Below are 54,667 nucleotides of genomic sequence, written 5' to 3'. Positions count from 1 at the left end.
TCGTACCGCGTCCATCGGTCCGAGCGGAGCAATCCCATTGCAGCAGTCTGATTCTTCCGCCCCCGGCCGCTGGTCGCGCGAACATTGGCTCCAGGCCGGGCTGTACGCCTCCCTCGGCGCGCTCGTGCTCACCATCATCCCCGGCTTCGCCAGCGCGATGCGCGACGGCACCGCCGCCGCCAGCCGCACCACCCTCAGCCTGCCCCTGCCGCCGCTGGCCGGCAAGGCCACCGGCGCCGCCGCCGGCAGCGCCTGGCAGGTGGTGCAGGTCCAGAGTGGTCAGACGCTGGGCACCCTGTTCGAACAGATGGGCGTTCCCGCGTCCGTGATGCACCAGGTGCTGGAGCTGCCCAGCGCACGCGCGCCGCTCACCCGCCTGCGGGCCGGTGCCGAACTTGCCTTCGACATGTCGGCCAATGGCGAACTGCGCGGCCTGCGCTTCGAGCGCGATGAATCCAGCCGGGTCGAGATCAGCCTGGCCGGCGGCAAGCTCAAGGAAAAGGTGATCGAGCGCCCGCTCGAGCGCCGCGTGATGGTCGCCAGCGAGGAAATCACCAGTTCCCTGTACGCGGCCGGGGCCAAGGCCGGCATCAGCAACGCCGTCATCAACACGATGGCCAATGCCTTTTCCTACGACATCGACTTCAGCCAGGACCTGCGCGACGGCGACCGCTTCCAGGTGGTCTACGAAGAGATCTGGCGCGACGGCGAGCGCCTGCGCGGCGGCGACGTGATCGCGGCCAGCTTCATCAACCGCGGCAAGGAATACACGGCCGTGCGCTACGAGCGCAACGGCAAGACCGAATACTTCGACCTCACCGGCCGGCCGCTGAAGAAGAGCTTCATGCGCATGCCGATCGAGTTCGCCCGCATCAGCTCGCGCTTCAACCCCAAGCGCCGCCATCCGGTGCTGGGCACCGTGCGCGCCCACAAGGGCGTGGACTACGCCGCCGGCACCGGCACGCCGATCATGGCCGCGGGCGAGGCGCGCGTCAGCTTCGTCGGCTGGCAGAACGGCTACGGCCGCACCGTCGTGCTCGACCACGGCCGCGGCTACAGCACGCTGTACGGCCACATGTCGCGCTTCGGCAAATACAAGACCGGCCAGCGCGTGTCGCAGGGTTCGGTCATCGGTTATGTCGGCATGACCGGCCTGGCCAGCGGCCCGCACCTGCACTACGAATTCCGCGTCAACGGCGTGCACCGCGATCCGCTCACCGTGACCATGCCCAAGCCCGAGCCGCTGACCGGCGGCGAATTGGCCCGCTTCCGCGCCGCCACGGCGCCGGCGATGGCCCAGCTCAAGCGCGCGGAGGGCGTGCGCCTCGCCGCACGCTGAGCGCATGGCGGCCGCCCCGCATGACCCGCCCGCCGGCGATGCCGGCGGGCTTTTTCTTGGCCTGATCTCCGGCACCAGCGTGGACGGCATCGACGCCGCCCTGGTGGCGTTCGACCCGGCGCCGCGGCTGCTGTTCGGCCGCACCTATCCGATGCCGGCCGACCTGGCCGCCGACGTGCTGTCACTGTCGCAGGTGCAGGCGCGAATCACGCTGGACGAGGCCGGACGGCTCGATACGCGACTTGGCCAGGCCTTCGCCGCGGTTGCGCTACGTGCGATAGCGGACAGCGGCCTGGACCGCTCGCGCGTGCGCGCGATCGGCTCGCACGGCCAGACCCTGCGCCATGATCCGCGCGGCGCGGCGCCCTTCACCCAGCAGTACGGCGACGCCAGCGTGATCGCCGAGGCGACGGGCCTCACGACGGTGGCCGACTTCCGTCGCCGCGACGTGGCCGCCGGCGGCCAGGGCGCGCCCCTGATGCCGGCCTTCCACGCCGCCGTGATGCGCTCGGCCGACGAAGATCGCGCCATCCTCAACCTCGGCGGCATCGCCAACCTGACCCTGCTGCCGCGTGACGGCGAGGTCCGCGGTTTCGACACGGGCCCGGCCAACGGCCTGATGGACGCCTGGTGCCAGCGCCACCGCGGCCAATCCTACGACCGCGACGCGGCGTTCGCCCGCGAGGGCCGCATCGATCCTGGGCTGCTGGCGCGGCTGCTGGATGACGACTATTTCGTGCTGCCGCCACCCAAGAGCACCGGCCGCGACCAGTTCCAGCTGGCCTGGGTCGAGGCGCGCCTGCCGGGCACGCCGGCCTCGCCCGCCGACGTCCAGGCGACGCTTTGCGAGCTCAGCGCCGTGACGATTGCACGTGCGCTCGACCAGACCCTGCCCGGCGCACGCCGACTGCTGGCCTGCGGCGGCGGCGTCCACAACCCGCTGCTGATGCAGCGCCTGGCCGAGCACCTGCCGGGCGTGCAGGTGGGCAGCACGGCCAGCCTGGGCCTGGACCCTGATTTCATCGAAGCGGCGGGATTTGCCTGGCTGGCGCGGGAGACCCTGGCCGGCCGGCCGGGCAACCTGCCCAGCGTCACCGGGGCGCGCGGCCCGAGGGTGCTGGGCGCCATCCACCCCGCCTGATCACTCCGGCAGGTCGGTCCGGCGCCGGCCGCCGGTGCGCCTTTCCTCGCCCACATAGGCGGGTGCGTCGTCGGGCAGGCTGCTCATCGCCGCCATGGCCTCCTGGAAGGCACGCGCTTCGTCTTCGTTCCAGGCCCCGTTGAGGCGCGCGATGTCGCCCGGCACCGGCGGCGGCTCGGGTTCGGCCAGGCCCAGGGCCTGCTTGACCAGCAGCAGGATCACATCGTTGAGCGGCCAGCCCTTCTGGCGTGCCATCTCCTTGATGCGCTCGGCGACGCGCTCGTCAATGTCGCGCAGCAGGAAGTCGGCCATTGCCTCAATCCTCGGGGGGCTTCCAGCATACGGCCACGCGCGGCGACTGCAAGCCTTGCGCGCACGGCCAGCCAGCTAGCGTTCGGGTGCGGCCGGCGGCGGCGGCGTGTAGCCGGCATCGCCCAGCGACTGCTCGATCAGGCCTGCGCGCAGCATGAACAGGTACAGCAGCACGCCCGGCAGCGCCACCACCGTGGTGAGCAGGTAGAACTGCACGTAGCCCAGCGATTCGATCAGGCCGCCCGCGGTGGTGCCGGTAACCAGCCGGCCGACGATGCTGGCGGCCGCCGATAGAAGCGCGAACTGCGTGGCGGTGTAGGCCAGGTTGCACAGCGCCGACAGGTACGCCACCACCACCACGCCGCCGATGCCGCTGGCGATGTTCTCGAAGCCGATGGTGAAACCCAGCAGCGCATTGGAATGCCCCACCGAGGCCAGCCACGCGAAGCTGAGGTTGGACCCCGCCATCAGCACCAGGGCGATCAGCACCGAGCGCTTCATGCCCAGGCCCGCATACAGCACGCCACCGATGAAGATGCCGATCAGGTAGGCGAAGAACCCCAGTCCCACGTCCCAGGTGGCGATTTCCTCGTTGCTGAAGCCCAGGTCGTTCACCAGCAGGCGCAGCGTGAGGTTGGCCAGCGTGTCGCCGACCTTGTGCAGCAGCACGAACAGCAGCACCAGCAGCGCGCCGCGGCGCAGGAAGAATTCGCGCAGCGGACCCACCGCCGCCGAGATCGCCTGCGACCAGCCGCGACGGGCGTGCACCACGACGTGCCGCGCCGGCTCGCCCAGCACCAGTCCGGTCAGCATCGCCGGCAGCGCGAACACCGCGCACAGCAGGTAAGCAACCCGCCAGTCCACGAGGGTGGCGACCAGCAGCGCCAACGAGCCGGCGGCCACCGAACCGATGCGCCACCCGTACTGGGACATTCCCGATCCCACGCCCAACTGCTCGGGACGCAGGATTTCAATGCGGTAGGCATCGATCACGATGTCGTAGGTGGCGCCGGCGGCGCCCACCGCCACCGCCGCCAGGGCCACGTGTGCCAGGTCGGCGCTGGGATCAAGCATGCCCAGCCAGCCCACGGCCAGCATCACCAGGCAGCCGGCCAGCAGCAGCCAGGACACGCGCTGGCCCAGCCGCCCGATCAGCGGCAACCGCAGCCCGTCCACCAGCGGCGCCCACAGGAACTTGAAGTTGTAGACCAGGAAGGCCAGCGAAAACGCGGTGACGCTCTTCTTGTCGATGCCGTCCTGGGCCAGGCGCGTGGTAAGCGTGGCGCCGATCATCGCGTAGGGAAATCCCGAGGAGATGCCCAGCATCAGAGAGGCCAGCGGCTCGCGCTCGACATAAGGCCGCAGTCCGGCCGGCAGCGACGCGCGCCAGCCGGTGGTCGCGCTCATGCGTACACCACGGCGTAGGGCGCGTGGTCGGAAAAACGCGGCTCGGGATGGATAGAGCAGGACCGCAGGCGGTCACGCAGGCCGGGCGACACCACCTGGTAGTCGATGCGCCAGCCCACGTTCTTGGCGCGGGCGCCGCCGCGCTGGCTCCACCACGTGTAGTCCTCCCCTTCCGGGTGCAGGTGGCGGTAGCTGTCCACCCAGCCCTGCTGCACGAACAGCTGGTCCAGCCAGGCGCGCTCTTCGGGCAGGCAGCCGGAGTTCTTCTGGTTCGAGGTCCAGTTGCGGATGTCCTTGCGGGTATGGACGATGTTCCAGTCGCCGCAGACCACGTAGTCGCGCCCGCTCGTCAGCCATTCCTGCAGGATCGGCGTGAACCACTCGATGCAGCGGAACTTGAACTGCTGCCGCTCGTCGCCCGACGAGCCGGACGGAAAATACAGCGACACCACGCTGAGATTGCCGAACCGGGCCTCCAGGTAGCGCCCCTCCTCGTCGAACGCATCCCAGCCCAGTGCCGTGCGCACCTCGTCGGGCTCGCGCCGGGTGTAGATGCCGACGCCGCTGTAGCCCTTCTTCGTGGTCGCATCGCGGAAATACGCGGTGTAGCCGGGCGGCAGCATCTGGGGAACGCGCAGCTGGTGTTCCTGGGCCTTGATTTCCTGGATGCAGACCAGGTCCGCGTCCTGGGCCGGCAGCCAGTCGAAGAAGCCCTTGCTGGCCGCCGAACGCAGCCCGTTGGCGTTGAAGCTGATGATCTTCAAGGGAAGCCGATGCGTGGTGATGACAGGCGAAGCGTAGCCGAATCCGGCTCGCCCGCGCGGCGCCGCTGTTGCACAATCGGGTTTTTCCCGCCGGACCCGCCCGTGAAACCCCACCAGAGCCGCTTCCTTGACCTCGCGCTGGAGCGCCGGGTACTGCGCTTCGGCGAGTTCAGCCTCAAGTCCGGCCGCACCAGCCCCTACTTCTTCAACGCCGGGCTGTTCGATTCCGGCGCCGCGCTGGCGGCGCTGGGCGAGTGCTACGCCGATGCCCTGGAGCAGGCGGCCCTGCCCTTCGACATGCTGTTCGGGCCGGCCTACAAGGGCATCCCGCTGGCGACCAGCCTGGCGGTGGCGCTGGCCCGGCGTGGCCGCGACCTGCCAGTGGCCTTCAACCGCAAGGAAGCCAAGGCCCACGGCGAAGGCGGCCTGCTGATGGGTGCGCCGGTGCGCGGCCGGGTGCTGATCGTGGACGACGTGATCACCGCCGGCACCGCCATCCGCGAGTCCATCCAGACCATCCGCGGCGCAGGCGGCGAGCCCTGTGGCGTGCTGATCGCCCTTGACCGACAGGAGCGCGGCCAGGCCGGCCAGCGCTCGGCGGCGCAGGAAGTCACCGCCGAATTCGGGCTGCCGGTGATCGCCATCGCCGGCCTGGACGACCTGCTGGCCCACGCCGACGAACGGCCCGAGGTGGCCGCGCACAAGGCCGCCCTGGTGGCGTATCGTGCCCGCTATGGCAGCCAGGCCGAATGACCGGAGGCATCCGATGACGCGTACCTTCCTCAGCGTGGCCGTGCTGTCGGCCCTGCTCGCGGCCGGCATTGCCGGCGCCCAGGAAAAGCCCAAGAAGCTCTATCGCTGGGTGGACAAGGACGGCAAGGTGCAGTTCAGCGATGCCTTGCCGCCCGAGGCCGTCGACCAGGCCCGTACCGAGATCAATCCGGAAAGCGGCATGGCCACCGCCACCATCGAGCGTGCGCTGACGCCGGAAGAGCGCAAAGCGCGCGAACTCGCACAGGCCCATCAGGAGCAGGCCGACAAACAGGCCGAGAAGGTGCGCCAGACCGAGGAGGCGATGATTGCCTCTTTCCAGACCGAAGACGAACTCAAGCGCGCCTTCCAAGTCCGCACGAGCATGCTGCAGCAGACGCTCGATGCCATCGAGGCCGGCATCGGCGGCCAGCGAGCCAGCTTGGCCAGCCTGCTGGCAGACGCTTCCGAGGCCGAACTGTCCGGCACCGCGGTCAATCCCAAGCAGGCCGCCACCATCCGCGAACTGCATCTGGAAATGAACAAGCAGACCCAGATGCTCGTCCTCAAGCAGGGCGAACTGGTGGCCTTGGACAAGGAGCTGCTGCGCCTGGTCGAACGCTTCCGTGAGATCAAGGCGCCGCGTGACGGCGCGGCACCCGCGGCGCCGTCAGCCCCGGCCGAGGCCGGGGCCCCGCCGACCGGCTAGAACGGGAGTTCCAGCCCCGGGTCCACCGCCAGCAGCTGCTCGCGGAAGGCCTGCTTGATCCGCTCCAGAGACTCGCTGTCCTTGGCGTCGAAGCGCAGCACCAGCACCGGCGTGGTGTTGGAAGCCCGCACGAGGCCCCAGCCGTCGGGCCAGTCCGCACGCAGTCCGTCGATCGTGGCGATGCGCGCGCCGTCGAACTTGGCCTGGGCCACGAACTTCTCGATGAAGGCGTACTGCTCGCCTTCCTCGACGTGGATCTTCAGCTCGGGCGTGGACACGCCCTTGGGCAGGGTGTCGAACACTTCCTGCGGCGTCTCCGACCGCGTGGACAGGATCTCGAGCAGGCGCGCGGCAGCGTACAGGCCGTCGTCGAAGCCATACCAGCGCTCGCGGAAGAAGAAGTGGCCGCTCATCTCGCCGGCCAGCTCGGCCTCGGTCTCGCGCATCTTGGACTTGATCAGCGAATGGCCGGTCTTCCACATCAGCGGGCTGCCGCCGTGGCGCAGGATGTGCATGGCCAGGTGGCCGGTGCACTTGACGTCGTAGATGATGCAGGCGCCCGGGTTGCGCTCCAGCACGTCGGCCGCGAACAGCATCAGCAGGCGGTCGGGATAGATCATCTCGCCCGAGCGGGTGACCACGCCCAGGCGGTCGCCGTCGCCGTCGAAGGCCAGGCCGATGTCGGCGTCCACGCGCTGCACCACGTTCACCAGGTCCTGCAGGTTGGCGGGGTCGCTGGGGTCGGGATGGTGGTGCGGGAAGGTGCCGTCCACCTCGCAGAACAGCGGCTCCACGTCGGCACCGATGGCCTCCAGCAGGCGCGGGGCGATGCCGCCCGCGACGCCACTGCCGCAGTCCACCACCACGCGCAGCTTGCGCTCGATCTGGATGTCGCCGGAAATGCGCTGCACGTAGTCGTCGCTGATGTCGCGCTGGCTGGACGCGCCGGGCGCATCGGCCAGGTGCAGGCGGTTTTCGGCGATGCGCTCGAACAGGTCCTGGATCGCGTTGCCCGACAGCGTCTCGCCCTCGATCACGATCTTGAAGCCGTTGTAGTCGGGCGGATTGTGGCTGCCCGTGACCGAGACGCAAGAGCCGGCGCGCAGGTGGTAGGCGCCGAAGTACACCACCGGCGTCGGCACCATGCCGATGTCGATCACTTCCCGGCCGGCCTTGCGGAGACCGTCGATGAGGGCGGCAGCCATCTCCGGCGAAGACAGCCGGCCGTCGCGGCCCACCACGATGCTGCGGGCATCCTGGTTGTGCATGACGGTGCCGATGGCTTGGCCGATCAGGCGCGCGGTGTCGGCATCCAGGGTTTTTCCGACCACGCCACGGATGTCGTAGGCACGGAAGATGCTGCGGTCGAGGCTGGCGCGCTGCGGCATCGCCGTCGCCGGGCGTGCCGCAGCAGTGGCCACCACCGCGACCGGGGCCGCCGCTTCGGCCTGGCTCTGGATCTCGGCAAACGTGGGCTCCTGCTCGGGTATCGCGGCTCCTTCGGCAGGCCGGCGCTCGATGCGCAGCCCCTTCAGGCGTGGCATCAGGAACAGCGCCAGCGCCACCAGCAAGGCCAGCGCCGCAAGCAGCCCGTTGGTGAACGAGCCCAGGCCCGCATCCGCTACCGGCGCCGCGGCAACCACCCGCAGGCCGGTGCCGTTGATCTTGATCGCACCCACCTCGGCCGAGCCGGCCAGCGCCTCGTCACCGGTCTGCAGCACGTTGTACCGCCCCTGGCGGAGCGCCAGGTAGCCGCCCGGCAGCGACGCGGCGGCCAGAGGTGCGGTCACCGCTTCCACCGGCAGGCGCACGTAGACCACGGTCACAACGCGGCCTTCGTCGAGCACCGGAGCCGCCAGCGCAAATTTCGCGGCACCGCCATCGCGCACCACCGCGACCTGGGTTCCGTTCTGCTGCAGCGCCAGTTCCAGCACGCCCAGCTTGCCGTAGCCGAAGGCGGCAGCGTCCTCGTAGGCTGCGTCCAGGTCGGGCTCGTGCAGCTCCACCAGCTCCAGGTTGGTCCAGCCTTCGGACACCACGTCGCGCGCAGTGTCGATTTCATTGCGCTTGAGCGCGGTGGCCAGTGCGATCCGGGCGCGGGTGCTTTCCAGCCGCTTGATGGCGGCCTGGACGTCTTCCTCGATCTTGGCCGCCACTTCCGCGCGCACGCGGTCGGCATCGCCCACCAGCGCCTCAGCGGAGCGGGCCTGCCATGCCTGCCAGCCGAACCACACCGCGGCCAACAGGACCAGCGCCGCGCCCAGTACGTAGGGACTGACGGACTTCAGCGAATTGACTGGTGACGATTTCATGCTTCCCCCTGGTGACGGGCCCGGACGCGTCCGGCCCGCTCAACGCACGCCGGTGTGGCCAAAGCCACCTTCCCCGCGCGCGCTGCGTTCAAATTCATCGACCTGCCGGAACGCCACCCGTGCCACGGGCAGGAATACCAGCTGGGCGACGCGATCCCCCGGCGTGATGGTGATGGGAAACCGCCCGCGATTCCATAGGCTCACCATCAGAGGCCCCTGGTAGTCGGCGTCGATCAGCCCCACCAGGTTGCCCATCACCAGACCCTGCTTGTGTCCCAGGCCCGAGCGGGGAAGGATCACCGCGCACAGGCCGGGGTCGCCGATATGCATGGCCAGGCCCGTGGGCACCAGCTGCGCGTCGCCTGGCGCCAGCTCCAGCGGCTGGTCCAGCATCGCGCGCAGGTCCATGCCCGCCGAGTGGGCGGTGGCATAGTCGGGCAGCGGGAACTCGGCGCCCAGGCGCGGATCCAGCCGCCTGAACTCGATGACCCGGCTCATTTGCCGCCCTCCAGCCGGTCGGCGACCAGGGCCATCAGGTCGCGGGCCACCCGGGGCTTGGATCCATGCGGGATGTCGCGGCGGCCGTCGTGCCAGAACACCGACAATGCGTTGTCGTCGCATTCGAAGCCCTGTCCCGCGCGGGCCACGTCGTTGGCGGCGATCATGTCCAGTCCCTTGCGCTGCAATTTGTCGCGCGCGTAGGCCTCCATGTCCTGGGTCTCGGCGGCGAAGCCCACCACCAGGGCCGGCCGCTGCGGGTGTGCGGCCACCTCGGCCAGGATGTCGGCGGTGCGCACCAGCTCCAGCGCCATCGTTTCGCCCGACTTCTTGATCTTCTGCGGCATCGTCCGGGCCGGCGCGTAGTCGGCTACCGCGGCCGCGCCCAGGTACACGTCATGACCGGCCAGCTCGCCCAGCACGGCGTCGCGCATCTGCGCGGCGCGCCGCACGTCGATGCGGCGCACGCCGGCCGGCGTGGCCAGCGACACCGGGCCGGCCACCAGGGTCACCTCCGCCCCGAGGGCCCGCGCGGCGGCAGCGACCGCGAAACCCATCTTTCCCGAGCTGCGGTTGCCAATGAAACGGACCGGATCGATGTCCTCGAACGTGGGCCCGGCACTGACCAGCACCCGCTTGCCGGCGAGCCTGCCCGGACGCGCGGACGCGACCAGCGCGGCCACGATCTGGTCGGGCTCGACCAGGCGGCCGGCGCCCACCTCACCACAGGCCTGGTCGCCCTCGGCCGGACCGATCAGCTCGACCCCACGCGCCACCAGGGTGGCGACATTGGCCTGGGTGGCGGGGTGCGCCCACATCACGCGGTTCATCGCCGGGGCCAGGGTCAGCGGCGCCTCGGAAGCCAGGCACAGGGTGCTCAGCAGATCATTGGCGCGGCCCTGCGCGAGCCGCGCGATCACATTGGCGGTGGCCGGCACCACCAGGATGCGGGTGGCCCAGCGGGCCAGCTCGATGTGGCCCATCGCGGCCTCGGCGGCCTCGTCCCACAGCGAGCTGCGGACGGGCTGCCGGGACAGCGCCTGGAAAGTGGTAGGGCCGACGAAATGCAGGGCCGAGGCGGTCATCACCACCCGTACCTGCGCGCCTTCATCCTGCAGCCGGCGCAGCACCTCGGCGGCCTTGTAAGCCGCGATGCCACCGCTGACGCCCAGCAGGATGCGTTGACCTTCCAGTCCGGCCACCTGAGTTTTCCCTACTCGTGTGAACGGCACTAGCTTACCCGATGGGGACAGACGCTCCGATGCCACGACCGCGGTGCGTCGCCGATCCTCTCCCCATGCGCATCCACGACTGGCCCCCGGGCGAACGCCCCCGCGAAAAACTGCTGGCCCGCGGCCCGGCGCACCTGTCGGACGCGGAACTGCTGGCCATCTTCCTGGGTTCGGGCACGCGCGGCCTGAGCGCCGTGGACCTCGGCCGCCGGCTGCTGGACCACGCCGGCAACCTGCGCGCACTGCTCGACCTGGGTCCGTCCGCGCTGGCGCGGCTGGAAGGCCTGGGACCCGCCCGTGCCTGCATCCTGGCCGGGGCCCTCGAGCTGGGCACCCGCCACCTGGCCCAGGGCCTGGCCCGCGGCGAGGCGCTCACCGAACCCGGTCGCGCCGGCGAGTACCTGTCGCGACGGCTCCGGGCGCTTCCGTACGAAGTGTTCGCCTGCCTGTTCCTGGACACCCGGCACCGGGTGATCGCCTTCGAGGAGCTGTTCCGCGGCACGCTGGACGGGGCCGAGGTGCACCCGCGCGAAGTCGTGCAGCGCTGCCTGGCCCACCACGCCGCGGCCGTCATCCTGGGGCACAACCACCCCAGCGGCAGTCCCGAACCCAGCGCGGCCGACCGCGCGGTCACGGCCCGCCTCAAGCAGGCCCTGGCCCTGGTCGAGGTCCGGCTGCTGGACCACTTCATCATCGGCGACGGCGCGCCCTGCTCGATGGCCCGGCTGGGGGCGGTCTGAGCGGTGGCCTGGCTGCCCCGGGCCCGCCGCTGCGTATACTCCGTTGGCGGCAGGGGGCCGCAGCATGGAGCCGGTGTGATCCTCGGATACTCCCGCTTATATCCGCCCGACCCGATCGAGCGCGAACTGCCCGATGCCGCCGCCGCGCTGGCGCTGCTGCAGGAACGGCGTCCCGACATTCCTGCCCGCATTGATGCGATGGTGGCGCGCATCACCGACGGCCGCGGCGCACCGCGCCACCGCGACGCGGCCCTGCTTGGCCTGGCACGCCTGGGCCGACGCCACGGCGGCTTCGGCGACGACCCGCACGACTACCATAACGAAGACCATGTACTCGAGCTGGCCGAACGCCGGCTCACCCGCGTGATCGATGGCCTGGGCCCGAACGGCCTGCCCACCGACGATGCGCTTGCCCTGCTGCTGTTCGCCGCCTGCCACGACCTGCGCCAGCGCGAGACCCGGGACGTACCCGGCCCGATCGGCGGCAACGAAGCCGCCAGCATTGCCGAGACCTTCCGCATCCTCGACACCTGCGGCTTCGACCGCGGCCCCGACCGCGACCTCTACCTCGCGCTCGAACTGATGATCGCCGGCAGCACCTTCGACCCGCGTCCACTGCCCCACCCCGATGCCGAGGACATGGCACGCGTGGCCGGTGGATCGCTGGCCCGCGGCCTGGGCCTGTGGCTCGACGGCGAGCACTCGGAATGGAACGCCGACGCCGGCGCCCACCGCGGTGAACGCCTGGGCCGCCTGGCCGCCGACCTGGACACCGCCAACGTGGGCGAGGAATTTCCCCTGCTGGCCGAAAGCGCCCAGCGTCTTTGCCGCGAGCGCGAGCGCCGCCAGGGCCGCTCGCTGGCCCTGCCCGAGAGCGGCCGGCCCTGCCTGGGCTTCCTCAGCGGCGGCCAGATCACCTACTTCTTCGACCTGCACCGCTTCTGCTCGCGCGAGGGCGAGCGCGTGTTCGGGCCGCGCAAGCTGGTCAATGGCCCGCTGGTGCGGCGGGTCAGCCAGCGGCTCCAGCAGCGCTTCGAGCACCAGCCCCCGGCCAACGGGCAGGCGGTGCTGGATGCCTTCGCGGCCCTCTGCCGCGAAGAGGCCGGCTGAACGCGCCGCGCCCGTCGCCGGTGGACGGGCAAAAAAAGACCGACCCGAAGGTCGGTCACTGCCCCGGAACCCGACGCTGCCGCCGGGCCGAATGAAGGAGAGGAACACGGTGTCTAGGCGTGTCGAGCGCATTGTCCGGGCCCGCGGTGACAGCCCGGTGACAGCACCCCGCCCCCGCCGCGCTAGAATAGGCAGTTCCCCCAAGCGGAAATTCCTTCGGTGAAAGAGCACATTCGCGAACTGGTGGCGCAGTCGCTGCTGGACCTGCGGCGGCACGGCCGCCTGTCCCAGGACCTGCCGACACCCGATTTCGTGATCGAGCGCACCCGGTCGCGCGAGCACGGCGACTACGCCAGCAACATCGCCCTGCTGCTGGCCAAGCCGGCCGGCATGAAGCCGCGCGAGCTGGCCGAGCTGCTGGTGGCCGCCCTGCCCAGCTCCCAGCACGTGGAGAAGGTCTCCATCGCCGGCCCGGGCTTCATCAACTTCACCATCGCCCGCAGCTGCCGCCTGGGCACCGTGCGGCGCGTGTTCGAGTTGGGCAAGGACTACGGCCGCCAGCCCGCCGGCAGCCGCGAATCGGTCACGGTCGAGTTCGTGTCGGCCAATCCCAACGGCCCGCTGCACGTGGGCCACGGCCGCGGCGCCGCCTACGGCGCCAGCGTCGCCAACCTGCTCGATGCCGCCGGCCACACCGTGCAGCGCGAGTACTACGTCAACGACGCCGGCCGCCAGATGGACATCCTGGCGGTGTCGGTGTGGCTGCGCTACCACGAGCTGGGCGGCGTGAACGTGCGCTTCCCGGTCAACGGCTACAAGGGCGACTACGTGGTGGACATCGCCCGTGGCCTGCGCGCGAAGGCCGGCGACTCGCTGCGCCGCAGCGCCATCGAGATCAGCGACGGCCTGCCGCCCGACGAGGGCCAGGGCGAGGCCGGAGACAAGGAGCTGCACGTGGACGGCCTGATCGCCCGCGCCAAGCAGCTGCTCGGCGAGTCCGGCTACCGCAGCGTGTTCGAGGCCGGCCTGACCTGGTGCCTGGGCGACATCCGCGACGACTTGGCCGGCTTCGGCGTGGTGCACGACAATTTCTTCTCCGAACGCTCGCTGGCCACCGACGGCTACGTGCAGCGCGCGATCGACACCCTGCGCGCGAACGGCCACCTGTTCGAGGACCAGGGCGCCACCTGGTTCCGCGCCACCGCCTTTGGCGATGACAAGGACCGGGTGGTGGTGCGCGAGAACGGCGTCACGACCTATTTCGCCTCCGACCTGGGCTACCTGCTGAGCAAGTTCGAGCGCGGCTTCGGCCGGGCGCTGTACATCTTCGGCGCCGACCACCACGGCTACATCGCCCGCCTGAAGGCCGCGGCCCAAGGCCTGGGCCTGGATCCGGCGCGCATCGAGATCCAGCTGGTGCAGTTCGCCATCCTGTTCCGCGGCGGCGAGCGCGTGCAGATGTCCACCCGCGCCGGCAGCTTCGTCACCCTGCGCGAGCTGCGCGAGGAAGTGGGCACCGACGCCGCGCGCTTCTTCTACGTGATGCGCGGCAACGACCAGCACCTGGACTTCGACCTGGACCTGGCCAAGAGCCGCTCCAACGAAAACCCGGTGTATTACATCCAGTACGCGCACGCCCGCGTCAGCTCGCTGTTCCGCCAGCTGGCCGAGAAGCAGCTCAGCTACAACCGCAGCGCCGCCGAGGCCGCCCGCAAGCGCCTGGTGGAGCCGCACGAGGACGAGCTGCTCAATGAGCTGATGCGCTATCCGGAAGTGATCGAGGCCGCGGCCGAGAATCGCGCGCCGCAGGTGCTGTCGAACTACCTGCGTGAACTGGCCGCGGCCTTCCACGCTTTCTACAATGCCCAACCCATCCTCGTGCCCGACGAAGAGCTGCGCAACGCGCGCCTGGGCCTGAGCAAGGCCACCCAGCAGGTCCTGGCCAACGGCCTGGCCCTGCTCGGCGTGTCCGCCCCGGAGACCATGTAATGGCAAGACGTTCCAGCAAGAACCAGGCCCGCCGCAACGGCGGCAGCGGCGTGCCGGGCTGGATCTGGCTGCTGGTGGGCCTGCTCGGCGGCCTGGTGATCGCCGCGGTGCTGCTGCTTCGCGGCCAGTGGGGCGAGGCCGGCAGCCTGCTGCCGCAGCCCAACCCCGAAGCCAAGGCGCCCCAGGCCACCGAGGAACCGGTGGCACAGCAGGCCGCGCCCGAACCCAAGAAGCCCGAGTTCACCTTCTTCGACGAGCTGCGCGAGCGCGAATTTGTCATCCCGGATGCCGAGCTCAACGCCCAGGCCCAGGCCGAGGCCGCCGCGCCGCCGGACGCCACCGTGCCGCCGCAGGCCGACAGCGTTCGCTTCCTGATCCAGGCCGGCGCCTTCCGGTCGTCGTCCGACGCCGACGCGCTGAAGGCACGCATCGCCCTCACCGGCGAAGTCGCCCGGGTCGAGGCGGCCCAGGTCGAGGGCGGTACGCTGTACCGCGTGCGGCTGGGGCCCTACCCCACGGCCGGCGCGCTGGCCGCGGCAAAGGCGGCGCTGGCCAACCACGGCATCGAAGCGGTGGCGATACGCGCACAATAGTCGGCAGCGGCAACGCGGAGGTCAGGGCATGGGCTGGACCGTCGATTTCCTGGAAGACCGCCAGATGGTGCGGGTGGTGGCCGAAGGCGAATTCAGCCGCGCCGACCTGCGCCAGCTCACCCGCGACGCCGTCACCGAAGGCCACCGGCGGCACTGTGCCCGCTTCCTCATCGACCACCGGCTGACCCGGCTGGCGCTGGGCACCGCCGAGATCTTCGACATGCCGCGGCGCGGCGAGGACGCCGGCTTCGGCGCCGACCTCCGCATCGCCATCCTGATCGACCCGGCCTCGGGCTCGCGCGCCGACTTCGAATTCTTCGCCATCCAGTGCGGCAACCTCGGCATCCACTTCCTGCGCCTGTTCTTCGACCTGGATTCGGCGCTGGACTGGCTGGGCCGCGACCGGGTAACCCTGGTGCCTCCGCCACGCTGAGCCGGCGCCCGGCCACGCTTGCCCGCGCCGGCCACGGCTACGCACAATCGTCCCCATGACCGCGCCCCGCGCGGGCCGGGGACCCCGCGATGCTGCATGACTGGTTCGACGCGCTGCCGCTGTGGGCGGTGTACCTGGGCACGGTGGCCCTGTCGATTGGCGCGGTGGAACTGGGCCTGGTCGCGGGCCGGCGCCGGCGCGACCATCACGAACCCGAGGACGGCAGCGCGGTGGGTGCGATGGTGGGCGCCACGCTCGGCCTGCTCGCCTTCATGCTGGCCTTCACCTTCGGCCTGGCCTCGTCGCGCTTCGAGGACCGCAAGGAAATCGTGCTCAACGAGGCCAACGCGATCGGCACCGCCTGGCTGCGCGCCGGCTTGCTGGCCGAGCCCGAGGCGAGCCGCACCCGGGCCCTGCTGCACGACTACGCCCGTGCCCGCATCGACTTCGCCGAGCCGGCCACCCGCGACCGCGGCATCGCCGCCTCCGAACGCCTGCACGTCGACCTGTGGGCGCAGGCCGAGGCCATGAGCCGGCGGGAGGACGACGCGCGCGTGATTGCGCTGTTCGTCGGTGCGATCAACGACGTCATCGACCTGCACGCCACCCGCCTCAACCACGGCGTGCGCAACCGCATTGCCGGCAGCATCTGGTTCGCGCTGTACCTGGTGTCCCTGTTCACGATGGGCGCGGTCGGCTACCAGGCGGGCCTGGCCAAGGGCCGGCGCTCGCCGGTGGTGCTGGTGATGGTGCTGGCCTTCGCGACCGTGCTGCTGCTGATCACCGACCTGGACCGGCCGCAGAAGGGCCTGCTGGTGGTCAGCCAGGCGCCGATGCAGGACCTGCTGCGCTCGATGGACGCCGCGCCGCCGCCAGCGCCGGCGCGCTAGTCGTCCCGCGTCGCCGGCATGCGCTTGAGCAGGATCAGCGCCGAGGTGTCGGAGTCGGCTTCGCCCCGCAGGCTCAGCTGCTCGTAGTCCGCGCGCGCCATGTCCACCACCGGGCTGCGCAGGCCGGCCTCGCGCGCCATCGCCTGCACGATGCCCAGGTCCTTGGCCATGTGGCTGCACTTGAAGCCGGGCGCGAACTGGCCCTGCAGCATCGTCGCGCCGCGCTTGTCCAGGAACCAGTTGCTGGCCGCGCCCGCCATCAGCGTCGGGATCAGCCGCGCCGGATCCAGGCCCAGCCGCTCGCCCAGGGCCAGGCCTTCGCAGACGGCCTCGTTGATGCCGGCCACCAGCACCTGGTTCACCGCCTTGGTCGCCTGGCCGCTGCCGGTGCCGCCCATGTGGGTGATGCGCGCGGCGTAGGCCTCCAGCGCGGGCCGCGCGATTTCCAGGTCGGCGGCATCGCCGCCCACCATCACCGACAGCTTGCCGTTGCGCGCACCCTCCACGCCGCCCGACACCGGCGCGTCGAGGAAGCCGATGCCGCGCGCCGACAGCAGGGCCTGCGCGCTGCGCGCGGCCGCCACCGACACCGTGCTGTGGTCGACCACCACGCTTCCCGGCCGAAGCACCTCGGCCAGGGCGGTCACCTGACCGGCCAGGTCCTCGTCGCGCGGTACGCACAGGGCCACCACGTCGCAGCCCGCAAAGTCGGAATGGGTGGCGGCCGCAAGCACGCCCAGCTGCGCGGCCAGCGCGTCGGCCTTGTTGCGCGTGCGGTTGTCCACCACCGCCAGCAGGCCCTTGGCCGCCAGGTGCCCGGCCATCGGCGCGCCCATCGCGCCCAGTCCGATGAAACCGGCCTTCATGCGTTTTCCTCGTGCAGGTAGGTGTAGCCGGTCAGCCCGGCCTCCAGCGCGGCCAGCATTGCCTCCGCCTCGTCGGCGCCCAGGCCGGCGGCGTCCACCTTGGCGCGGTAGGTCGCGCGCAGTTCGGTCAGGTCGTAGCCGACGTAGTCGAGCATCACGTCGGTGGTGTCGCCGCGCCGCTGGCGCGTCACCGAATAACCGCCGCGCGCGTCGAGCTGCACGTTCGCCGTGTCGGTGTCGCCGAACAGGTTGTGAATGTCGCCCAGGGTCTCCTGGTACGCGCCCACCATGAAGATGCCCAGCCGGTAACTTTCGCCGGCGCGCGGGGAATGCAGCGGCAGCGAGCTGTCCAGCGCCTCGGATTCGACGTAGGTGTCGATGCGGCCATCGGAGTCGCAGGTCAGGTCGGCGATCACGCCGCGGCGGTCGGGCGCCTCGTCCAGGCGCGCGATCGGCACGATCGGAAACACCTGGTCGATCGCCCAGACGTCGGGGATGGATTCGAACACCGAGAAGTTGACGAAATACTTGTCCACCAGGCGCTCGTTGAGCTCGTCGAGCGCGTCGCGGTGGCTGCGCTCCTCGCCGGTCAGCCGCGAACGCACCTCGTGGGCGATGGCGTAGAAGAGGTCGTCGAGCTGCGCGCGCTGGTCCAGCGTGAGCTGGCCCAGCGCGTACAGCGCCTGGCCCTCGGCCAAGTGGTGCTGGGCCTCGTGGTAGAGCTCCAGCGCCGGGCGCTCGCCCAGGGCGGCGTGGGTCTCGCGCAGGTGGCGCACCGCGGCCGGTTCCTGCGGCGTCTCCGGCGGCACCGAGCCTTCCGGCGCGCGCTCGACCTCGGACACGTTCACCACCATCACGGCATGGTGGGCCGTCATCGCGCGGCCGGCTTCAGTCACCATCATCGGCGGCTTCAGGCCATGCTCGGTGCAGGCTTCCGCCAGCGGCTGCAGCAGGGTGTGCGCGTACTGGTCCAGGCCGTAGTTCATCGAGCAGAAGCCGCGCGAGCGGGTTCCCTCGTAGTCCACGCCCAGGCCGCCGCCGGAATCCATGTAGCGGATGTCCAGGCCCATCTTGGTGAGTTCGACGAAGTAGCGCACGGCCTCGCGCATGCCGTTGGCGATGTCGCGCACGTTGGAGATCTGCGAGCCCATGTGGAAATGCAGCAGCTGCAGCGCGTCGAGCATGTCGGCCGCCTTCAGTCGCTCCACCAGGTCCAGCACCTGGCGCGGCGAGAGGCCGAACTTGGCCTTGTCGCCGCCGCTGTTCTGCCACTTGCCGGCGCCCAGCGAGGCCAGGCGCATGCGCACGCCCAGGCCGGGCTTCACGCCCAGCGCGCGGGATTCCTCGATCACCATCGCCAGCTCGGAGGGTTTCTCGATGACGATGAAGGTCTGCAGCCCCAGCTTTCGGCCGATCAGGGCCAGGCGGATGAACTCGCGGTCCTTGTAGCCGTTGCAGATCACCAGGCTGCCCGGCTTGGCCAGGCCCAGCACCGCCATCAGCTCGGGCTTGGAGCCGGCCTCGAGGCCGAAGCCTTCGCCGCCGGCCGAGGCCAGCTCACCGGCGACGCCGCGATGCTGGTTCACCTTGATCGGATAGACGGCGGTGTAGCCGCCGCGGTAGTCGAGCTCGGCAATGGCGCGCGCGAACGCGGCCTGCAGTTTGCCCAGCCGGTTGCCCAGCACGTCGGAGAAGCGAAGCAGCAGCGGCAGCTTCAGGCCGGCGGCGGTGGCCTGGTCCACCACCTCGGGCAGCGACAGCGCCGGGCCGCCGGCGCCGCGTGGCAGCACCACCACGTGGCCGCGGGCGTCCACGTCGAAGTAGCCCTCGCTCCAGTACGGCACGGAGTAGGTGTGGCGGGCGCGGTCTAGGGACCAGGCGGGCATGGGCGTCGTTCCGGAGGCGGGGGAGGCGCGCATTGTAGCGCCCGGGGGTGGCGGGTCGAGGCAGGGCCGCCCGGGAGCGGGCGCGCCAGGGGAAACCTTGGTGAAAAGCGCGATCCGCTACAATGCGGCCTCGTCTACGAACCTATCTGGAAAAATGATGACTTCCTCTTCATCGACGTGGCTGCACGAAAACTTCGAGCACACCGGCTCGGCCTTCGGCCTGCGCATGGTCCGCAAGCTTGAGGAGGTGCAGTCGCCCTTCCAGAAGATCGAGATGTACGAGAGCACCGACTGGGGCAACGTCATGCTGATCGACGGCGCCATGATGGTGACCACCCGCGACAATTTCTTCTACCACGAGATGATGGCGCATGCGCCGCTGTTCACCCACGCCGATCCGAAGGACGTGGTGATCATCGGCGGCGGCGACTGCGGCACCCTGCGCGAGGTGCTGCGCCACCCCGGCGTGCGCACCGCCGTGCAGTGCGACATCGACGAGCAGGTGACGCGCATGGCCGAGAAGTATTTCCCGGAACTGTGCGAATCCAACGGCGACCCGCGCGCCACGGTGATGTTCGACGACGGCATCGCCTACATGAAGAACGCGGCGCCCGGCTCGATCGACGTGATCATCGTGGATTCGACCGACCCGGTGGGTCCGGCCGAAGGCCTGTTCAACCGCGCCTTCTACGAGACCTGCCTGGCCGCGCTGCGTCCCGGCGGCCTGCTGGTGCAGCAGAGCGAATCGCCGCTGGCCCTGATGCAGCTGATCCTGGACATGCGCGCGGCCATGACCGATGCCGGCTTCGTCAATTTCCGTACCCTGCCCTTCCCGCAGCCGTGCTACCCCACGGGCTGGTGGAGCTGCACCATCGCCTCGAAGGAAAAGCGTGACCTCACGCAGTTCCGCAGGGCCGACGCCGCGGCGAAATCCTTCGACACCCAGTACTACACCGCCGACGTGCACCAGGGCGCGCTGGCCATGCCGCCGATGATGCAGCGCGCGCTCGGCGACTGACGCGCGGCGGGTGCAAGGCGCCAAAAGGAAGGCCCCGCATCGCGGGGCCTTCCGGTTTTCGGTGGCGCGCTGGCCTCAGCGCACGACGAACTCGCGGGTCTGCACCACGTTGCCATCCAGCGCCACGCTCAGCGTGTAGTTCCCCGACGGCCAGCCATCGGGCTTGCTGATCTGGAAGTTGGTGACGCCGGGGCCGATGAAGGTGAAGTATTTCTCTTCCTCGTTCACCACCTGGCCGTCCTGGTAGGTCCACTTGGCCAGCAGCTTGCCGCTGACCGAGGCGGTGGGGTCGGTGGTGTTGGTGGACACCGAGGCGACGATGGTGTCGGTGGGCGCGAAATTGGTGCTTTCGAAGCCCACGCGGCCGTCGGCACCGGGCGTGCCCAGCTGCAGCTGCGTGACGGAGGCGGTGGCGGCGACCGACGGCGAAGGTGCGGGCGCCGGGGCGGGCGCGGGCGCCACTTCGGTGCTGGGGGCCGGGGCGGGGGGCTCGTCTTTCTTGCAGGCCACCAGGGCCAGGGATACCGCCACGGCCAGCACGGCGAAGCTCAGGGACTTGGCATTCATCGGAATTCCTTGAAAGGGGACAGGGGCGTCATTCGGCCGGGGCATCCGCTGCGGGAATCCGCAGCACCTGGCCCGGACGGATGCGGTCGGGATCACTCAGCTGGTCGCGGTTGGCGGCGAAGATGTCGGGCCACTTGCTGGCCTTGCCGTAGAAGCGCTTGGCGATGTGCGACAGGGTGTCGCCCTTTTCAACGGTGTACTGCTGGTCGAGCGTGCCGCCGCCACCGCCGCCTTCCAGCGGCTGCTCGGTGGACGTGACGCTGGACTGCACGTTGCTGAAATCCGCGCGCGGCGCTTCGGTGCTGGTGACCTTGGCCTGGACGTTGGAAAAATCGGCTTTCTTGGGGGGTGTGGTCATGGGCTTCTCCCGGACTCAGGGGTCCGGCCTCCACCATAGCCCCCTGCGTGGCCTCTTTGCTTAACGGTTCGCTGAACTCCGGGTTCGGGACCTGCGGGTGGTTCCCGCCCGGAAACAGAAAGGCCCCGCCTGCGCGGGGCCTTCCCGGGACGCCCGCAAGCTCAGAGCGCGTCGCCGTCCAGCTCGCCGGTGCGGATGCGCAGGACTTTCTCGAGCTCGTAGACGAAGATCTTGCCGTCGCCGATCTTGCCGGTGTTGGCCGCCGACTGAATGGCTTCGACCACGCGGTCGACCTGGTCGGAGGTGACCGCCACTTCCAGCTTGATCTTGGGCAGGAAGTCGACCACGTACTCGGCGCCGCGGTAGAGCTCGGTGTGGCCCTTCTGGCGGCCGAAGCCCTTGACCTCGGTCACCGTGACGCCGGTGACGCCGACCTCGCTGAGCGCCTCGCGGACGTCGTCGAGCTTGAATGGCTTGATGATGGCCATGACCATTTTCATGTGTGAGCTCCCGATGCCTTAGAGGTTGTAGCCGCGTTCGTTGTGCAGGGCGATGTCGAGGCCTTCACTCTCGGCCTCCTCGCTGACCCGCAGGCCGATCGTCCACTGGATGGCCTTGAGTATGACAAGCGTGGCCACGGCGGTGTAGAGGATGGTGAAACCCACGCCCTTGGCCTGGATCCACACCTGGGCGCCGATGTCGGTGACCGTGCCGAAGCCGCCCAGGGCCGGCGCCGCGAACACGCCGGTGAGGATGGCGCCGACGATGCCGCCGACTGCATGCACGCCGAACACGTCCAGCGAATCGTCGTAGCCCAGCGAGCGCTTGATGCTGGTGGAGAACACGAAGCACACCAGGCCCGCCGAGGCGCCTATGGCCAGGGCGCCCATCGGCCCGGCGGTGCCCGAGGCCGGGGTGATCGCCACCAGGCCCGCCACCGCGCCCGAGACGATACCCAGCACGCTGGCCTTCTTGTGGATGATCCACTCGGCGAACATCCAGCTCAGCGCCGCCGCCGCGGTGGCCACCTGGGTGACCAGCATGGCCATGCCCGCGGTGCCGTTGGCCGCCACTGCCGAGCCGGCGTTGAAGCCGAACCAGCCCACCCACAGCAGGCTGGCGCCGATCACGGTGTAGCCCAGGTTGTGCGGCGGCATCGCCACCGTCGGGTAGCCCTTGCGCTTGCCCAGCACCAGGGCCGCCACCAGGCCGGCGATGCCGGCATTGATGTGCACCACGGTGCCGCCGGCGAAGTCGAGTACGCCCCAGTCCCACATCAGGCCGCCGTCGCCGCTCCAGACCATGTGCGCGATCGGCGCATAGACCAGGGTGAACCACAGGGTCATGAAGACGAGCAAGGCGGAGAACTTCATCCGCTCGGCAAAAGCACCGACGATCAGGGCCGGTGTGATGATGGCGAAGGTCATCTGGAAGGTGACGAAGACGCTTTCCGGCACCGCGTACGACAGGCTGTCGGTGCCCAGCCCGGCCAGCCAGGCCTTGCCGAAGCCGCCGACGAAGGAGTTGAAGTTGACCACTCCCTTTTCCATGCCGGTGGTGTCGAACACCAGGCTGTAGCCGTAGGCCACCCAGAGCACCGTGATCAGGGCGGTGATCGCGAAGCACTGGATCAGCACCGACAGCACGTTCTTGGACCGGACCATGCCGGCATAGAACAGGGCCAGGCCGGGGATGGTCATCATCAGGACCAGCAGGGTGGCGACGATCATCCAGGCGGTGTCGCCGGTGTTGAGCACGGGTGGGGCGGCCAGGGCGGGCAGCGGCGCGAGCAGTGCGAGGGCGCCGGATCGGCGCAGGAACTTTGCGGAAACCATACGGGACTGCCTCCAGACGCTGAGGGAAGGGATACTCGGGGGAGAGCACCTGAACCATCGCCCACACATGACGGATTGATTGCTCATCCAAGTCGTGGTCTATTTGTGGGCCCGAGCCGGGACTCCGCTGCCGCGGACCTCTCCTACCCCCGGCCCCGCGCGTTTCCTACGCCCCCCCGCCCCGGTCGCGATGCATGCTGGCGGCACCCCACGGAGCCCACGCCATGATCGACCTCAAGAACCTCGACGACCTCGCCCGCAAGCTCAGCGACCTCGTGCCGCCCGGCCTCAAGGACGCGCGCGCCGACCTGGAGCAGAACTTCAAGGCGACGCTGCAGGCGGGGCTGGGCAAGCTCGACCTGGTCACGCGCGAGGAGTTCGAAGTGCAGCGTGCGGTGCTGTTGCGCACGCGCGAAAAACTCGACGCGCTCGAGCGCACGCTGACCGTGCTCGAGGCGCGGCTCGCGCAGCCCGGCGACAGCAAGAACTAAGTCGGCGTTTCCCGCTCCCCATGAACCTGGCGCTGGCGCACAGCCGCGCCCGGGCCGGCGTGGTCGCGCCTGCGGTCCGGGTCGAGGTGCATCTGGGCGGTGGCCTGCCCAACTTCACCCTGGTCGGGCTGCCGGCGGCAGCCGTGCGCGAAAGCCGCGAGCGCGTGCGCTCGGCGATCCAGAACGCGCAGTTCGAGTTCCCGCAGCGCCGCATCACGGTGAACCTGGCGCCCGCCGACCTGCCCAAGGACGGCGGCCGCTATGACCTGGCGATCGCGCTGGCCATCCTGGCCGCCAGCGGCCAGATCCCGGTGCACGCACTCGCCGACCTTGAAGTACTGGGAGAACTGGCGCTCACCGGCGAACTCAAGCCGGTGGACGGCGTGCTGCCCGCGGCGATGGCGGCGGCGGCCGAGGGCCGCCTGCTGATCCTGCCGGCCGGCAACGGGCCCGAGGCCGCGCTGGCTCAGGGCGTGCACGCGCGCACGGCGCGCACGCTGCCGGAGGTCTGCGCACACCTGCAGGGCCTCAGGTCGCTCCCGCTGGCGGAACCGCCGGCCCCGGACAGCGGGCTGGGGCGGCAGTATCCCGACCTGGGCGACGTGCGCGGACAGGCCGGCGCGCGTCGCGTGCTGGAAATCGCGGCGGCCGGCGGGCACCACCTGCTTTTCATCGGACCACCGGGCTGTGGCAAGACCCTGCTGGCCTCGCGCCTGCCCGGCCTGCTGCCGGACGCCAGCGAGGCCGAAGCGCTGGAGACCGCGGCCGTGCATTCGGTCAGCGGCCGCGGCATCGACCTGGCGCACTGGCGGCAACGGCCCTATCGCGCCCCGCACCATCTCTCGAGTTCGGTGGCCATGGCCGGCGGCGGACCCAATCCGCGCCCCGGCGAGATCTCGCTGGCCCATCACGGCGTGCTGTTCCTCGACGAGCTTGGCGAATGGAGCCGGCACACGCTGGAAGTGCTGCGCCAGCCGCTGGAGTCGGGCGTGGTCACGGTGTCGCGCGCGGCCCGGCAGGCGCAGTTTCCCGCGCGCTTCCAGCTGGTGGCGGCGATGAACCCCTGCCCCTGCGGCTGGGCCGGCGATCCGTCCGGACGCTGCGCCTGCAGCGCGGAGTCGGTGCTGCGCTATCGCAGCAAGCTCTCGGGCCCGCTGATGGACCGCATCGACCTGCAGCTGGCGGTGCCGCGCATGCCGCCCGAGCACCTGCGTCCCGAGGCGCCGCGCGGCGAGTCCACCGCGCAGGTGCGCACGCGCGTGCTGGCCGCGCGCGATCGCCAGCGGGCGCGCGCCGGCGCGCTCAATGCGCACTTCACGCAGGCCCAGACCGAGCAGCATTGCCGCCTGGCGCCGGCCGACCAGTCGCTGCTGGAACAGGCCATGGCGCGGCTGCAGCTTTCGGCCCGGGCCATGCACCGCATCCTGCGCGTCGCCCGCAGCATCGCCGACCTGGAGGCCAGCGACGACATCGCCACCGCGCACCTGGCCGAAGCCATCGGCTATCGCCTGCTGGACCGGGGGCTGCCGGGCGCGGGGTGAGTGCACGCGCGGGCCAGCGCGCGCGGGTCCGGCTCAGTCCGGATGCGCAGGCGTCACCGGCACCACGGAGTCGAGTTCCATCGTGGTGATGCGGTCCGAGCGCGGCCCGAAACCGACCAGCGCAATCGGCCCTTCGCGCAGGGGCGGCAGGTCGAGCGCGGTCTCCACCGCCCGGTCATTGATCGCCGCGGTCACGAAGCAGCCCAGGCCCAGCTCGGTCGCCGAGAGGTACATCGTCTGCGACAGGTGCCCCACGTCCAGATGCAGCACGCGCCAGGCCTTGGTGTGCCGGCGGTACTTCCAGAACAGGCGATCGAAGCGCGCCGTCATCACCACCATCACCGGCACGTTGTTGAACCAGTCCTGCCCGGCCACGAAACGATGCGCCCAGTCCGCGGCTTCGGCCGCGGAGCACAAGCGCATCGGCTCGAGCGAATGCTCCATCGCCAGGTAGTGGTAAAGGCCCGGCGCCAGGCCTTCCACGCGCTGCACCAGCACATAGGCTTCCACCGCATGCAGTCCGCCGCCGGCGGGGCTGGTCTTCTTCACGGCCACCGCGCCCGGCGCCAGCTCGCGGGTGCCGACCGCGCCCCAGACCCGCCGCATCATCGTGGCGAATGCCTCGCGCCCCAGCACCGCGTCGCCGTCGAAGTTGCGGCAGGTGCGGCGCGCCGCCAGCAGCACGTCGAAGTCGCTGTGGCGCGGCGCGGACAAGGGCACCGGCGTCTGCGCCGGGACACGCCGGTGGTCGGCCGCGGGCGCGGGTCCGAACGCGTCCACCATCTGCTGGCTGCTCAGCATCAGCCCGCTTTCGTTGCGGGCCTGGATATCCACGTCGCCCCAGCCGCCATGGGCATGGGCGATCAGGGCCGGTGGCCACCAGGCCACGTCCCTGGCGCCCTGGTCGCGGGAGCGCCAGTCCGCGTGCGCCTCGCCGTCATTGACCAGCAGTCCCCGCGCGAGCAGTTCGTCCACCACCTCGCCCTGCGCAGCCATCGCCTCACGCGTGACCCACGTGTCCCTGGGCACGGCCTGCAGCACCGCGAGGTGCTCAAGGCTCACCTCGACCGGGGCGGTCAGGTGCGCCGCATAGGCCAGCCAACGCGCCGACCGCACCAGTCCGTCCCCGCCCGACAGCAGGCTCGCCACGTCGAACCGGGCCTCCTGGTCGAGCTCGACCAGCAGGTGATGGCAGCGGCGCAGGCGCATGGGGTGGTCCGGCAGGGAGCGGACCGTGACAGTGCCAGTGCGCCGGTTTATCTTGCAAGCGCGCCAGCCTCGATCCGAAGCGGCCGCGCACCCGGGGCAAACCTCCGGTCACGCCCGGCCCTTGCGCTGGTCCTTGTGTCACTTCGCGTCACCACCATCAGGGGAAGAAGCATGCCGTTCCAACTTTCCGAAGACACCACCGACAAGCTGCTCGACAAGCTCTCCAGCGACGACAAGTTCCGCGACCTGTTCCAGAAGGATCCGCGCCAGGCCCTGGCGACGGTCGGTCACAAGGAGGCGGCGGACAAGTCCGTCGAGGAAGGCCCGTGGATGTGCATGACCGTCGGCGAACTGGCCAGCAAGGAAGCCATCAAGGCCAGCCGTGACGTGCTGCGCACCCAGTTGGCCTCGAGCAAGGTCGCGTACCAGCCGATCGCACTGGAAGCCAGCAAGCGCTGATCAGCGCGGGGGCACCTTCCGGGCTGCCAGCGCGCGCGCTTCGTCGCGCGGCCAGGCAGCGCGGAAGGCCGCCTCGGCCTCCTCCGCCTGGCTGGCCTGGCCCAGCTCGCGGGCATAGGCGGCAGATGCGCCGAGCGCCAGATTGCTCTCGGCCAGATTGGCGGGCTTGAGCATGCCCATTCCGTCGAATTCGCCATAGGCCCGACCGCGATTGGACGCCAGCCATTGGGCCAGCACCAGCGCCTGTGTCCACTCCCGGCTACCGGCGCGTGCGCGCATCAGCACCGCCCGCTCCAGATACAGTCCCTCGCCCTTGCCCACCGGGCCGTCCAGCAGCGCCACGGCGCTTTCCGGCCGCCCTTCCGCCAGGGCCACCTCGGCACGCGCGATGCGCAGCATGGACACGTTGGCCGGATAAGCCGCCAGCAAGGGGTGGGCTTGAACGCTTTCAATCAACCGGACCGCCGTCCGGGTGTCGCCAAGGCGCGCGGACATCCAGGCCGAGGCGAGGATCTGCAGCACCACGTGCCTTTGCTCCAGGGCGTCGGCCTGGGCGAGCCGCTCGCCGCGGGCGGCGGCAAAGGCCAACAGGTCGTCCGCGAAGGCGGCGTCCGGCTGATAGCTGCGGACCATCAGCCCGGCGCCCAGCTGGCTGCTCAGGGTCAGGTCGTTCACGCCCTGGTCTTTTGCGTCGCGCACCAGTTCCCGGGCACGCGCCTCGGCCAGCGCGAACTCGCCCTGGTCGATCGCCAGGCTGATGCCGAACCGGCGCGACTCGAGGTCGGCCACCGCGGTGTCGAACTGTGCCTGCGTGCCCGCGGTGCGCGTGGCCAGGTCGAAGCGTCGCTGCGCCGCGTAGACGCCGATGAAGTCCACCTTGGAACCGGCCACACCCAGGGACTCGGCCTGCTCGAACGACGCGATGGCCTGGTCATAGCGGTTGAGCGACATCTGCACCGCGGCCTGCAGGTAATAAAGCGAGCCCAGGCGCGGATTCCGCTGGACCAGGCCCGCCTGCATCATTTCCAGGGCTTCGGCCGGGCGCAACAGGTCGAGGTAGGCGAAGAAGGCATAGTTGTAATAGGCGCGGTATTCGTCCGGATACAGCTCCGACAGCAGCTTGAACTTCTCCACCGCGCGCTGGGGGTTGTTGAGCGTGGCCTCGGCGCCCTCCAGGAAGATGAGCTCGCGCTGCGTGAGGTGGTCGCGATTCTCCAGGGCCCGGTCCAGGTACCGCCGCGTGAGCGCCGCGTCGTTCTCGGAGTAGTGCAGGAAGGCCAGGTTCAGGTGCGCCATCGCAAAGGCCGGGTCGAGCCGGATCGCCTCTTCGAACAGGGGTCGGGCATCGGCAAGCCGGGACTCATAGCGCGCCTTCAGGCCCAGCGAATACGCGCGCAGTGCCTCCAGGTTGGAGGTTGTCACCGTTTCCAGCGGACGGTGGCTGGATTCCACGCGATCCAGGGCTTCGCCCAGCCGGCCACGCACCTTGGTCAGGGCGTCGTCCAGGGCCGGCAGCACTTCGCCCGCGTCGCTGCCGTCCGCGCTGTCGCTGTAGACCGTCACGCCGCTGTTGGGGTCGATAACTTCCAGGCTCACCCGCACCACGCCGCCCACCTCGGCCACCGTCGGCAGGATCACGGCCTTGGCGCCCTCGCGCAGGGCCAGTTCGGTGGCCAGCTGGCGATCCACGGGCTGGCCCTGGCGCTGCATGCGCTCCAGCGCCCGGTCGATCTGCAGCTGGGATACCAGGTTGATGTGGCGCGACTGCTCCAGCCCCACGCGCAGCGCAGTGTCGAGCGAATCGTCGAAGAGTTTTTCGTCGGTGCGGTTCTGCAGGTCGGCCACCACCACCCAGTCGCGCTCGGCGAAGGCGATGGCGGGCGGGCTGCGCACGCTGCTCCAGAACAGGGCCAGCCCCAGCGCGCCGATCAGCAGCACCTCCAGGGCCAGCATCGGCGGACGGCGCCAGACTGGCACCTCGCGCCAGGCCTTGGCGCCCGACTCCGGCGCGCGCAGCGGCGACAGGCCGGGCTCGCCCACTTCGTGCACCAGCATCGGCGCCGGCACGCCCTTGAAGTTGTAGCGGCCGTGCATGAGCCAGCGCAGGTTGTGGCTGGCCTCGCCCAGTTCGCCGACGGCGCGGTGGCACAGGTTCTGCGCCATGCCCGACATCAGGATCTGGCCCGGCAGCGCCAGGTTCATCAGGCGCGCGGCCACCGGCTTGGCCAGGCCCTCGACCTCGAAGGCCTTGGCGCCGGTCAGCACGTCCTTGGGGTCGTTGGCCCAGGTCATCACGTCGCCGACGTGGATGCCGATGCGCGCCTTCAGGTCCAGGCCTTCCACCGCGCCGATCTCGCGCAGGCCGCGCTGGTAGCGCAGGGCGAAATCCAGGGCTTGGATCGGCCGCTCGAACAGCGCCAGCACGCCGTCTGCCTTGTCGATCAGCTGGCCGTGGCACAGGCCCAGCGCCTGACGCAGCAGCTGGTCGTGCTGCTTCATCAGCGCCACCGCACGCATGTCGCCCATGCGCTCGACCAGCGCCGTGGACTCGACGATGTCGCACAGCAGCACCGTGCGCAGCACCGGGGTGACCGGTGCCGACGACGGGGCGTGCGTGCTGCGCGGTTCAGTCGCGTCCATTCAGGGCCGGGTCCGGGCTGTACTGGGGTGAACGCAGGGCTTCCGGTACCGCGGCCACCGGTTCAGCGCGACAGGCGCCAATGGTCGCCGCCCTGGCGCTTGGCCTCGTAAAGCGCGCGGTCGGCCTGGCTGTACCAGTGCGCCCAGCCGCCCGGATCGGCACAGAAGGCGCCGCCGATGCTCACCGACAGCCGGTGCTCGCGCAGGCTGGGCAGGCGCAGGCTTCGCACCGCGCTCATCAGGCCCAGGGCGCGGTTGGCCAGCTCGCCGTCGTCGCTGACGCGCAGCACCAGGGCGAACTCGTCGCCGCCCAGGCGGCAGGGCAGCTCCAGGGGTCCGGCCATGCGCCGCACTTCCTCGGCGGCCGCGCGCAGCGCGGCGTCGCCGGCCAGGTGGCCGCTGCGATCGTTGATCTGCTTGAAGTGGTCGATGTCCACCAGCAGAAGGGCCAGCTTGAGGTCGTTGAGGTTCTGCCGGCCCAGCTCGTCCAAGAAGCGGTACAGGCCGCGGCGGTTGGCCAGGCCGGTCAGGTCGTCGGTGCGCACCAGCTGCTGGGCCACGGTGAGCTCGGTGCGGGTCTGGCGCAGCGTGTCCAGGGTCTGCATCAGGTCTTCGTTGCGGCGCTTGAGGTGCTGCACCAGCTGGTGCTCGCCGGCCACCAGGTAGGCGAAGCTGCGCTGCATGAAGCGCGCCACGTGCGCGGGCTCGCGTTCGACCAGGGACTGGAAGGCCGATTGGGTGATTTCGTAGAGCACGCCGGCGGTCTCGGCCACGGCGCGCGCGAAGCGCTGGTGGCGGCCGATGAATACCGCCAGCTCGCCAAAATACTGGCCCGGCCCGAGCAGCTTGTCGGCCAGGCCGTCGTCGAAGCCGAGGCGCACTTCGCCGGTGTCGATCAGGAACATGCTCTGGGCCGACTCGCCGCGACGGAACAGCTCCTCGCCCGGCAGCACCGCCCGGCTGACGCCGGCGGCGGCCAGGATGCGGAACTCTTCGGGTGAAAGCTGCGAAGGCAGGCGGCCGTCGGTGCCGGCGTTGCGGGCACCGGAAGCGACGCCGCCGCTGAGGTCGGCTGGGGTCACGGAAGGCTCTGGAGCGGAAGACTGGCCCGAGTGTATCCAATCCGGCCCCGCCGCGAGGCGAACCGCGTCAAGGAAAACAAAGGCCCGGACCTTCCGGCCCCGGGCCTGGCTTGCGCCTGGAAGCCCGGTCCCCGGCCGGTGCGCACAGGCACCGGCCGGGGCGGGCTCCCCAAGTTTCAGGCCGCCGCGGCGGGCTTCTCGCCGTGGAACTGCTCTTCCTCGGTCGAGCCCTTGAGCGCCGTGGTGGAGCTGTTGCCGCCCTGAATGGCCTGGGTGACCGAGTCGAAATAGCCCGTGCCCACCTCGCGCTGGTGCTTGACGGCGGTGAAGCCCTTCTCGGCGGCGGCGAACTCGTTCTCCTGCAGCTCGACAAAGGCCGTCATCTGGTTGCGGGCGTAGCCGTAGGCCAAGTTGAACATCGAGTAGTTGAGCGAGTGGAAGCCGGCCAGGGTGATGAACTGGAACTTGTAGCCCATCGCGCCAAGCTCCTTCTGGAACTTCGCGATGGTCGCGTCGTCGAGGTTCTTCTTCCAGTTGAACGAGGGCGAGCAGTTGTAGGCCAGCATCTTGCCCGGGAACTTGGCGTGGATGGCCTCGGCGAACTTCTTCGCGAACGCCAGGTCGGGCTTGCCGGTCTCGCACCACACCAGGTCGGCGTAGGGCGCGTAGGCCAGGCCGCGGCTGATGGCCTGGTCGATGCCGGGGCGGGTCTTGAAGAAACCTTCCACGGTGCGCTCGCCGGTGCAGAAGGGCGCGTCGTTGGGGTCCACGTCGCTGGTCAGCAGGTCGGCGGCCTCGGCGTCGGTGCGGGCGATGACCAGCGTGGGCACGTTGGACACGTCGGCCGCCAGGCGCGCGGCGATCAGCTTCTGCACGGCTTCCTGGGTCGGCACCAGCACCTTGCCGCCCATGTGGCCGCACTTCTTCACCGAGGCCAGCTGGTCCTCGAAGTGCACGCCGGCGGCGCCGGCCTCGATCATCGCCTTCATCAGCTCGAAGGCGTTGAGCACGCCACCGAAGCCGGCTTCGGCGTCGGCCACGATCGGCTGCAGGAAATCGATGCTGTCATTCCCCTCGGCATGATGAAGCTGGTCGGCGCGCAGCAGGGTGTTGTTGATGCGCTTGACCACCAGCGGCACCGAGTTGGCCGGGTACAGCGACTGGTCGGGATACATTTCGCCGGCCACGTTGGCGTCGGCGGCGACCTGCCAGCCCGACAGGTAGATGGCGTTGAGGCCGGCCTTGACCTGCTGCATGGCCTGGTTGCCGGTGAGCGCGCCCAACGCGTTCACGAAGGGCTTCTCGCCCAGGTACTTCCACAGCTTGTTGGCTCCCAGGCGCGCGATCGAGTGCTCGACAGCGACGGTGCCGCGCAGGCGCACGACTTCTTCGGCGGAGTAACCGCGCTCGATGCCGGCCCAGCGCGGGTCGGTGGCCCACTCTTTCTTCAGCTGCTCGGCGGTGGGGAGGGTCGTGGTCATGGCGGTGGTCCTTTGGAGTTCGTGGGGTTGTGCGGAAAGGGGGTCAGTCGAGGCGTTCGTAGGCGGGCAGCGTGAGGAAGTCGGCCAGCTCCTCGGCGTGCGTGAGCTGGTCGAGCAGGGCGATGGCCTCGTTGATCTTCGAGCCGCCGGGCAGCTTCATGCGGTCGGCCAGCTTGGAAGGCAGCGTCAGCAGCGCGCGGTCGAACAGCGAGAAGTCCACCGGCGTGCCGTCGTCCAGGTGCAGCGGGCCGCCGCCGTGGTCGCTCATGTGCAGCCACTGCCAGAGCTGGGCGCGGCCGATCTCGGCCGTGGCCGCGTCCTCCATCAGCCAGTGGATCGGCACGCAGCCCTGGCCATCGAGCCAGGCGGCCAGGTAGCGCACGCAGACCTCGACGTTGTTGTCGAAGCCCTTGCGGGTAATGGTGCCGACGCTGGGGCGGATCAGGGTGTCGCGGTCCACCTGCACGTCCTCGCGGCGCACGTCCTGCTGGTGCGGGCCGGGCATGCGCGCGTCGAACACTTCGCGCGCGATCGGGATCAGGGCCGGATGCGCCACCCAGGTGCCGTCGTGGCCGGCATTGGCCTCGCGCAGCTTGTCGGCGCGCACCCGCGCCAGCGCTTCTTCATTCGCGATCGGGTCGCCGGCGATCGGGATCTGTGCGGCCATGCCGCCCATGGCATGCGCACCGCGGCGGTGGCAGGTCTGGATCAGCAGTTCCGAATAGGCTTTCAGGAAGGGCTGGGTCATGCCGACCTGGCTGCGCTCGGGCAGCACGCGGTCGCGGTGGCGGCGGAAGGTCTTGAGGTAGCTGAAGATGTAGTCCCAGCGGCCGCAGTTGAGGCCGGCGATGCGGCCGCGCAGCGCGTGCAGGATCTCGTGCATCTCGAACACGGCCGGCAGCGTCTCGATCAACACCGTCACCTTCATCGCGCCTTCGGGCAGGCCCAGGCGCGCTTCGGTGAAGGCCAGCACCTTGTCCCACAGCGCCGCTTCTTCCATCGCCTGCAGCTTGGGCAGGTAGAAGTACGGGCCGCGGTCCCTGGCCTGCAGCGTCGCGGCGTTGTGGAAGGCGAACAGGCCCAGGTCGAACAGGCTGCCGCTCAGGCGCTGGCCGTCCACCAGCACGTGCTTCTCGTCCAGGTGCCAGCCGCGCGGGCGCACGATCAGCACGGTCTTCGAGGCCGGGTCGAGCACGTAGTGCTTGCTGCCGTCCGGCGCCATCCAGTCCAGGCTGCCGGCCACGGCCTTGCGCAGGGCGCGCTGGCCGGTGAGCAGGTTGTCCCAGGTCGGGCAGGTGGAGTCCTCGAAGTCGGCCATGTAGCAGCTGGCGCCCGAGTTCAGCGCGTTGATCACCATCTTCGGGTCCACCGGGCCGGTGATCTCCACGCGACGGTCGAGCAGCGCGGCCGGCAGCGGCGCCACGGTCCAGTCACCGTCGCGGAGGGCGCGGGTGTCGGCGCGGAAATCGGGCAGCTCGCCGGCGTCGAAGCGGGCCTGGCGCTGCTTGCGGGCGGCCAGGCAGGCCTGGCGCCCGGGCTCGAAGGCGCGGTGCAGGTCGACCAGGAAGGCCAGCGCGGCCGGGGTCAGCAGGTCTTCCTGACCGGCCAGGCGCGGGCCGTTCAATGCCAGGGGGGCGAGGGTACGCGCAGCGTCACCGGCCATGGGGAAACTCCTGTGGATTCGGAGTTCGACCCTAGGCCTGGGTCATGGCTTTGACAAACCAAATGTTTTGATAGTTAGTATAAGCTGGCGTTATATCTATATCGGAACAAGGGCTTATGCCCCAGCCAGCGGCGCGTTTTTACTACAAGGGTGATCGCCTCAAGCCGTTGCGCGCGTTCTGCCAGGTCGCGCGCCTGGGCTCGGTCTCGCGGGCGGCCGAGGCCCTGTTCCTGAGCCAGCCGGCCGTGACCCTGCAACTGCAGGCGCTGGAACGGGACCTGGGCACCGCCCTGTTCGAGCGCATCGGCCGGCGTTTCAGCCTGACCCGCGAAGGCCAGGTGCTGTACGACCTGGCGCGGCCGCTGGTGGAAGGCCTGGATGGCCTGGACGGCGAGTTCCGGGGCCGGCTCAAGGGCCTGCAGGCCGGAGAGCTGCACGTGGCCGCCGGCAGCTCGACCATCCTCTACCTGCTGCCGGCCCTGGTGCGGGCCTTCCGCGACCAGTACCCGGAGGTGCAGCTGGTGCTGCACAACGTCACCGGCCAGGACGGCCTGGGCCTGCTGCGCTCGGACGCGGTGGACCTGGCCGTGGGCTCGATGCTCGACGTGCCCACCGACCTGGCCTACGCGCCGGTCTACTCCTTCGACCCGATGCTGATCTGCCCGCCCGGGCACCCGCTGGCCGACAAGCCCGACCTGCGGCTCGAGGACCTCTCGCCCTACGGCCTGATCCTGCCGCCGCGCCGGCTGACCACGTATCGCCTGGTGGACCTGGTGTTCCAGCAGCGGCGCGTGCCCTACACCGTGGCGCTGGAAGTGGGCGGCTGGGAGGTGATCAAGCAGTACGTGGCCATGGGCCTGGGCGTGTCCATCGTCACCAGCATCTGCCTGACCGAGGCCGACGAGAAGCGGCTGGTGGCGCGCAACCTGGGCGAGTACTTCCCGCCGCGCAGCTACGGCGTGGTGATGCGCAAGGGCAAGTACCTCAGCCCGCAGGCGCGGGCCTTCATCGACCTGATCAAGCCGGGGCTGTTCGAGCGCCGCGACTATTTCGACACCGGCGCCTCCGAACGCTGAGCCCGCGCGGGCTCAGGTGGTGCCGCGGTTCTTGCCCTCGTAGGGCCGGTACAGCGCGCGGATTCGCGCCATGTCGGCGTCGTAGTCGTCGCTGGTTTCCAACAGCGGACCCAGGCCGATGGTCCGGTCGGGGTAATGGAACCAGGCGCAGAACACCGGCACCTGCGCGCGCCGCGCGATCTTCCAGAAACCGGTCTTCCAGTGCTCCACGCGCCGGCGGGTGCCTTCCGGGGCCAGCACGAACCACATGCGCGGCGCCTCCCGGATCTGCGCCGCGGTCTGGTCGACGATGCCGCCGGGCGCACTGCGGTCCACCGGCCGCCCGCCGAACCGGCGCAGCAGCCAGCCCAGCGGGCCGCGGAAGAGCTCGGCCTTGGCGATGAAGGTGATGTCCACGCCCATGGCCAGCTTGGCGGCCAGGCCCCACACCGCGTCCCAGCCGGACGAATGCGGCGCCGCGATCACCACCAGCCGCGGCAGGTCGGGCCAGTCGCCGGTGATGGTCCAGCCGCCCAGCCGCAGCACGCTGCGGCCGATCCAGCGCCCGAAGGCGGTGCCGTTGCGCGGCGCATTCGGCGGCAACACCGGGACGCGGGTCACTCGCGCTCCCAGCCGCTGGCGCTGCGGTGTCGCTTCACGGTGGACCGCTCGCGCTTCGCGCCCAGGCGGCGCTCCTTCGAACCCTTCGTGGGCTTGGTCGCCACGCGCTTCTTCGGTGCGGCCAGCGCCGCCGTGATCACCGCCGCCAGGCGCTCGCGCGCGTCCTCGCGGTTGCGGTCCTGGGTGCGAAAGCGTTGCGCACTGAGCACCAGCACGCCATCGTCGGTGATGCGCCGGTCGCGCCGCGCCAGCAGCCGCTCGCGCACCGCCTCCGGCAGCGACGGCGACCGGGCCACGTCGAAACGCAGCTCGACCGCGGTCGAGACCTTGTTCACGTTCTGCCCGCCCGGCCCGCTGGCGCGCACGAAGCGCTCCTCCAGTTCCTGGTCGGGGATGGCGAGGGTGGGCGTGATCTGCAGCATGGGCGGCATGATAGCGGGGCGGCCGGGCGGGTTGCAGGGCGTCCCGAACGCACGGCCCGCCACCCGCTACAATCCGCCCCCTCATGTCCGGCCTCAATACTCCCCAACAACAGGCCGTCGCCTACACCGCCGGCCCCCTGCTCGTGCTCGCCGGCGCGGGCAGCGGCAAGACGCGCGTGATCACCGAGAAGATCGCCCACCTGGTGGCCACCGGCCGCCACGAAGCCCGGCACATCGCCGCGATCACCTTCACCAACAAGGCCGCGAAGGAAATGCGCGAGCGCGTCGCCCGGCGCGTCAAGGGCGACGCGGCCGAAGGCCTGACCATCTCGACCTTCCACTCGCTGGGCCTGCGCTTCCTGCAGATCGAACACGAGCGCGCGAAACTGCGGCGGGGCTTCTCGATCTTCGATGGCGACGACCAGATGGCCATCATCAAGGACCTGGCCACGCCGGGCCTGAAGAACGACGCGCTGTATTCGCTGCAGAACCTGATCAGCGCCGCCAAGAACAACGCGCTGTCGCCGGAACAGGCGGCTGCGGCCGCACGCTCGGCCCGCGAGCGCGAGGCGGCCGACCTGTACGCGCGCTACCAGTCGCGGCTGCAGGCCTACAACGCGGTGGACTTCGACGACCTGATCCGGCTGCCGCTGACCCTGCTGGAAGCCGAGCCCGACCTGGCCGCCGGCTGGCGCGAGCGCCTGCGCTACCTGCTGGTGGACGAGTGCCAGGACACCAACGGCGCGCAGTACCGGCTGCTCAAGCAGCTGGCCGGGCCGAAGGGCAACATGACCTGCGTGGGCGACGACGACCAGAGCATCTACGCCTGGCGCGGCGCCCAGCCCGAGAACCTGGACCAGCTTGCCACCGACTACCCCAACCTCAAGGTCATCAAGCTCGAGCAGAACTACCGCTGCTCGGGCCGTATCCTGCGCTGCGCCAATACGCTGATCGCGAAGAACCCGCACGTGCACCTCAAGCAGCTGTGGAGCCAGCATGGCGACGGCGAGCCGGTGCGCGTATGGGAATGCCGCAACAACGAGCACGAGGCCGAGCGCGTCGCCGGCGAGATCCATTACCTCAACCAGGGCAAGGAAATCCCCTGGGGCGAGTTCGCCATCCTGTTCCGCGGCAACCACCAGTCGCGGCCGCTGGAAAAAGCGCTGCAGCTGCTGCGCATCCCCTACCACCTCACCGGCGGCACCAAGTTCCTGGACCGGGCCGAGGTCAAGGACGCCCTGAGCTGGCTGCAGGTGCTGGCCAACCCGGACAACGACGCCGCCTTCCTGCGCGCGATCGCCTCGCCCAGGCGCGAGGTCGGTGCGACCACGCTGGAGAAGCTGGCGGGCATGGCCCAGCAGGCCGGGCTGCCGATGTCGGTGGCCGCCGGCCAGATCGGCTTCCTAAAGCAGCTAACGCCGCGCGCGGCAGCGGGTCTGAACGAGTTCACCCGCCTCGTCGAGCGCCTGCGCGACGCGGCGGAGACCCTGACGCCGGCCGAGCTGGTGCCGATGCTGGCCGAACACAGCGGCCTGCTGGCGATGGTGCGCAGCCAGTGCAAGGACGAGGCCAGCTTCCAGCGCCGCAAGGCCAACCTGGACGAGCTGGCGTCTTGGTTCGAAGGCGCGCGCGGCGGTGGCCCCGGCGAGCTGGCGGCCCAGCTGGCGCTGCTTTCCAACGCCGACCGCGGCGAGCCCGGCAACGCCGTGCGGCTGATGAGCCTGCACGCCGCCAAGGGCCTGGAGTTCCGCGCGGTGTTCGTGGTCGGCTGCGAGGACGGCAACCTGCCGCACGAGGCCAGCCTGGAAGAAAACCGCCTCGACGAGGAGCGCCGGCTGATGTACGTGGGCATCACCCGCGCCAAGGAGCGGCTGTACCTGTCGCACTGCGCCGAGATCAAGCGCTGGGGCGCGCTGGAACACCTGCTGCCCAGCCGATTCCTGGACGAACTGCCCGCCGGCGACCTGCTGCGCGACGGCACCGACCCCGAGCGCGAGACCGCCGAGAAGAAGCAGCGCGGCCGCGCCCACATGGATGCGATCGCGGCGCTGTTCGGCGACGGCTGAGCGACGGCATCGGGAATGGCGCGGCCGGCGGCGGCCGCGATGACCTGTCACGCCGCTGCCACGCCCGCCTGGCCCGCAGCCGGTAGAATCGCCGGCTCGACGACCACGGATCGACCCGATGACGATGCTCCGCACCTTCGCCCTGTCTTCCCTGTTCCTGGCCCTGGCGGCCTGCCAGGCCACCGCGCCCGTGCGCACGGTGACGCCCGACGCGGCCGCGCCGACCCCCGCGGCGCCGGCCGTTGCGCCCGCGCCGGCGGGCCCCGGCCCCAACGACAACCTCAATGCCGTGGCCTGGGTGCAGACCTCGGTCGAGTTCCGGCTGATGGCGGGCCAGACCTACCGCAGCGCGCTCTACCAGCTCGACCGCGCGATCAAGACGCCCGACTGGGACGCACTGCTGCCGGAAGAGCGCGTCAATCCCGCCACCGGCCTCAAGCCCGCGGTGATCGTGGACATCGACGAGACCGTGCTCGACAACTCGCCCTACCAGGCCCGCATGGTCCGCGACGGCACCAGCTACGACGAGACCACCTGGGACGCCTGGGTGCGCGAAGAGAAGGCGGCGCCGATCCCGGGCGCGCTCGAGTTCGCGCAGGCGGCCGCCGCGCGCGGCGTGACGATCTTCTACGTCAGCAACCGCGCCGCCCACCTGGAGGAGGCGACCCTGGCCAACCTGCGGGCGGCCGGCTTCCCGATCGCGGGGCCCGAGCAGTTCCTGGGCCTGGGCTTCTTCGTCGAAGGCTGCGAGCAGCAGGGCTCGGAGAAGGCCTGCCGCCGCCAGCACGTGGGCCGGACGCATCGCGTGCTGATGCAGTTCGGCGACCAGCTGGGCGACATGGTCAACATCCTCGCCAACACCCCGGAAGGCCGGCAGCAGGCGATCGCGCCGCACCTGGCCTGGGTCGGCGAGCGCTGGTTCGTGCTGCCCGGCCCGACCTACGGCAGCTGGGAGCCGGCCCTGTTCAACAACGCCTGGGAGCTGCCCGAGGCCGAGCGGCGCGCGGCCAAGCTGCGCGCCCTGAACTACGCCGAGTGAGGGCTCGCCCATGATCCCGGTCCGCGACCGCCTGATCTTCGCCCTGGACGTGCCCACGGCCGCCGAGGCCCGCGCCTGGGTCGACCGGCTCGGCGATTCGGTCGGCTTCTACAAGATCGGCATGGAGCTGCTGACCAGCGGTGACTATTTCCGCGTGCTCGAAGAGCTGGCGGGCCGGGGCAAGCAGGTGTTCGTGGACCTGAAGTTCCATGACGTGCCGGCGACGGTGGCCGCCACCATCAGGGGCCTGGCCCGCTACCCGGTTTCGCTGTGCACCATCCACGGGCAACATGACGGCATGATGCGTGCCGCTTCGCAGGAGAAAGGCCACATCAAGCTGCTCGCGGTGACCGTGCTGACCTCGATGGACCGCGCCGACCTGCAGCAGCTGGGCATCGACCGCGAGCCGGGCGAGGTGGTGGTCGAACGCGCCCTGGCCGCCCGCGAGGCGGGCTGCGACGGCGTCATCGCCTCCGGCCAGGAGGCCGGCGCCCTGCGCCAGGCCACCGGCCCCGACTTCCTGGTGGTCTGCCCGGGCATCCGCCCGGCCGGCCCATCCAACGACGACCAGAAGCGCACGGTGGACGTGCCCCAGGCCTTCGCGGCCGGCGCCGACCACATCGTGGTGGGACGGCCGATCCGCCTGGCCAGGGATCCGGCCGCCGCCGCCGAGGCCATCCAGGCCCAGATCGCCCAGGCCCTGCGCGGCTGAAGCCCGGCTGGCCGGACCGGCCGGCCCAACAGGGCGCAAACATCCGATCTGCTAGATTCACCGCCTGCAAACCTGGTTCCCGACCCGACGCATGAGCCGAAAACTGCCTGCCTGGGGCCTGCTGGCCCTGCTTTCCCTGACCCTGGCCCTGGGCGCCTGCCGCCGCGAGCCTGAAGCGGTAACGGCCCCGGGCAACCCGGTCGCGGCCGTCGAAGGCCTGGCCAAGGCCCTGCGCGACAACGACCTGGTGCGCTACTCGCGCCTGAGCCTTCCCCCGGACCTGCACGCCCGCAGCGAGGCGCTCTGGAACCAGCGCGTCGCCCAGGCCGAGCCGATCACGCCCGAGGACGCGGCCGAATACGAAGAGATGATGGCCCGATTCACCTCGCCCCAGGCCGAGGCCGAGCTGATGCGCGACCTCGAGCCCAAGCTGGCCAAGTTCGAGTCCGAAGTTCAGGGCCAGTGGCCGATGATGCAGGCCGCCGGCGGCATGTTCCTCAACGCCGCCATCCAGGCCAACACCGAACTCAGCCCGGCCGAGAAGACCCATGGCGCCGAGGTGGTCAGCAGCCTGATCGCGTGGGCGCAGCCGGCCCTGTTCACCGACCGCAAGCGGGCACGCACCGCGATCGCCGCGCTGGCCTCGACCGCGCGCGAAGTGGACCTGCCCACCCTGGCCCAGGCCCGCGCGCTGCCGATGATGCCCGCGCTGGAAAAGGGCGGCATCGCCCTGGCCGGCGTGAAGCAGGCGGCCAAGGCCTACGACATGGACCTGGACCGCTCGCTGGACGGCGTGAAGGCCGAACTGGTGTCGAGCGAAGGCGACAACGCCACCGTCAAGGTCAGCTACCCGTTCCTGGATCGCGAGGTCAGCTTCGACCTGGCCATGGTCCGCCGCGACGGCGGCTGGTACAGCGCCGACACCATCGCCCAGGCCGAACGCGAGCTGGCCGAGGCCGCGGCTGAAGCCAAGGCCGCGGGCAGCGGCGCCGCGGCCGCGCCCGCCGACGACAGCGCCGCCTCGGCCGACTGAGCACCGGCATGGATGCGGCCCCCACCCCGGTGACCCCGCCGAGCGCGCGCCCGACTGCGAAGCCGCCGCTGTGGGCGCGCTTCATGGAAAAGCTGCTGCAGCCGTGGATCGAGATCAAGCGCGAGCCGGCGGCGCCGCCGTTCACGCTGGACCGGCCGGTCTGCTACGTGATCGAGAACTACGGCCTGTCCAACACCCTGATCCTGGACCGCGCCTGCCGCGAGGCCGGCCTGCCCTCGCCGCTGGCGGCACTGCCCGGCGATCCGCTGGGCCGCAAGCGCAGCTACGTGGCGCTGTCGCGCCGGCGCGCGGGCCTGTTCGGCCGGCCCAAGAACCGCAGCCATTCCGACGCGCTGTCGCGCCTGCTGATGGCGCACCGGCTGTATCCGGACCAGGACGTGCAGCTGGTGCCGGTGTCGATTTTTGTTGGCCGCGCACCTGCAAGGCAGTCGGGCTGGTTCTCGGTGCTGTTCTCGGAAAACTGGGCCCTGGTGGGCCGCTTCCGCCGGCTGCTGGCGATCCTGCTCAACGGCCGCGACACGGTGGTGCAGTTCTCGCCCAGCGTGCGCGTCTGGGAAATCCTGAGCGAGGAGCTGCCGCACGAGCGCCAGGTGCGCAAGGTCAGCCGCCTGCTGCGCGGTCACTTCCGCCGCATCCGCACCGCGGTGATCGGGCCCGACCTGTCCACGCGCCGGCTGCTGGTGGACCGCGTGCTCGACGCCGAACCGGTGCGCAAGCTGATCGCCGACCAGGCCCGCAAGGACGGCACCGAATACCTGGAAGCCTGGAAGAAGGCGCACGGCTTCGCCTGGGAAATCGCCGCCGACTATTCCAATCCGGTGGTGCGTTCGGCCTCGTTCGCGCTGACCGGGTTCTGGAACCGCATCTACGACGGCGTCAACGTCAGCCACCTGGACACGCTCAAGCAGGTCGCGCCGGGGCATGAAGTGGTCTACGTGCCCTGCCACCGCAGCCACATGGACTACCTGCTGCTGAGCTACCTGCTCTACAACCGCGGCATCGTGCCGCCGCACATCGTCGCCGGCGTCAACCTCAACATGCCGGTGCTGGGTCCGATCCTGCGCCGCGGCGGTGCCTTCTTCATCCGCCGCAGCATTCGCGGCAATGCGCTGTACGCCGCGGTGCTCGGCGAATACGTGGCCCAGCTGGTCAGCGAGGGCTTCTCGCTGGAGTACTTCATCGAAGGCGGCCGCTCGCGCACGGGCCGGCTGCTGGCGCCCAAGGCCGGGATGATCGCGATGACGCTCAAGGCCTTCCTGCGCGCGCCGCGTCGGCCGGTGGTGTTCCAGCCGGTCTATATCGGCTACGAGAAGCTGATCGAGGGCAAGAGCTATCTCGACGAGCTGACCGGCCAGCCCAAGGAAAAGGAAACCATCTGGGCCCTGCTCAAGGCCGGCGCCGGCATCCTGCGCCAGCACTACGGCAAGGTGGCGGTGAATTTCGGCGAGCCCATCTTCCTCGACAGCGTGCTGCAGACCCATGCGCCGGACTGGCGCGAGCGCCTGGCCGACCCGGACGACAAGCCGACCTGGCTCAACGGCGCGGTCGAAGAAATCGCGCAGCAGATCCAGGTCAACATCAATCGCGCCGCCGACGTGAACCCGGTCAACCTGCTGGCGCTGGCGCTGCTGGCCACGCCCAAGCACGCGATGTCCGAAGCCGACCTGCTGGCGCAGCTGGCGCTGTCCAAGAAGCTGCTGGCGCAGCTGCCGTACTCGGATCGCGTCACGGTGACGCCGATGGAGCCGGCCGAGATGCTGGCCTACGGCGAGAAGATCGGCGTGCTCACCCGCACCGTGCATCCGCTGGGCGACGTGATCAGCGTCGAGGGCGAGACGGCGGTGCTGCAGAGCTATTTCCGCAACAACGTGCTGCACCTGTTCGCCGCCGCCAGCTGGGTGGCGCTGTGCTTCCAGAACAACCGGCGCATGAGCCGGGCCGGCCTGCTGCGGCTGGGGCGCACGATCTATCCGTTCGTGCAGGACGAGCTGTTCCTGCCCTGGGACCAGGACGGCTTCGCGCAGCGGCTCGACGCCACCATCGACCTGTTCGTGGCCGAAGGCCTGCTCAGCGTGGCCAGCGACGACGACGGCGGCATCCTGTCGCGCGGGCCGGGGCAGACCGACGAGGTGTTCCGCCTGCGGGTGATCTCGCACAGCCTGCAGCAGGCGTTCGAGCGTTATTTCATCGCCATCACCACCCTGGTCAAGAACGGGCCGCGCACGCTCAGCGCCGGCGAACTCGAGACGCTGTGCCAGCTCACGGCCCAGCGCCTGAGCCTGCTGTATGCGCCGGCGGCGCCGGAGTTCTTCGACAAGTCGCTGTTCCGCGGCTTCATCCAGAAGCTGCGCGAACTCAAGCTGGTGTGGGTGGGCGAAGGCGGCAAGCTCGACTTCGACGAGCAGCTGACCACGTGGGAGAAGGACGCCAAGGTCGTTCTGGGGCGCGAGCTGCGCCACACCATCAACAAGCTTTCGCCCGAAGCGGTCAGCAAGGTCTCCCAGTCGGGCGGTACGCTGCCGGCCTAGCGGGTGCGCAGGAAGTGGTAGGGGCCGGCGGTGGCGCCCCAGGCCTGGCGGCCTTCGGCGTCGAATCCGCGGTCCCAGCTGTGCAGCCCGCCCTGGAACAGGGCCACTTCGGCGCTGGCCCAGCGTGCGCCGCGCAGGTGCGATTCGCAGCCCTGGCCGCGGGTGGCGCCGCGGAATCCGCCCGGCTCCCAGGCCAGGTACACCGTGCAGCCCGGCCGCGGCGACAGGTCGGCCTCGTCCAGCTGCGCCAGTGCGCCGGTTTCCCAGCCGCGCACGAAGCGCGCGGGGTCCTGGATCAGGAACACCTCGCTGGCCACGCCGCCCTGTCCGTCCGAGCGCAGACGGTACACGCGCTGCCGGTAGGGCTTGCCGGGCGCATCCACCATCGCCTGCTCGACGTAGAGCCAGCGCGCGTCAGCGCGGTCCGGCCAGATCGGCGTCATCGTCAGCGTCACCGGCAGATAGCGCGCATCGGCCGCCGCCTGGGCGCGGCTGTCGAAGGTGCCCGTCATCAGGGCCAGCGCCTCGGCGACCGGATCCGCAGGGCGCGTGGGATGGGGCGCGCACCCGGCCGCAGCCAGCATCGCGGCGATGGCGCCGAGCGCGGCCCACCGCCTCACGCGCCGATCTCCGACTTGCCCGCGCCGCCGTCACGGCGCCAGATCGCGCTGGCCACCCCCACGCCGACCACGCACACCAGCGCCACGTAAACCGCCGGCGCCACCGTCAGGCTGCGCATCCACACCGTCACCAGCAGCGGCGTCAGCCCGCCCGCCAGCGCGTACGCCAGGTTGTAGGAGAACGAGATGCCCGAGAACCGCACCGCCGGCGGGAACGCCCGCACCATCAGCGCCGGCACCACGCCGACGACGCCGACCGTGAACCCCGCCAGCGCATACATCGCAACGAAATGCTGCGGCGCCCGGTCCAGCACCGTGTACAGCCCCAGCGACGAGACCGCCAGCATCAGCGCGCCCGCCACCAGCACCCGCGCCGCGCCGAAGCGGTCGGCCGCGATGCCGTACGCCACGCAGCCGACGGTGAGGCAGAAGGTGGCCAGCGTGTTGGCCGGCAGCGCATCGGCCGCGGCGATGCCGAAGGCCTTCTGCACCAGCGTGGGCGTCATCAGGATCACCACCACGATGCCCGCGGTCAGCATCCAGCTCAGGCCCATGCATTCCAGCACCGCGCGCCCGTGGCCGCGCAGCACCGTGTGCAGCGGCAGGCCCTGCACCAGCGCGCGGCGCTCGCGCATCTGCTCGAACACCGGCGTCTCATGCAGGAATCGCCGCAGCCACATCGCCATCAGGCCGAACACGCCGCCCAGCAGGAAGGGCCAGCGCCAGACCCCGGCCGCCACTTCGGCGGGTGTCCAGAAGCTGTTGACCGCGCTGGCCACCAGCGAGCCCAGCAGGATGCCGAAGGTCAGGCCGGCCGTGAGGCTGCCGCAGGCCAGGCCCACCCGCCCGGCCGGCACGTGCTCGGACACGAACACCCAGGCACCCGGCACCTCGCCGCCGACCGCCGCGCCCTGCGTCAGCCGCAGCACCAGCAGCGCGATCGGCGCGAACAGCCCGGCCTGCGCGTAGGTCGGCAGCAGGCCCATCAGCAGGGTCGGCACCGCCATCAGCAGCACGCTGAGCATGAACATGCGCTTGCGCCCCACCAGGTCGCCGAAATGCGCCAGCACCACGCCACCCAGCGGCCGCGCCAGGTAGCCGGCGGCGAAGATGCCGAAGGCCTGCAGCTGCCGCAGCCACTCGGGCGTGTCGGGCGGGAAGAACAGCTGGGCGATCACCGTCGCGAAGAACACGAAGATGATGAAGTCGTAGAACTCCAGGGCGCCGCCCAGGGCGGCCAGCAGCAGGGTCCGGACGTCGCGCCGGTGCAGCGTGCGGGATTCAGGCATCGAGGTCGGGGATGAGGCGGCTTTCCAGCGAGGAAATCATGTCCTTGATCTTGAGCTTGCGCTTCTTCAGGCGCTTGATGGACAGCTCGTCGGCCTGGATGGATTCGGCCAGCCGGGCGATGGCCTCGTCCAGGTCGCGGTGCTCGACCTTGAGCTCGAGCAGCTGCGCGGTGATCTTGGCGGGATCTTCCTCGGCCATCACGTCCTCCCCTGACGGCTTGAGCTTAGCGCCCCGGCCGGGGCGGCGACAGGGGTAAAATGGCGGACCGTCCACCCCGGTTCCCGCCCTGCCATGACCCTGCTGCTGCAAGACCCCGTCCCCCGCAAGGCCACGCAGGAGCGCGAGCAGCACAAGCTTGCCAAGCGCCTGCGCCGGCAGGTGGGCCAGGCGATCGGCGACTTCGGCATGATCGAGCAGGGCGACAAGGTGATGGTCTGCCTGTCGGGCGGCAAGGACAGCTACACGATGCTCGACCTGCTGCTGCAGCTGCAGCGCAAGGCGCCGGTGCAGTTCGAGCTGGTGGCGGTGAACCTGGACCAGAAGCAGCCGGGCTTTCCCGAACACGTGCTGCCCGACTACCTGGCCTCGCTGGGCGTGGCCCACACCATCCTCGAGCAGGACACCTACTCGGTGGTGAAGCGGGTGGTGCCCGAGGGCAAGACGATGTGCTCGCTGTGCTCTCGGCTGCGACGCGGCGCGCTTTACCAGCACGCCCGGGACCACGGCTTCACCAAGATCGCGCTGGGCCATCACTGCGACGACCTGGTGGCCACCTTCTTCCTCAACCTGTTCTTCCACGCCAAGCTGGCGGCGATGGCGCCCAAGCTGCTCAGCGACGACGGCGCCCACGTGGTGATCCGGCCGCTGGCCTACGTGCGCGAGGCCGATATCCAGCGCTACGCGGACTGGAAGCAGTTCCCGATCATTCCGTGCACGCTCTGCGGCTCGCAGGAAAACCTGCAGCGCAAGCAGGTGGCGCGCATGATGGCGGCCTGGGAGAAGGAAAGCCCCGGCCGCATCGAAACCATCGCCCGCGCGCTGGGCACGGTGTCGCCGGCGCAGCTGGCCGACACCTCGCTGTTCGACTTCCACAACCTCGGCCGTCGCCACGACGCGCCTCCCCCCAACGCCCACGACTGGCTGGGCCCCGTACTGGAAACTTGATGTTCTTTCGCAACCTGACGTTTTTCCGCTTCCCCGTAGCCCTTGCCAAGAAACTCGACGACCTCGACGCCCGCCTCGAGGAGTGCCGGCTCAAGCCGGTCGGTCCGTCCGAACTGATGTCGCGCGGCTTCGTCTCGCCCTTCGGCCGCGACGAGGCGACGATGAGCCATCGCATCAACGACGCCATCTGGCTCACGCTGGGCGGCGAAGACCGCCTGCTGCCCTCGTCGGTGGTCAACGACGAACTGGGCAAGCGCATCGCCGCGATGGAGGAGAAGGAAGGCCGCAAGCTGGGCGGCCGCGCCCGCAAGCGCCTGAAGGAAGACCTGGTGATGGAGCTGCTGCCGCGCGCCTTCGTGCGGCCGGTGCGCACCCACGCCACCCTGGACCTGCAGCACGGCTTCATCGCGGTGGACGCCAGCTCGCGCAAGACCGCTGAAAACCTGGTGTCCGAACTGCGCCACGCGCTGGGCAGCTTCCCGGCCTTGCCGCTCAACGCCGAGGTGTCGGCGCGCGCGGTGCTCACCGGCTGGATCGCGGGCGAACCGCTGCCGGGCGGCCTGGTGCTGGGCGACGAATGCGAGCTCAAGGATCCGATCGACGGCGGCGCGGTGGTGAAGTGCCAGCGCCAGGAGCTGCTGTGCGACGAGATCAGGAAGCACCTGGAATCGGGCAAGCAGGTCAGCAAGCTGGCCCTGGTGCTGGACGACCACGTCAGCTTCGTCCTGGGCGAGGACCTGGTGGTGCGCAAGCTCAAGTTCCTCGACGGCGCGGTCGACCAGCTCGAGCACACCGAGCGCGACGGCGTGATGGCCGAGCTCGACGCCCGCTACGCCCTGATGGCCGGTGAGCTCAAGCGCCTCTTCGCCGTCCTAGAAACCGCCCTAAAGTTCAGCCCCGCCGACCCCCAGTGAAAACATACCAGGTATATTTTCACCGGCCGGTGAGAATGGACCTGGTGCGGAGGGAGGTGGCGGGATGTTGCTGGGCTTGCTGAAAAAGGCGGCACCGGTGGCGGAGATCCGGCCGCTGGCCCTCGCCGACGGGCGCGACGTGGACGTGCGCTGGGTGCGTGATGCGCGCGCCCGGCGGCTGCGGCTGATCGTGTCGGAAAAAGGCGCGCGGCTGACCCTGCCGCGCAGCGTATCGGTCCGCGCGGCCGAGGCCTTCCTGCACGAACACCGCGACTGGCTGTCCGCCCAGCTCGCCCGCGAGGGCACGCAAACGCGCGCGCCCCTCACCCGCGGCGGCGAGCACCTGTTGCCCCTGCGCGGCCAGGACCTGCCCCTGCTGTGGCGCGAAGGCCGCTACGCCCGCGCCGCACTCACCGACGAAGGCGTGGTGCTGCAGCTGCCCGACCGCGCCGGCGATGCCCAGCTGCACGCGGCCCTGCGCGATTTCTACACCCAGCAGGCCCGCCAGGACCTGGGCCGCTGGCTGCCGCGCTACCTGCCCGGCCTGCCGCGCGCGCCCCGCAACGTCCGGTTCCGGCCGCTGTCCTCGCTGTGGGGTTCGCTCAGCCCCAGCGACGCCGTGTCGCTGGACCTGTCCCTGGTGCTGGGCCGCCCGTCCGCCTTCGAATACGTGCTGGTGCACGAGCTCTGCCACCTGATCCATGCCGACCATTCCCGTCGCTTCTGGCGCGAGGTGGAGGCCCGCTGGCCGGGCTGGCGCGAGGAGCGCGACTACCTGCGCGGCGAAGGCCTGTCCTTGAAGGCCCGCCTTGCCCGTTTTATCGGCTGAAGGGCCCGCCAACCAGGCCCGCGCCACCGGAGCCTGCCATGCACCCCGTCCGCACCGCGCTCGTCGCCGCTTTCGCCGCCGGCCTGCTCTGCGCCTGCGGCAAGGCCGAGGACTCCGCCGCCCAGGCCCTGGCCGAGCAGGCGCTCGAGGCCCGCACCGGCCAGAAGGTCGACATCCGCAGCGAAGACGGCCAGGACACGGTCACCATCGACGGCGAGCAGGGCCGCTACCAGCACACCACCGGCGAAAACGTGCCGCTGCCGTCCGATTTCCCCAAGGACGTGGTGCTGCCGTCCGACTACTCGGTGGTGTCGGTGATGACGATGGGCCCGGCCCGCTCGGTGGTGCTGCGCAGCCGCGAACCGCTGCCGGCGCTGTTCGAACGCTACCAGTCCGGCCTGGCCGGCCAGGGCTGGAAGGAAACCGTGTCGATGCAGGGCGAGGAAGGCTCGATGCTGGGCTTCGAGAAGGACAAGCGCGGCGTGCTGGTGAACCTGCGCAGCGACATCGAAGGCCACACCGTGATCTCGCTCAGCCTGCAGGCGCCCTGAGCCGCCGACGGCTCACGGCCGCGAGAGGAACGCCAGCAGCACGCCGGCCACCTGGTCGGCCTGCTCCATGTGCAGGTGATGGCCCCCGGCGAACACGTGCACCTCGCCCTGCGCCAGGCAGGCCAGCCGCGCCGTCCGCGTGTCGGGGGTGAAATAGGGCGGCGACGGATCGGCCGCCACCACCAGCACCGGCGCCTGGATCGCCCGCAGCAGCGACTGCACCGTGGCCTCGGTCAGGCGCAGGTGCGAGGGCAGGGTCAGGCGCGGGTCGCTGCGCCAGGCGTAGCCGTCTTCCACCGCGCGCAGGTTGCGCTCGACGATCAGGCGCGCCGCCCCGGGCGTCATCCGGCTGGCGGACAGGCGCGCGGCCACCGCGGCCTCGATGTCCGGAATCACGCGCACCGGCCGCGGCGCCAGCGCACGCCGCGCCGCCACCGCCTCGCGCAGCCGCGTGCCGGCAGCCTCGGGCTCGGCGGCGATCGGGCCCAGGGCCTCGACCAGCGCCAGCCGCCGCACGCGCTCCGGCGCCGCCGCCGCCACCGCACTGGCGATCGCACCGCCCATCGAATGCCCCAGCAGGTCGCACTGCGCCCAGCCCAGTGCGTCCATCGCGTCGAGCACGTCGTGCACCCAGTCCACGAAGGCGTAGTCATAGCCCGGCGCCCGGTGCGACGAGGCCCCGTGCCCCGGCAGGTCCAGCGCCACCCAGTCGAAGCCGGCCAGGTGCGGCGCCAGCGGCAGGAAGCTGGCGGCGTTGTCCAGCCAGCCGTGCAGGCACAGCAGCCGCGGACCGCCGGGCGTGCCGCCGCGCAGCGCGCACAGCTCGCCGCGGGCGGTCTCAAGCCGCATGTCCTGCGCGCCCTGCGGCATCAGTGCGGCCAGCCCTGCAGGTGCCGCTGCGCCAGGCCCGCCAGCGCCGCCACGTGCCCGGGTTCGTCGTTGAGCGCACTGATGTAGCGCAGCTCGCCGCCGCCGGCATGGCGGAACAGTTCGGCGTTCTGCACCGCGATTTCCTCCAGCGTCTCCAGGCAGTCCACCGCGAAGCCGGGGCAGACCACGTCCACGCTGCGCAGGCCGTCCCGGCCCAGCGCTTCCAGCGTCTTGTCGGTGGCCGGCTCCAGCCAGGCCTCGCGGCCGAAGCGCGACTGGTAGGTCATCAGCCACTCGCCCTCGGCCAGGCCCAGCCGCGCCACCAGCGCGCGGGTGCCGGCCTCGCACTGGCGCGGGTAGGGATCGCCGGCGCGCTCGAAGCGCTGCGGCAGGCCGTGGAAGGAAAACAGCAGCTTGTCGGCGCGGCCATGCAGGTCCCAGTGCGCGCGGATGCGCGCTTCCTGCGCGTCCAGCCAGCCGGCGTCGTCGTGGTAGTCGGCGATGAAGCGCAGCTCGGGCACGCGCCGCCAGCCGCCGATCTCGCGCGTCACCGCATCCAGCACCGCCGCACTGGTGCTGGCCGAATACTGCGGATACAGCGGCATCACCAGCAGCCGGGTCATGCCCTCGGCCTCCAGCGCGCGCAGCACCGAGGCCACCGAGGGCTGGCCGTAGCGCATGGCCATGCGCACGCACACGTCGGGCAGGCTGTGCTGCAGCTTCTGCACCAGCCGGCGCGTATGCACCATCAGCGGCGAGCCTTCCGGCATCCACACCGTGGCGTAGTTGCGCGCGACCTTGCCCGAGCGCAGCGGCAGGATCACGAAGTGCAGGATCGGGCACCACAGCCAGCGCGTGAGTTCGACCACGCGATGGTCGTGCAGGAATTCGGCCAGGTAGCGGCGCACCGCGCCGGGCGTGGCCGCTTCGGGCGTGCCCAGGTTGACCATCAGCAGGGCGGTGCAGCCCGGGCCGGCGCTGGCCGGGGCGTCACGATACGGCGTCATGGGAACTGTCCTTGTCGGCTGCGCACAAACTATCATCGCCGGAATGAAGGTCCGGCTCACGCCCGGTTCATGGCCGGCCGCCATACTCGACCCGTTGCGCCACCCGGAGACCCCCATGACTCGTTTGCTGGCCCCGCTAGCCGCCGCCGCCCTGATCCTGTCCCTCGCCCTGCCCGCCCATGCCGGCGTCAAGGAAGAGAACAAGGCCACCGACGCCACCCGCGTGCTGGCCGAGATCATGCGCATCCCCGAGACCTCGGTGCCGGCCAAGATGTTCGACGAGGCCCACGCCATCGCCGTCATCCCGGACGTGGTCAAGGTCGGCCTGGTCATCGGTGGCCGCCGCGGCAAGGGCCTGATCGCGGTGCGCGGCAGCGACGGCACCTGGTCCAACCCCAGCTTCGTCACCCTCACCGGCGGCAGCCTCGGCTTCCAGGCCGGCGTGCAGTCGGCCGACGTGATTCTGGTCTTCCGCAGCCCGCGCGGCGTGGACAACATCGTCAACGGCAAGTTCACCCTCGGCGCCGACGCCAGCGTGGCCGCCGGCCCGGTCGGCCGCAGCGCCCAGGCCAGCACCGACGAGCAGCTCAAGGCCGAGATCTACAGCTATTCGCGCGCCCGCGGCCTGTTCGCCGGCGTGGCCCTGGATGGCGCCGTGATGAGCATCGACCACAGGGCGAACCAGCGCGCCTACGGCAACAACACCACCCCGCGCGCCATCTTCGAGGGCCGCGCCAATGCCCCCGCCGCGCCCCTGGTCGAGTTCCGCGACCGCCTGGAAGAAAACACCGTCTCCCAGGACTGATGGCCGGGGCGGCCAGGCGCCGCCTGCGCTATCCTTGGGTCCTCGGATCAACGCGGGAATACGCACATGGGCAGCTTCAGCATCTGGCACTGGCTCATCGTCCTGGTCGTGGTGGTGCTGGTGTTCGGCACCAAGAAGCTCAAGGGCGTGGGCAAGGACCTGGGCGAAGGCATCCAGGGCTTCAAGGAAGGCCTCAAGGGCAAGGACGAGCCGCCGGCCCAGCTGGGCAGCGAGCGCCGCGAGGCGCCGCCGCAGGATGAAGCCTCGCGCCAGGACAGCCAGCGCAAGGATTCCTGATCCCGGCCCCGGCCGGGAGCGGCACGCCCCATGTTCGACATCGGTTTCAGCGAACTGCTCGTCATCGCGGTCGTCGCCCTGCTCGTGCTCGGTCCCGAGCGCCTGCCCAAGGCGGCGCGCTTCGCCGGCCTGTGGGTGCGCAAGGCGCGCGCGCAGTGGTACTCGGTGAAGTCCGAGTTCGAGCGCGAGATGGCGGCCGATGAAATGAAGCGCAGCCTCTCGGACCCGGTGCAGGACCTGCGCCGTGACCTGGACGGTGTCGGCCGCGACCTGGGCGAGGTCGGCCGCGACGTCTCCGCGGCCACCCGCGAGGCCGAGGCCCTGGCCCGCGCCGATGGCGATGCCGCCACCGCGGTGCTCGACATCCCGCCGCAGTCTGCGGTGCCAGTGCCCGACCCGTCCGCCGTGCCGTCCGACGGGGTCGTCGCACCGCACGCAGGGGACACGACGCAGAACGAGGCCTCGCCTTCGTCCGGACCCGAACCGGAGTTCTACACCGACCCGCCCGCGGACGCGCCCGACACCGCCACCCAGATGCCGATCGCCTTCCCCGCGCGGCGCGATCCGCCGCCGCCGTGACCGGTCGCGCCGGCCAGCCCGAAGAATCGCTGATGGGCCACCTGCTGGAGCTGCGCGCGCGCCTGCTCAAGGGCGTGCTGGCGGTGCTGGCGGTGTTCATCGCGCTGCTGCCCTTCGGCAACCGCATCTACGCCGAACTGGCGGCGCCGCTGCTGGCCAAGCTGCCCGCAGGCGGCCAGCTGGTGGCCATCGACGTGGCCTCGCCCTTCTTCACCCCGGTCAAGCTGTCGTTCTTCGTGGCGCTGATGGTGGCGATGCCCGTGCTGCTGTACCAGGCCTGGGCCTTCGTGGCGCCGGGCCTGTACCAGAACGAAAAACGGCTGGCGCGTCCGCTGCTGGTGGCGGCGGTGGCGCTGTTCTACATCGGCTGCGCGTTCGCGTACTTCCTGGTGCTGCCCACCGTGTTCGGCTTCCTCACCGCGGTCACGCCCGAGGGCGTGGCGATGATGACCGACATCAGCCGCTACCTCGATTTCGTGCTGGTGATCTTCCTGGCCTTCGGCCTGAGCTTCGAGCTGCCGGTGGCGGTGGTGGTGCTGGTGCTACTGGGTGTGGTGACGCCGGCGCAGCTGCGCGAGGCGCGCGGCTACGTGGTGGTCGGCGTGTTCATCCTGGCCGCCATCATCACGCCGCCCGACGTGGTCTCGCAGCTGATGCTGGCGATTCCGATGTGCCTGCTCTACGAGATCGGCATCATCGCCGGCGCCATCCTGCGGCCCAAGGCCGCGGACGCCTGAGCCCATGCAAGCGCCGGCCGGCTTCTGGCGCCGTTACGCCGCCTACAGCCTCGATGCCGCCGCGGTGGTGCTGCTGGCCTCGCCGCTGCTGGCGTGGCGCGGGCTTCGCGACTGGCCGGACCTGACCACGCGCTTCGAGGCGCTGCAGATGCGGCTGCTGGAACGCCTTGAGGCCACCCTGGCCGAAGCCGGCGATCTTTTCGCCGCCGTAACCCGGGCCTTGTCCGACCCGGCCCTGCGCGAGGGCATCACCTCGCTAGCGGAGGCCCTGGCGCGGCTGCTGGGCTTCGGCGCCGTCGTGCTGTTCGCGGTGGCGGCGCTGTGGTTCATTCCCACCGAAGCCTCGCGCGCCCAGGCCAGCCCGGGCAAACGGGCCGCCGGACTGTGGGTCACCGACCTGGGCGGCCAGGCCTGCGGGCGCGGGCGGATCGTGCTGCGCTTCGTCGCCGGCGTGGGCTCGTGGCTGAGCTTCAACCTGGGGCACGCGATGGCGGCATGGACGCCCGGCAAACGTGCGCTGCACGACTACATCGCGGGCACGCGGGTGCAGCTTGCCCCGGGCGCCGACCCCGCGATGCCGCGCTGGGCACGCAGCTGGCTGCTGCTGCAGGCCGCGCTGTTCTGCGGCTTCAACGCCTACGTGCTGCTGGCCTACGCGGCCCTGCTGTGGGAAGCGGTGCAGACCGGCCTTCCCTGAGTCCGCGGACCACAAGCGGAACGACGCGCGACGCCCTGGCCGGCCCGCCCGCAGCGCGCGCCCGGCCGGTGTCCGCGCGCGTGGCTCAGAGCGCCACGGCCTCCGGGGCCGGCGGCACCGCGTCCGACGTCTCGCCAAAGATGTCGCACCAGGCGTGGTAATAGAAGCCGAACATCACCGCATACAGCGCCAGCATCATCAGCACCATGGCCGGCACCATCACCACCGTGGCCAGCACCGGGCTCACCAGCGACAGCACCACCATCACCAGCGCCAGCACGATCGCCAGCAGCAGCACCACGATGAATCCGACAATCGCCGCCACGATCACGAAGCCCAGCAGCGGCAGGAAATTCTTCAGCGCCGCCACCGTGCCGGCCGCCGCGCTGGGCAGCACGTCACCGCCGCGCAGGGCCACGCCCGCCAGCGACAGCATGTAGGCGTGCGTCCAGACCAGGGCCACCAGCATCATCAGCAGGGTGGTGGGCAGCAGGCCGTTCGGCGCGCGCAGCAGCAGCGCCTTGATGGCGTCCATGTCCGGCTGGCCGCCCGGCGGCACCGCCATCGCAATCGCGAAGTACTCCTTGTAGAACTGGCCCACCGCAGTGAACGACAGCGCCGCGGCGCACACCAGGTAGAAGGCGGTGAACAGCAGCGACACCAGGATCACCTGGCGCGCGGCGCCAGGCTGGCGGAACATCGAGAACACGTCGGTGGCGCGCGCCGGCGCGCCGCGGTGGGTGGCATCGATCACGCGGAACACGCCGCCGGTGATCGGCGGCATCACCACCGCGCTGAACAGCATCACCACCACGTACACCACGCCCAGGGCCATCAGCGACGGCCCGACGATGGCCTGGGCCACCATCTGCATCGCGGTCATCGCAAACACCACCACCACCATCAGCAGCAGCGCGCCGAACAGCGCCTTGGGATTGCGGCGGCCCACGTCCAGCGACTTCATCAGCCAGCCGAACGGCGCGGCCATCTCCACGGTCCTTGCACTCATCGTCTTACCCCTTGCCGTGGCGCTGGTGCGCCACATGGATGAATCGTCGCAGCACGCGCCGGGCCAGCGGCGCCGGCTTCACCGCGCGCAGCAGGCCCTGGTGGCAGGTGCCCTCGTTGGCCAGCGCTTCGGAACGCGCCTGGATGTAGCCCCGCATCATGCCGGTGCTGAACTCGGGATGGAATTGCACGCCCCACACCGAATCGCCCCAGCGGAAGGCCTGGCAGTCGTCGCGCTCCGAGCGCGCCAGCACCGTCGCGCCCGGTGGCGGCGCCGTGACGGTCTGCAGGTGGGTGGTATGGGCATCGAAGCGCGTGCCCAGGCCGGAGAACAGGGCATCGTGCCCGGCGGCGGCGTCGAGTTCGACCGGCACCGTGCCCATCTCGCGGCCTCGCGGGTTGTAGTCGACCTGGCCGCCCAGCGCATGCGCCAGCAGCTGGTGCCCGTAGCAGATGCCGAACAGCGGCGTGCCGGCGTCGGCCGCGC

General features: G+C 70.4%; 53 protein-coding genes and 2 pseudogenes (1 of these 55 only partly in view). 29 read left to right on the top strand and 26 right to left on the bottom strand.

The features are described from left to right. Positions 1–67: 67 nt before the first annotated feature. Both ACOQFR_RS01495 and ACOQFR_RS01490 read left to right on the top strand, forming a co-directional pair. Positions 68–1,339, top strand: a pseudogene (locus ACOQFR_RS01495) (OapA family protein); the annotation flags it as partial. 4 nt (positions 1,340–1,343) lie between these two features. Beyond that, positions 1,344–2,480, top strand: a complete 1,137-nt coding sequence (locus ACOQFR_RS01490; RefSeq protein ID WP_421377802.1) for an anhydro-N-acetylmuramic acid kinase — start codon at positions 1,344–1,346, stop codon at positions 2,478–2,480. Here the strand turns inward: ACOQFR_RS01490 and ACOQFR_RS01485 are convergent, their stop codons facing one another. From ACOQFR_RS01485 to ACOQFR_RS01475, 3 genes are all read right to left on the bottom strand, one after another. Further along, the gene (locus ACOQFR_RS01485; RefSeq protein WP_421377801.1) at positions 2,481–2,792 is read right to left on the bottom strand and encodes a hypothetical protein; all 312 of its coding nucleotides are present in this window, start codon (positions 2,790–2,792) and stop codon (positions 2,481–2,483) included. Between the two features lie 75 nt (positions 2,793–2,867). Then, the gene (locus ACOQFR_RS01480; protein WP_421377800.1) at positions 2,868–4,199 is read right to left on the bottom strand and encodes an AmpG family muropeptide MFS transporter; all 1,332 of its coding nucleotides are present in this window, start codon (positions 4,197–4,199) and stop codon (positions 2,868–2,870) included. Next, entirely contained in the window at positions 4,196–4,963 is a 768-nt protein-coding gene (locus tag ACOQFR_RS01475; RefSeq protein WP_421377798.1) for an exodeoxyribonuclease III, read from the bottom strand. Before ACOQFR_RS01475 ends, ACOQFR_RS01480 begins: the two co-directional genes overlap by 4 nt. A 102-nt stretch (positions 4,964–5,065) precedes the next feature. Between ACOQFR_RS01475 and pyrE the strand changes: the two genes are divergently transcribed. Both pyrE and ACOQFR_RS01465 read left to right on the top strand, forming a co-directional pair. Continuing rightward, the gene (gene pyrE, locus ACOQFR_RS01470) at positions 5,066–5,716 is read left to right on the top strand and encodes an orotate phosphoribosyltransferase (RefSeq protein WP_421377797.1); all 651 of its coding nucleotides are present in this window, start codon (positions 5,066–5,068) and stop codon (positions 5,714–5,716) included. Between the two features lie 13 nt (positions 5,717–5,729). After that, positions 5,730–6,422, top strand: a complete 693-nt coding sequence (locus tag ACOQFR_RS01465) for a DUF4124 domain-containing protein (RefSeq protein ID WP_421377796.1) — start codon at positions 5,730–5,732, stop codon at positions 6,420–6,422. Here the strand turns inward: ACOQFR_RS01465 and ACOQFR_RS01460 are convergent. The 3 genes from ACOQFR_RS01460 to coaBC are packed head-to-tail and all read right to left on the bottom strand — an operon-like array spanning position 6,419 to position 10,464. Beyond that, the gene (locus ACOQFR_RS01460) at positions 6,419–8,734 is read right to left on the bottom strand and encodes a phosphomannomutase/phosphoglucomutase (RefSeq protein WP_421377794.1); all 2,316 of its coding nucleotides are present in this window, start codon (positions 8,732–8,734) and stop codon (positions 6,419–6,421) included. The genes ACOQFR_RS01465 and ACOQFR_RS01460 overlap by 4 nt on opposite strands. Before the next feature lie 39 nt (positions 8,735–8,773). Beyond that, positions 8,774–9,232, bottom strand: a complete 459-nt coding sequence (gene dut / locus ACOQFR_RS01455; protein ID WP_421377793.1) for a dUTP diphosphatase — start codon at positions 9,230–9,232, stop codon at positions 8,774–8,776. Beyond that, entirely contained in the window at positions 9,229–10,464 is a 1,236-nt protein-coding gene (gene coaBC, locus ACOQFR_RS01450; protein ID WP_421377792.1) for a bifunctional phosphopantothenoylcysteine decarboxylase/phosphopantothenate--cysteine ligase CoaBC, read from the bottom strand. The genes dut and coaBC overlap by 4 nt, the downstream gene beginning before the upstream one ends. Positions 10,465–10,529: 65 nt before the next feature. Here coaBC and radC point away from each other — a divergent pair, with 65 nt between their 5' ends. The 6 genes from radC (at position 10,530) to ACOQFR_RS01420 (ending at position 16,219) form a co-directional block, all read left to right on the top strand. After that, the gene (radC, locus tag ACOQFR_RS01445; RefSeq protein ID WP_421377791.1) at positions 10,530–11,204 is read left to right on the top strand and encodes a RadC family protein; all 675 of its coding nucleotides are present in this window, start codon (positions 10,530–10,532) and stop codon (positions 11,202–11,204) included. Between the two features lie 75 nt (positions 11,205–11,279). Further along, on the top strand, positions 11,280–12,314 hold the full coding sequence (locus ACOQFR_RS01440; RefSeq protein ID WP_421377790.1) for a hypothetical protein: 1,035 nt from the start codon (positions 11,280–11,282) through the stop codon (positions 12,312–12,314). 219 nt (positions 12,315–12,533) lie between these two features. Beyond that, a complete protein-coding gene (gene argS, locus ACOQFR_RS01435) occupies positions 12,534–14,303 on the top strand; it encodes an arginine--tRNA ligase (protein WP_421377789.1) in 1,770 nt (589 codons plus the stop codon). After that, complete coding sequence (locus ACOQFR_RS01430; protein ID WP_421377787.1) at positions 14,303–14,896, top strand: SPOR domain-containing protein; 594 nt, start codon at positions 14,303–14,305, stop codon at positions 14,894–14,896. Before argS ends, ACOQFR_RS01430 begins: the two co-directional genes overlap by 1 nt. A gap of 28 nt (positions 14,897–14,924) precedes the next feature. After that, entirely contained in the window at positions 14,925–15,329 is a 405-nt protein-coding gene (locus ACOQFR_RS01425; RefSeq protein ID WP_421377786.1) for a hypothetical protein, read from the top strand. Between the two features lie 89 nt (positions 15,330–15,418). Further along, the gene (locus ACOQFR_RS01420; RefSeq protein WP_421377785.1) at positions 15,419–16,219 is read left to right on the top strand and encodes a hypothetical protein; all 801 of its coding nucleotides are present in this window, start codon (positions 15,419–15,421) and stop codon (positions 16,217–16,219) included. Here the strand turns inward: ACOQFR_RS01420 and ACOQFR_RS01415 are convergent. Together ACOQFR_RS01415 and speA are read right to left on the bottom strand one after the other, a co-directional pair. Next, the gene (locus ACOQFR_RS01415) at positions 16,216–17,085 is read right to left on the bottom strand and encodes an NAD(P)-dependent oxidoreductase (protein ID WP_421377783.1); all 870 of its coding nucleotides are present in this window, start codon (positions 17,083–17,085) and stop codon (positions 16,216–16,218) included. The genes ACOQFR_RS01420 and ACOQFR_RS01415 overlap by 4 nt on opposite strands. Further along, the gene (speA, locus tag ACOQFR_RS01410) at positions 17,082–18,971 is read right to left on the bottom strand and encodes an arginine decarboxylase (protein WP_421377782.1); all 1,890 of its coding nucleotides are present in this window, start codon (positions 18,969–18,971) and stop codon (positions 17,082–17,084) included. The genes ACOQFR_RS01415 and speA overlap by 4 nt, the downstream gene beginning before the upstream one ends. Positions 18,972–19,128: 157 nt before the next feature. On the opposite strand from speA, the gene speE reads away from it, so the two are divergent. Then, complete coding sequence (gene speE / locus ACOQFR_RS01405; protein ID WP_421377781.1) at positions 19,129–19,989, top strand: polyamine aminopropyltransferase; 861 nt, start codon at positions 19,129–19,131, stop codon at positions 19,987–19,989. 75 nt (positions 19,990–20,064) lie between these two features. On the opposite strand, the gene ACOQFR_RS01400 is transcribed toward speE, so the two are convergent. The 4 genes from ACOQFR_RS01400 to ACOQFR_RS01385 all read right to left on the bottom strand — a co-directional run bounded on the left by ACOQFR_RS01400 (position 20,065) and on the right by ACOQFR_RS01385 (position 22,749). Continuing rightward, positions 20,065–20,556: a hypothetical protein gene (locus ACOQFR_RS01400; protein WP_421377780.1), complete on the bottom strand. Its 492-nt coding sequence runs from the start codon at positions 20,554–20,556 to the stop codon at positions 20,065–20,067. 28 nt (positions 20,557–20,584) lie between these two features. Further along, positions 20,585–20,914, bottom strand: a complete 330-nt coding sequence (locus tag ACOQFR_RS01395) for a LysM peptidoglycan-binding domain-containing protein (protein ID WP_421377779.1) — start codon at positions 20,912–20,914, stop codon at positions 20,585–20,587. Between the two features lie 161 nt (positions 20,915–21,075). Further along, positions 21,076–21,414: a P-II family nitrogen regulator gene (gene glnK, locus ACOQFR_RS01390; protein WP_421377778.1), complete on the bottom strand. Its 339-nt coding sequence runs from the start codon at positions 21,412–21,414 to the stop codon at positions 21,076–21,078. A gap of 18 nt (positions 21,415–21,432) precedes the next feature. Beyond that, entirely contained in the window at positions 21,433–22,749 is a 1,317-nt protein-coding gene (locus ACOQFR_RS01385) for an ammonium transporter (RefSeq protein ID WP_421377777.1), read from the bottom strand. A 224-nt stretch (positions 22,750–22,973) separates the two neighbouring features. On the opposite strand from ACOQFR_RS01385, the gene ubiK reads away from it, so the two are divergent. Next, positions 22,974–23,240 (top strand): ubiquinone biosynthesis accessory factor UbiK, encoded by a 267-nt coding sequence (ubiK, locus tag ACOQFR_RS01380; protein ID WP_421377776.1) that lies wholly within the window; start codon positions 22,974–22,976, stop codon positions 23,238–23,240. Positions 23,241–23,260: 20 nt separating this feature from the next. Further along, positions 23,261–24,781, top strand: a complete 1,521-nt coding sequence (locus ACOQFR_RS01375) for a YifB family Mg chelatase-like AAA ATPase (protein WP_421377775.1) — start codon at positions 23,261–23,263, stop codon at positions 24,779–24,781. Between the two features lie 33 nt (positions 24,782–24,814). Here the strand turns inward: ACOQFR_RS01375 and ACOQFR_RS01370 are convergent, their stop codons facing one another. Then, complete coding sequence (locus tag ACOQFR_RS01370; RefSeq protein WP_421377773.1) at positions 24,815–25,990, bottom strand: putative peptide maturation dehydrogenase; 1,176 nt, start codon at positions 25,988–25,990, stop codon at positions 24,815–24,817. Positions 25,991–26,161: 171 nt separating this feature from the next. On the opposite strand from ACOQFR_RS01370, the gene ACOQFR_RS01365 reads away from it, so the two are divergent. After that, the gene (locus ACOQFR_RS01365; protein WP_421377771.1) at positions 26,162–26,449 is read left to right on the top strand and encodes an NHLP-related RiPP peptide; all 288 of its coding nucleotides are present in this window, start codon (positions 26,162–26,164) and stop codon (positions 26,447–26,449) included. On the opposite strand, the gene ACOQFR_RS01360 is transcribed toward ACOQFR_RS01365, so the two are convergent. From ACOQFR_RS01360 to aceB, 4 genes are all read right to left on the bottom strand, one after another. Further along, positions 26,450–29,089: a putative peptide modification system cyclase gene (locus tag ACOQFR_RS01360; protein ID WP_421377769.1), complete on the bottom strand. Its 2,640-nt coding sequence runs from the start codon at positions 29,087–29,089 to the stop codon at positions 26,450–26,452. Between the two features lie 62 nt (positions 29,090–29,151). Further along, positions 29,152–30,171, bottom strand: a complete 1,020-nt coding sequence (locus ACOQFR_RS01355) for a diguanylate cyclase domain-containing protein (protein ID WP_421377767.1) — start codon at positions 30,169–30,171, stop codon at positions 29,152–29,154. Positions 30,172–30,347: 176 nt separating this feature from the next. Continuing rightward, complete coding sequence (aceA, locus tag ACOQFR_RS01350) at positions 30,348–31,652, bottom strand: isocitrate lyase (RefSeq protein WP_421377765.1); 1,305 nt, start codon at positions 31,650–31,652, stop codon at positions 30,348–30,350. 43 nt (positions 31,653–31,695) lie between these two features. Beyond that, entirely contained in the window at positions 31,696–33,315 is a 1,620-nt protein-coding gene (gene aceB, locus ACOQFR_RS01345) for a malate synthase A (RefSeq protein ID WP_421377763.1), read from the bottom strand. Between the two features lie 116 nt (positions 33,316–33,431). Here aceB and ACOQFR_RS01340 point away from each other — a divergent pair, with 116 nt between their 5' ends. Beyond that, the gene (locus ACOQFR_RS01340) at positions 33,432–34,391 is read left to right on the top strand and encodes a LysR family transcriptional regulator (protein ID WP_421377761.1); all 960 of its coding nucleotides are present in this window, start codon (positions 33,432–33,434) and stop codon (positions 34,389–34,391) included. 12 nt (positions 34,392–34,403) lie between these two features. Here the strand turns inward: ACOQFR_RS01340 and ACOQFR_RS01335 are convergent, their stop codons facing one another. Together ACOQFR_RS01335 and arfB are read right to left on the bottom strand one after the other, a co-directional pair. After that, the gene (locus tag ACOQFR_RS01335) at positions 34,404–34,991 is read right to left on the bottom strand and encodes a lysophospholipid acyltransferase family protein (protein ID WP_421377759.1); all 588 of its coding nucleotides are present in this window, start codon (positions 34,989–34,991) and stop codon (positions 34,404–34,406) included. Next, positions 34,988–35,422, bottom strand: coding sequence for an alternative ribosome rescue aminoacyl-tRNA hydrolase ArfB (gene arfB, locus ACOQFR_RS01330; protein ID WP_421377757.1), 435 nt, complete (start codon positions 35,420–35,422; stop codon positions 34,988–34,990). The genes ACOQFR_RS01335 and arfB overlap by 4 nt, the downstream gene beginning before the upstream one ends. Before the next feature lie 74 nt (positions 35,423–35,496). Between arfB and ACOQFR_RS01325 the strand changes: the two genes are divergently transcribed. The 5 genes from ACOQFR_RS01325 (at position 35,497) to plsB (ending at position 42,812) form a co-directional block, all read left to right on the top strand. Further along, a complete protein-coding gene (locus ACOQFR_RS01325; protein WP_421377755.1) occupies positions 35,497–37,479 on the top strand; it encodes a UvrD-helicase domain-containing protein in 1,983 nt (660 codons plus the stop codon). A 118-nt stretch (positions 37,480–37,597) separates the two neighbouring features. Further along, entirely contained in the window at positions 37,598–38,518 is a 921-nt protein-coding gene (locus ACOQFR_RS01320; RefSeq protein WP_421377753.1) for a 5'-nucleotidase, lipoprotein e(P4) family, read from the top strand. A 10-nt stretch (positions 38,519–38,528) separates the two neighbouring features. Further along, positions 38,529–39,230: an orotidine-5'-phosphate decarboxylase gene (pyrF, locus tag ACOQFR_RS01315; protein ID WP_421377751.1), complete on the top strand. Its 702-nt coding sequence runs from the start codon at positions 38,529–38,531 to the stop codon at positions 39,228–39,230. Positions 39,231–39,321: 91 nt separating this feature from the next. Continuing rightward, the gene (locus ACOQFR_RS01310) at positions 39,322–40,263 is read left to right on the top strand and encodes a hypothetical protein (RefSeq protein ID WP_421377749.1); all 942 of its coding nucleotides are present in this window, start codon (positions 39,322–39,324) and stop codon (positions 40,261–40,263) included. Between the two features lie 8 nt (positions 40,264–40,271). Continuing rightward, positions 40,272–42,812 (top strand): glycerol-3-phosphate 1-O-acyltransferase PlsB, encoded by a 2,541-nt coding sequence (gene plsB / locus ACOQFR_RS01305; RefSeq protein WP_421377747.1) that lies wholly within the window; start codon positions 40,272–40,274, stop codon positions 42,810–42,812. Here plsB and ACOQFR_RS01300 read toward each other — a convergent pair. Genes ACOQFR_RS01300 through ACOQFR_RS01290 form a run of 3 tightly spaced genes read right to left on the bottom strand, consistent with a single transcriptional unit; the run spans position 42,809 to position 44,920 of the window. After that, entirely contained in the window at positions 42,809–43,432 is a 624-nt protein-coding gene (locus ACOQFR_RS01300) for a chromophore lyase CpcT/CpeT (protein WP_421377745.1), read from the bottom strand. The two genes, plsB and ACOQFR_RS01300, sit on opposite strands and share 4 nt — an antisense overlap. Beyond that, positions 43,429–44,721: an MFS transporter gene (locus tag ACOQFR_RS01295; RefSeq protein ID WP_421377743.1), complete on the bottom strand. Its 1,293-nt coding sequence runs from the start codon at positions 44,719–44,721 to the stop codon at positions 43,429–43,431. Before ACOQFR_RS01295 ends, ACOQFR_RS01300 begins: the two co-directional genes overlap by 4 nt. Continuing rightward, positions 44,714–44,920, bottom strand: a complete 207-nt coding sequence (locus tag ACOQFR_RS01290) for a YdcH family protein (RefSeq protein WP_421377741.1) — start codon at positions 44,918–44,920, stop codon at positions 44,714–44,716. Before ACOQFR_RS01290 ends, ACOQFR_RS01295 begins: the two co-directional genes overlap by 8 nt. 93 nt (positions 44,921–45,013) lie before the next feature. On the opposite strand from ACOQFR_RS01290, the gene ttcA reads away from it, so the two are divergent. The 4 genes from ttcA to ACOQFR_RS01270 all read left to right on the top strand — a co-directional run bounded on the left by ttcA (position 45,014) and on the right by ACOQFR_RS01270 (position 48,180). Continuing rightward, positions 45,014–45,886 carry a tRNA 2-thiocytidine(32) synthetase TtcA gene (gene ttcA / locus ACOQFR_RS01285; RefSeq protein WP_421377740.1) on the top strand — a complete coding sequence of 291 codons (873 nt, stop codon included), beginning with the start codon at positions 45,014–45,016 and terminating at the stop codon, positions 45,884–45,886. Further along, positions 45,886–46,800 carry a recombination-associated protein RdgC gene (locus ACOQFR_RS01280; protein ID WP_421377739.1) on the top strand — a complete coding sequence of 305 codons (915 nt, stop codon included), beginning with the start codon at positions 45,886–45,888 and terminating at the stop codon, positions 46,798–46,800. The genes ttcA and ACOQFR_RS01280 overlap by 1 nt, the downstream gene beginning before the upstream one ends. A 64-nt stretch (positions 46,801–46,864) precedes the next feature. After that, complete coding sequence (locus ACOQFR_RS01275) at positions 46,865–47,629, top strand: SprT family zinc-dependent metalloprotease (RefSeq protein ID WP_421377738.1); 765 nt, start codon at positions 46,865–46,867, stop codon at positions 47,627–47,629. A 38-nt stretch (positions 47,630–47,667) separates the two neighbouring features. Next, positions 47,668–48,180 (top strand): hypothetical protein, encoded by a 513-nt coding sequence (locus ACOQFR_RS01270; protein ID WP_421377736.1) that lies wholly within the window; start codon positions 47,668–47,670, stop codon positions 48,178–48,180. Between the two features lie 12 nt (positions 48,181–48,192). Here the strand turns inward: ACOQFR_RS01270 and ACOQFR_RS01265 are convergent, their stop codons facing one another. Next, complete coding sequence (locus ACOQFR_RS01265) at positions 48,193–49,050, bottom strand: alpha/beta fold hydrolase (RefSeq protein ID WP_421377734.1); 858 nt, start codon at positions 49,048–49,050, stop codon at positions 48,193–48,195. Beyond that, positions 49,050–50,057: a ferrochelatase gene (gene hemH / locus ACOQFR_RS01260; RefSeq protein WP_421377733.1), complete on the bottom strand. Its 1,008-nt coding sequence runs from the start codon at positions 50,055–50,057 to the stop codon at positions 49,050–49,052. The genes ACOQFR_RS01265 and hemH overlap by 1 nt, the downstream gene beginning before the upstream one ends. Before the next feature lie 127 nt (positions 50,058–50,184). Here hemH and ACOQFR_RS01255 point away from each other — a divergent pair. The 5 genes and pseudogenes from ACOQFR_RS01255 to ACOQFR_RS01235 form a co-directional block, all read left to right on the top strand. Next, positions 50,185–50,847: pseudogene (locus ACOQFR_RS01255) on the top strand (lipid-binding SYLF domain-containing protein); the annotation flags it as partial. A gap of 81 nt (positions 50,848–50,928) precedes the next feature. Continuing rightward, a complete protein-coding gene (tatA, locus tag ACOQFR_RS01250; RefSeq protein WP_421377731.1) occupies positions 50,929–51,159 on the top strand; it encodes a Sec-independent protein translocase subunit TatA in 231 nt (76 codons plus the stop codon). Between the two features lie 30 nt (positions 51,160–51,189). Continuing rightward, on the top strand, positions 51,190–51,738 hold the full coding sequence (tatB, locus tag ACOQFR_RS01245; protein ID WP_421377730.1) for a Sec-independent protein translocase protein TatB: 549 nt from the start codon (positions 51,190–51,192) through the stop codon (positions 51,736–51,738). A gap of 32 nt (positions 51,739–51,770) precedes the next feature. Next, a complete protein-coding gene (tatC, locus tag ACOQFR_RS01240) occupies positions 51,771–52,475 on the top strand; it encodes a twin-arginine translocase subunit TatC (protein ID WP_421377810.1) in 705 nt (234 codons plus the stop codon). 4 nt (positions 52,476–52,479) lie between these two features. Beyond that, positions 52,480–53,172: an RDD family protein gene (locus ACOQFR_RS01235; protein WP_421377729.1), complete on the top strand. Its 693-nt coding sequence runs from the start codon at positions 52,480–52,482 to the stop codon at positions 53,170–53,172. A gap of 85 nt (positions 53,173–53,257) precedes the next feature. Here ACOQFR_RS01235 and ACOQFR_RS01230 read toward each other — a convergent pair whose 3' ends face one another. Together ACOQFR_RS01230 and ACOQFR_RS01225 are read right to left on the bottom strand one after the other, a co-directional pair. Beyond that, a complete protein-coding gene (locus tag ACOQFR_RS01230; protein WP_421377728.1) occupies positions 53,258–54,181 on the bottom strand; it encodes a hypothetical protein in 924 nt (307 codons plus the stop codon). Between the two features lie 4 nt (positions 54,182–54,185). Continuing rightward, positions 54,186–54,667, bottom strand: partial view of a glutamine amidotransferase gene (locus ACOQFR_RS01225; RefSeq protein WP_421377727.1) — the 3' portion only. The gene runs 244 nt beyond the window's last position; the window shows 482 of its 726 coding nt (coding positions 245–726); the start codon falls outside the window, past its right edge; its stop codon occupies positions 54,186–54,188.

Source organism: Arenimonas sp. MALMAid1274, assembly GCF_049195245.1.
Lineage (GTDB): Bacteria > Pseudomonadota > Gammaproteobacteria > Xanthomonadales > Xanthomonadaceae > Arenimonas.
Note: the sequence above shows the minus strand (reverse complement) of the source record. Positions and strands in the feature narration are given on the sequence as shown.

Bases quoted from the DNA above. Each gene is read 5' to 3' on its own strand.
- ACOQFR_RS01490 (WP_421377802.1), top strand. From the start codon at position 1,344: ATGGCGGCCGCCCCGCATGACCCGCCCGCCGGCGATGCCGGCGGGCTT.
- ACOQFR_RS01485 (WP_421377801.1), bottom strand. From the start codon at position 2,792: ATGGCCGACTTCCTGCTGCGCGACATTGACGAGCGCGTCGCCGAGCGC.
- ACOQFR_RS01480 (WP_421377800.1), bottom strand. From the start codon at position 4,199: ATGAGCGCGACCACCGGCTGGCGCGCGTCGCTGCCGGCCGGACTGCGG.
- ACOQFR_RS01465 (WP_421377796.1), top strand. From the start codon at position 5,730: ATGACGCGTACCTTCCTCAGCGTGGCCGTGCTGTCGGCCCTGCTCGCG.
- ACOQFR_RS01460 (WP_421377794.1), bottom strand. From the start codon at position 8,734: ATGAAATCGTCACCAGTCAATTCGCTGAAGTCCGTCAGTCCCTACGTA.
- dut (WP_421377793.1), bottom strand. From the start codon at position 9,232: ATGAGCCGGGTCATCGAGTTCAGGCGGCTGGATCCGCGCCTGGGCGCC.
- radC (WP_421377791.1), top strand. From the start codon at position 10,530: ATGCGCATCCACGACTGGCCCCCGGGCGAACGCCCCCGCGAAAAACTG.
- ACOQFR_RS01430 (WP_421377787.1), top strand. From the start codon at position 14,303: ATGGCAAGACGTTCCAGCAAGAACCAGGCCCGCCGCAACGGCGGCAGC.
- ACOQFR_RS01425 (WP_421377786.1), top strand. From the start codon at position 14,925: ATGGGCTGGACCGTCGATTTCCTGGAAGACCGCCAGATGGTGCGGGTG.
- ACOQFR_RS01420 (WP_421377785.1), top strand. From the start codon at position 15,419: ATGCTGCATGACTGGTTCGACGCGCTGCCGCTGTGGGCGGTGTACCTG.
- ACOQFR_RS01415 (WP_421377783.1), bottom strand. From the start codon at position 17,085: ATGAAGGCCGGTTTCATCGGACTGGGCGCGATGGGCGCGCCGATGGCC.
- speA (WP_421377782.1), bottom strand. From the start codon at position 18,971: ATGCCCGCCTGGTCCCTAGACCGCGCCCGCCACACCTACTCCGTGCCG.
- speE (WP_421377781.1), top strand. From the start codon at position 19,129: ATGACTTCCTCTTCATCGACGTGGCTGCACGAAAACTTCGAGCACACC.
- ACOQFR_RS01400 (WP_421377780.1), bottom strand. From the start codon at position 20,556: ATGAATGCCAAGTCCCTGAGCTTCGCCGTGCTGGCCGTGGCGGTATCC.
- ACOQFR_RS01395 (WP_421377779.1), bottom strand. From the start codon at position 20,914: ATGACCACACCCCCCAAGAAAGCCGATTTTTCCAACGTCCAGGCCAAG.
- glnK (WP_421377778.1), bottom strand. From the start codon at position 21,414: ATGAAAATGGTCATGGCCATCATCAAGCCATTCAAGCTCGACGACGTC.
- ACOQFR_RS01385 (WP_421377777.1), bottom strand. From the start codon at position 22,749: ATGGTTTCCGCAAAGTTCCTGCGCCGATCCGGCGCCCTCGCACTGCTC.
- ubiK (WP_421377776.1), top strand. From the start codon at position 22,974: ATGATCGACCTCAAGAACCTCGACGACCTCGCCCGCAAGCTCAGCGAC.
- ACOQFR_RS01375 (WP_421377775.1), top strand. From the start codon at position 23,261: ATGAACCTGGCGCTGGCGCACAGCCGCGCCCGGGCCGGCGTGGTCGCG.
- ACOQFR_RS01370 (WP_421377773.1), bottom strand. From the start codon at position 25,990: ATGCGCCTGCGCCGCTGCCATCACCTGCTGGTCGAGCTCGACCAGGAG.
- ACOQFR_RS01365 (WP_421377771.1), top strand. From the start codon at position 26,162: ATGCCGTTCCAACTTTCCGAAGACACCACCGACAAGCTGCTCGACAAG.
- ACOQFR_RS01360 (WP_421377769.1), bottom strand. From the start codon at position 29,089: ATGGACGCGACTGAACCGCGCAGCACGCACGCCCCGTCGTCGGCACCG.
- aceA (WP_421377765.1), bottom strand. From the start codon at position 31,652: ATGACCACGACCCTCCCCACCGCCGAGCAGCTGAAGAAAGAGTGGGCC.
- aceB (WP_421377763.1), bottom strand. From the start codon at position 33,315: ATGGCCGGTGACGCTGCGCGTACCCTCGCCCCCCTGGCATTGAACGGC.
- ACOQFR_RS01340 (WP_421377761.1), top strand. From the start codon at position 33,432: ATGCCCCAGCCAGCGGCGCGTTTTTACTACAAGGGTGATCGCCTCAAG.
- arfB (WP_421377757.1), bottom strand. From the start codon at position 35,422: ATGCCGCCCATGCTGCAGATCACGCCCACCCTCGCCATCCCCGACCAG.
- ACOQFR_RS01325 (WP_421377755.1), top strand. From the start codon at position 35,497: ATGTCCGGCCTCAATACTCCCCAACAACAGGCCGTCGCCTACACCGCC.
- ACOQFR_RS01320 (WP_421377753.1), top strand. From the start codon at position 37,598: ATGACGATGCTCCGCACCTTCGCCCTGTCTTCCCTGTTCCTGGCCCTG.
- pyrF (WP_421377751.1), top strand. From the start codon at position 38,529: ATGATCCCGGTCCGCGACCGCCTGATCTTCGCCCTGGACGTGCCCACG.
- ACOQFR_RS01310 (WP_421377749.1), top strand. From the start codon at position 39,322: ATGAGCCGAAAACTGCCTGCCTGGGGCCTGCTGGCCCTGCTTTCCCTG.
- plsB (WP_421377747.1), top strand. From the start codon at position 40,272: ATGGATGCGGCCCCCACCCCGGTGACCCCGCCGAGCGCGCGCCCGACT.
- ACOQFR_RS01295 (WP_421377743.1), bottom strand. From the start codon at position 44,721: ATGCCTGAATCCCGCACGCTGCACCGGCGCGACGTCCGGACCCTGCTG.
- ACOQFR_RS01290 (WP_421377741.1), bottom strand. From the start codon at position 44,920: ATGGCCGAGGAAGATCCCGCCAAGATCACCGCGCAGCTGCTCGAGCTC.
- ttcA (WP_421377740.1), top strand. From the start codon at position 45,014: ATGACCCTGCTGCTGCAAGACCCCGTCCCCCGCAAGGCCACGCAGGAG.
- ACOQFR_RS01280 (WP_421377739.1), top strand. From the start codon at position 45,886: ATGTTCTTTCGCAACCTGACGTTTTTCCGCTTCCCCGTAGCCCTTGCC.
- ACOQFR_RS01275 (WP_421377738.1), top strand. From the start codon at position 46,865: ATGTTGCTGGGCTTGCTGAAAAAGGCGGCACCGGTGGCGGAGATCCGG.
- ACOQFR_RS01270 (WP_421377736.1), top strand. From the start codon at position 47,668: ATGCACCCCGTCCGCACCGCGCTCGTCGCCGCTTTCGCCGCCGGCCTG.
- ACOQFR_RS01265 (WP_421377734.1), bottom strand. From the start codon at position 49,050: ATGCCGCAGGGCGCGCAGGACATGCGGCTTGAGACCGCCCGCGGCGAG.
- hemH (WP_421377733.1), bottom strand. From the start codon at position 50,057: ATGACGCCGTATCGTGACGCCCCGGCCAGCGCCGGCCCGGGCTGCACC.
- tatA (WP_421377731.1), top strand. From the start codon at position 50,929: ATGGGCAGCTTCAGCATCTGGCACTGGCTCATCGTCCTGGTCGTGGTG.
- tatB (WP_421377730.1), top strand. From the start codon at position 51,190: ATGTTCGACATCGGTTTCAGCGAACTGCTCGTCATCGCGGTCGTCGCC.
- tatC (WP_421377810.1), top strand. From the start codon at position 51,771: ATGGGCCACCTGCTGGAGCTGCGCGCGCGCCTGCTCAAGGGCGTGCTG.
- ACOQFR_RS01235 (WP_421377729.1), top strand. From the start codon at position 52,480: ATGCAAGCGCCGGCCGGCTTCTGGCGCCGTTACGCCGCCTACAGCCTC.
- ACOQFR_RS01230 (WP_421377728.1), bottom strand. From the start codon at position 54,181: ATGAGTGCAAGGACCGTGGAGATGGCCGCGCCGTTCGGCTGGCTGATG.